Origin of the sequence: Soonwooa sp. (assembly GCF_032062245.1) — a bacterium.
GTDB lineage: Bacteria > Bacteroidota > Bacteroidia > Flavobacteriales > Weeksellaceae > Soonwooa.
In genome coordinates, this window is sequence record NZ_DAMBQF010000005.1 from 1 (window position 1) to 57671 (window position 57671).

General features: G+C 35.5%; 63 protein-coding genes (1 of these 63 running past the window's edge). 43 read left to right on the plus strand and 20 right to left on the minus strand.

Translation table 11 applies throughout. The features are described 5' to 3' along the window. Positions 1–128: 128 nt before the first annotated feature. The 3 genes from RT037_RS04400 (at position 129) to scpA (ending at position 3636) form a co-directional block, all read left to right on the plus strand. Positions 129–1166, plus strand: coding sequence for a quinone-dependent dihydroorotate dehydrogenase (locus RT037_RS04400; protein WP_312322299.1), 1038 nt, complete (start codon positions 129–131; stop codon positions 1164–1166). Between the two features lie 33 nt (positions 1167–1199). Then, complete coding sequence (locus tag RT037_RS04405) at positions 1200–1430, plus strand: putative signal transducing protein (protein ID WP_313028438.1); 231 nt, start codon at positions 1200–1202, stop codon at positions 1428–1430. 85 nt (positions 1431–1515) lie between these two features. Beyond that, positions 1516–3636: a methylmalonyl-CoA mutase gene (gene scpA, locus RT037_RS04410; RefSeq protein WP_079667545.1), complete on the plus strand. Its 2121-nt coding sequence runs from the start codon at positions 1516–1518 to the stop codon at positions 3634–3636. Positions 3637–3778: 142 nt separating this feature from the next. Here the strand turns inward: scpA and RT037_RS04415 are convergent, their stop codons facing one another. Then, positions 3779–4072 (minus strand): hypothetical protein, encoded by a 294-nt coding sequence (locus tag RT037_RS04415; RefSeq protein WP_313028440.1) that lies wholly within the window; start codon positions 4070–4072, stop codon positions 3779–3781. A gap of 92 nt (positions 4073–4164) precedes the next feature. On the opposite strand from RT037_RS04415, the gene meaB reads away from it, so the two are divergent. After that, positions 4165–5151 carry a methylmalonyl Co-A mutase-associated GTPase MeaB gene (gene meaB, locus RT037_RS04420; RefSeq protein WP_313028441.1) on the plus strand — a complete coding sequence of 329 codons (987 nt, stop codon included), beginning with the start codon at positions 4165–4167 and terminating at the stop codon, positions 5149–5151. Between the two features lie 23 nt (positions 5152–5174). Here meaB and RT037_RS04425 read toward each other — a convergent pair whose 3' ends face one another. Further along, positions 5175–5702 (minus strand): DUF4251 domain-containing protein, encoded by a 528-nt coding sequence (locus tag RT037_RS04425; protein ID WP_312322295.1) that lies wholly within the window; start codon positions 5700–5702, stop codon positions 5175–5177. Between the two features lie 107 nt (positions 5703–5809). Between RT037_RS04425 and RT037_RS04430 the strand changes: the two genes are divergently transcribed. Beyond that, positions 5810–6613, plus strand: a complete 804-nt coding sequence (locus RT037_RS04430) for a M48 family metallopeptidase (RefSeq protein ID WP_313028442.1) — start codon at positions 5810–5812, stop codon at positions 6611–6613. Between the two features lie 70 nt (positions 6614–6683). Here the strand turns inward: RT037_RS04430 and RT037_RS04435 are convergent, their stop codons facing one another. Continuing rightward, positions 6684–9212 (minus strand): ATP-dependent Clp protease ATP-binding subunit, encoded by a 2529-nt coding sequence (locus RT037_RS04435; RefSeq protein ID WP_313028443.1) that lies wholly within the window; start codon positions 9210–9212, stop codon positions 6684–6686. Between the two features lie 162 nt (positions 9213–9374). Between RT037_RS04435 and RT037_RS04440 the strand changes: the two genes are divergently transcribed. Further along, positions 9375–9599, plus strand: a complete 225-nt coding sequence (locus RT037_RS04440) for a uroporphyrinogen decarboxylase (protein ID WP_312322290.1) — start codon at positions 9375–9377, stop codon at positions 9597–9599. Further along, a complete protein-coding gene (locus RT037_RS04445) occupies positions 9599–10708 on the plus strand; it encodes a glycosyltransferase (RefSeq protein ID WP_313028444.1) in 1110 nt (369 codons plus the stop codon). The genes RT037_RS04440 and RT037_RS04445 overlap by 1 nt, the downstream gene beginning before the upstream one ends. 73 nt (positions 10709–10781) lie before the next feature. Here the strand turns inward: RT037_RS04445 and thiL are convergent, their stop codons facing one another. After that, positions 10782–11837, minus strand: coding sequence for a thiamine-phosphate kinase (thiL, locus tag RT037_RS04450; protein ID WP_312324770.1), 1056 nt, complete (start codon positions 11835–11837; stop codon positions 10782–10784). Between the two features lie 4 nt (positions 11838–11841). Continuing rightward, entirely contained in the window at positions 11842–12339 is a 498-nt protein-coding gene (locus RT037_RS04455; RefSeq protein WP_313028446.1) for an acyl-CoA thioesterase, read from the minus strand. A 186-nt stretch (positions 12340–12525) separates the two neighbouring features. On the opposite strand from RT037_RS04455, the gene RT037_RS04460 reads away from it, so the two are divergent. From RT037_RS04460 to RT037_RS04475, 4 genes are read left to right on the plus strand one after another with little or no spacing between them, the layout of a single operon-like run. Beyond that, positions 12526–13779 (plus strand): NAD(P)/FAD-dependent oxidoreductase, encoded by a 1254-nt coding sequence (locus tag RT037_RS04460; RefSeq protein WP_313028447.1) that lies wholly within the window; start codon positions 12526–12528, stop codon positions 13777–13779. 1 nt (position 13780) lies between these two features. Next, positions 13781–14431 carry a DUF2306 domain-containing protein gene (locus RT037_RS04465; protein WP_312323507.1) on the plus strand — a complete coding sequence of 217 codons (651 nt, stop codon included), beginning with the start codon at positions 13781–13783 and terminating at the stop codon, positions 14429–14431. Further along, positions 14421–15326 carry a YARHG domain-containing protein gene (locus RT037_RS04470; RefSeq protein WP_312323505.1) on the plus strand — a complete coding sequence of 302 codons (906 nt, stop codon included), beginning with the start codon at positions 14421–14423 and terminating at the stop codon, positions 15324–15326. The genes RT037_RS04465 and RT037_RS04470 overlap by 11 nt, the downstream gene beginning before the upstream one ends. 36 nt (positions 15327–15362) lie before the next feature. After that, a complete protein-coding gene (locus RT037_RS04475) occupies positions 15363–15695 on the plus strand; it encodes a bacteriophage spanin2 family protein (protein ID WP_079667573.1) in 333 nt (110 codons plus the stop codon). A 534-nt stretch (positions 15696–16229) separates the two neighbouring features. On the opposite strand, the gene RT037_RS04480 is transcribed toward RT037_RS04475, so the two are convergent. The 7 genes from RT037_RS04480 to RT037_RS04510 all read right to left on the minus strand — a co-directional run bounded on the left by RT037_RS04480 (position 16230) and on the right by RT037_RS04510 (position 19280). Beyond that, entirely contained in the window at positions 16230–16604 is a 375-nt protein-coding gene (locus tag RT037_RS04480; RefSeq protein WP_313028448.1) for a hypothetical protein, read from the minus strand. 86 nt (positions 16605–16690) lie between these two features. Further along, entirely contained in the window at positions 16691–17308 is a 618-nt protein-coding gene (locus RT037_RS04485) for a hypothetical protein (protein ID WP_313028450.1), read from the minus strand. Positions 17309–17469: 161 nt separating this feature from the next. Continuing rightward, positions 17470–17820 (minus strand): hypothetical protein, encoded by a 351-nt coding sequence (locus RT037_RS04490; RefSeq protein WP_313028451.1) that lies wholly within the window; start codon positions 17818–17820, stop codon positions 17470–17472. After that, positions 17817–18023: a DUF6688 family protein gene (locus RT037_RS04495; RefSeq protein ID WP_313028453.1), complete on the minus strand. Its 207-nt coding sequence runs from the start codon at positions 18021–18023 to the stop codon at positions 17817–17819. Before RT037_RS04495 ends, RT037_RS04490 begins: the two co-directional genes overlap by 4 nt. A gap of 16 nt (positions 18024–18039) precedes the next feature. Continuing rightward, positions 18040–18411: a hypothetical protein gene (locus RT037_RS04500; protein WP_313028454.1), complete on the minus strand. Its 372-nt coding sequence runs from the start codon at positions 18409–18411 to the stop codon at positions 18040–18042. A 1-nt stretch (position 18412) separates the two neighbouring features. Then, the gene (locus RT037_RS04505; protein WP_313028455.1) at positions 18413–18796 is read right to left on the minus strand and encodes a DUF2809 domain-containing protein; all 384 of its coding nucleotides are present in this window, start codon (positions 18794–18796) and stop codon (positions 18413–18415) included. Positions 18797–18920: 124 nt separating this feature from the next. Continuing rightward, the gene (locus RT037_RS04510; RefSeq protein WP_313028456.1) at positions 18921–19280 is read right to left on the minus strand and encodes a hypothetical protein; all 360 of its coding nucleotides are present in this window, start codon (positions 19278–19280) and stop codon (positions 18921–18923) included. Between the two features lie 620 nt (positions 19281–19900). On the opposite strand from RT037_RS04510, the gene RT037_RS04515 reads away from it, so the two are divergent. From RT037_RS04515 to RT037_RS04530, 4 genes are all read left to right on the plus strand, one after another. Next, on the plus strand, positions 19901–20188 hold the full coding sequence (locus RT037_RS04515; RefSeq protein WP_312323774.1) for a hypothetical protein: 288 nt from the start codon (positions 19901–19903) through the stop codon (positions 20186–20188). Further along, the gene (locus RT037_RS04520; protein WP_313028457.1) at positions 20166–20624 is read left to right on the plus strand and encodes a hypothetical protein; all 459 of its coding nucleotides are present in this window, start codon (positions 20166–20168) and stop codon (positions 20622–20624) included. The genes RT037_RS04515 and RT037_RS04520 overlap by 23 nt, the downstream gene beginning before the upstream one ends. Before the next feature lie 291 nt (positions 20625–20915). Beyond that, the gene (locus tag RT037_RS04525) at positions 20916–21233 is read left to right on the plus strand and encodes a hypothetical protein (RefSeq protein WP_313028458.1); all 318 of its coding nucleotides are present in this window, start codon (positions 20916–20918) and stop codon (positions 21231–21233) included. Next, complete coding sequence (locus tag RT037_RS04530; protein ID WP_313028459.1) at positions 21214–21495, plus strand: hypothetical protein; 282 nt, start codon at positions 21214–21216, stop codon at positions 21493–21495. Before RT037_RS04525 ends, RT037_RS04530 begins: the two co-directional genes overlap by 20 nt. Before the next feature lie 58 nt (positions 21496–21553). On the opposite strand, the gene mutS is transcribed toward RT037_RS04530, so the two are convergent. Then, on the minus strand, positions 21554–24142 hold the full coding sequence (mutS, locus tag RT037_RS04535) for a DNA mismatch repair protein MutS (RefSeq protein ID WP_313028461.1): 2589 nt from the start codon (positions 24140–24142) through the stop codon (positions 21554–21556). 168 nt (positions 24143–24310) lie between these two features. Between mutS and RT037_RS04540 the strand changes: the two genes are divergently transcribed. From RT037_RS04540 to RT037_RS04555, 4 genes are all read left to right on the plus strand, one after another. Continuing rightward, positions 24311–25144, plus strand: coding sequence for a bestrophin family protein (locus tag RT037_RS04540; RefSeq protein WP_313028462.1), 834 nt, complete (start codon positions 24311–24313; stop codon positions 25142–25144). Between the two features lie 3 nt (positions 25145–25147). Next, on the plus strand, positions 25148–25681 hold the full coding sequence (locus tag RT037_RS04545; RefSeq protein ID WP_313028463.1) for an RNA methyltransferase: 534 nt from the start codon (positions 25148–25150) through the stop codon (positions 25679–25681). Between the two features lie 254 nt (positions 25682–25935). Continuing rightward, positions 25936–26589 carry a CBS domain-containing protein gene (locus RT037_RS04550; protein ID WP_079667593.1) on the plus strand — a complete coding sequence of 218 codons (654 nt, stop codon included), beginning with the start codon at positions 25936–25938 and terminating at the stop codon, positions 26587–26589. Between the two features lie 3 nt (positions 26590–26592). Continuing rightward, positions 26593–27462, plus strand: coding sequence for an NAD kinase (locus RT037_RS04555; protein WP_313028464.1), 870 nt, complete (start codon positions 26593–26595; stop codon positions 27460–27462). On the opposite strand, the gene RT037_RS04560 is transcribed toward RT037_RS04555, so the two are convergent. Further along, positions 27459–27797 (minus strand): helix-turn-helix transcriptional regulator, encoded by a 339-nt coding sequence (locus RT037_RS04560; protein WP_313028465.1) that lies wholly within the window; start codon positions 27795–27797, stop codon positions 27459–27461. The genes RT037_RS04555 and RT037_RS04560 overlap by 4 nt on opposite strands. A gap of 36 nt (positions 27798–27833) precedes the next feature. Here RT037_RS04560 and RT037_RS04565 point away from each other — a divergent pair, with 36 nt between their 5' ends. The 8 genes from RT037_RS04565 to RT037_RS04600 all read left to right on the plus strand — a co-directional run bounded on the left by RT037_RS04565 (position 27834) and on the right by RT037_RS04600 (position 34023). Continuing rightward, positions 27834–28349 (plus strand): hypothetical protein, encoded by a 516-nt coding sequence (locus tag RT037_RS04565; RefSeq protein WP_313028466.1) that lies wholly within the window; start codon positions 27834–27836, stop codon positions 28347–28349. Further along, a complete protein-coding gene (locus RT037_RS04570) occupies positions 28270–28827 on the plus strand; it encodes a hypothetical protein (protein WP_313028468.1) in 558 nt (185 codons plus the stop codon). Before RT037_RS04565 ends, RT037_RS04570 begins: the two co-directional genes overlap by 80 nt. A gap of 3 nt (positions 28828–28830) precedes the next feature. Further along, on the plus strand, positions 28831–29382 hold the full coding sequence (locus RT037_RS04575) for a hypothetical protein (RefSeq protein WP_313028469.1): 552 nt from the start codon (positions 28831–28833) through the stop codon (positions 29380–29382). 209 nt (positions 29383–29591) lie between these two features. Continuing rightward, complete coding sequence (gene fbaA, locus RT037_RS04580; RefSeq protein WP_312322906.1) at positions 29592–30659, plus strand: class II fructose-bisphosphate aldolase; 1068 nt, start codon at positions 29592–29594, stop codon at positions 30657–30659. A gap of 97 nt (positions 30660–30756) precedes the next feature. Beyond that, a complete protein-coding gene (accD, locus tag RT037_RS04585; protein WP_313028470.1) occupies positions 30757–31608 on the plus strand; it encodes an acetyl-CoA carboxylase, carboxyltransferase subunit beta in 852 nt (283 codons plus the stop codon). 33 nt (positions 31609–31641) lie between these two features. Next, on the plus strand, positions 31642–32154 hold the full coding sequence (locus tag RT037_RS04590; RefSeq protein ID WP_313028471.1) for a DUF6973 domain-containing protein: 513 nt from the start codon (positions 31642–31644) through the stop codon (positions 32152–32154). Positions 32155–32223: 69 nt separating this feature from the next. Next, a complete protein-coding gene (locus RT037_RS04595; RefSeq protein WP_313028472.1) occupies positions 32224–33624 on the plus strand; it encodes a nucleoside recognition domain-containing protein in 1401 nt (466 codons plus the stop codon). 3 nt (positions 33625–33627) lie between these two features. After that, complete coding sequence (locus RT037_RS04600) at positions 33628–34023, plus strand: hypothetical protein (RefSeq protein WP_313028473.1); 396 nt, start codon at positions 33628–33630, stop codon at positions 34021–34023. Here the strand turns inward: RT037_RS04600 and RT037_RS04605 are convergent. The 3 genes from RT037_RS04605 to RT037_RS04615 form a co-directional block, all read right to left on the minus strand. Beyond that, positions 34020–35552: a YifB family Mg chelatase-like AAA ATPase gene (locus RT037_RS04605; RefSeq protein WP_313028474.1), complete on the minus strand. Its 1533-nt coding sequence runs from the start codon at positions 35550–35552 to the stop codon at positions 34020–34022. The two genes, RT037_RS04600 and RT037_RS04605, sit on opposite strands and share 4 nt — an antisense overlap. A 106-nt stretch (positions 35553–35658) precedes the next feature. After that, a complete protein-coding gene (locus RT037_RS04610) occupies positions 35659–36735 on the minus strand; it encodes a mannose-1-phosphate guanylyltransferase (RefSeq protein WP_313028476.1) in 1077 nt (358 codons plus the stop codon). Positions 36736–36738: 3 nt separating this feature from the next. Continuing rightward, positions 36739–37326 (minus strand): SprT-like domain-containing protein, encoded by a 588-nt coding sequence (locus tag RT037_RS04615; RefSeq protein WP_312321920.1) that lies wholly within the window; start codon positions 37324–37326, stop codon positions 36739–36741. Between the two features lie 88 nt (positions 37327–37414). Here RT037_RS04615 and RT037_RS04620 point away from each other — a divergent pair, with 88 nt between their 5' ends. Further along, positions 37415–39103: a tetratricopeptide repeat protein gene (locus RT037_RS04620; RefSeq protein ID WP_312321919.1), complete on the plus strand. Its 1689-nt coding sequence runs from the start codon at positions 37415–37417 to the stop codon at positions 39101–39103. A gap of 9 nt (positions 39104–39112) precedes the next feature. Continuing rightward, positions 39113–39778: a response regulator gene (locus tag RT037_RS04625; RefSeq protein ID WP_313028478.1), complete on the plus strand. Its 666-nt coding sequence runs from the start codon at positions 39113–39115 to the stop codon at positions 39776–39778. A 180-nt stretch (positions 39779–39958) separates the two neighbouring features. Here RT037_RS04625 and RT037_RS04630 read toward each other — a convergent pair whose 3' ends face one another. Genes RT037_RS04630 through RT037_RS04640 form a run of 3 tightly spaced genes read right to left on the minus strand, consistent with a single transcriptional unit; the run spans position 39959 to position 41843 of the window. After that, positions 39959–40402: a GNAT family N-acetyltransferase gene (locus RT037_RS04630; RefSeq protein ID WP_313028480.1), complete on the minus strand. Its 444-nt coding sequence runs from the start codon at positions 40400–40402 to the stop codon at positions 39959–39961. Further along, positions 40402–41022 (minus strand): ribosome biogenesis GTP-binding protein YihA/YsxC, encoded by a 621-nt coding sequence (gene yihA / locus RT037_RS04635; RefSeq protein WP_079667604.1) that lies wholly within the window; start codon positions 41020–41022, stop codon positions 40402–40404. The genes RT037_RS04630 and yihA overlap by 1 nt, the downstream gene beginning before the upstream one ends. 59 nt (positions 41023–41081) lie before the next feature. After that, positions 41082–41843 (minus strand): alpha/beta hydrolase, encoded by a 762-nt coding sequence (locus RT037_RS04640; protein ID WP_312321915.1) that lies wholly within the window; start codon positions 41841–41843, stop codon positions 41082–41084. A 309-nt stretch (positions 41844–42152) separates the two neighbouring features. Between RT037_RS04640 and RT037_RS04645 the strand changes: the two genes are divergently transcribed. From RT037_RS04645 to ftsZ, 14 genes are all read left to right on the plus strand, one after another. Next, entirely contained in the window at positions 42153–42623 is a 471-nt protein-coding gene (locus tag RT037_RS04645; protein ID WP_313028481.1) for a division/cell wall cluster transcriptional repressor MraZ, read from the plus strand. Further along, complete coding sequence (gene rsmH, locus RT037_RS04650) at positions 42613–43506, plus strand: 16S rRNA (cytosine(1402)-N(4))-methyltransferase RsmH (protein ID WP_313028482.1); 894 nt, start codon at positions 42613–42615, stop codon at positions 43504–43506. The genes RT037_RS04645 and rsmH overlap by 11 nt, the downstream gene beginning before the upstream one ends. A 62-nt stretch (positions 43507–43568) precedes the next feature. Next, a complete protein-coding gene (locus RT037_RS04655) occupies positions 43569–43892 on the plus strand; it encodes an FtsL-like putative cell division protein (RefSeq protein ID WP_394333308.1) in 324 nt (107 codons plus the stop codon). Further along, positions 43873–45867, plus strand: coding sequence for a penicillin-binding transpeptidase domain-containing protein (locus RT037_RS04660; protein ID WP_313028484.1), 1995 nt, complete (start codon positions 43873–43875; stop codon positions 45865–45867). Before RT037_RS04655 ends, RT037_RS04660 begins: the two co-directional genes overlap by 20 nt. 10 nt (positions 45868–45877) lie before the next feature. Continuing rightward, positions 45878–47338 carry a UDP-N-acetylmuramoyl-L-alanyl-D-glutamate--2,6-diaminopimelate ligase gene (locus RT037_RS04665; RefSeq protein WP_313028485.1) on the plus strand — a complete coding sequence of 487 codons (1461 nt, stop codon included), beginning with the start codon at positions 45878–45880 and terminating at the stop codon, positions 47336–47338. A gap of 41 nt (positions 47339–47379) precedes the next feature. Continuing rightward, positions 47380–47757, plus strand: coding sequence for a four helix bundle protein (locus tag RT037_RS04670; protein WP_079667610.1), 378 nt, complete (start codon positions 47380–47382; stop codon positions 47755–47757). Between the two features lie 32 nt (positions 47758–47789). Next, positions 47790–49031 (plus strand): phospho-N-acetylmuramoyl-pentapeptide-transferase, encoded by a 1242-nt coding sequence (gene mraY / locus RT037_RS04675; protein WP_313028486.1) that lies wholly within the window; start codon positions 47790–47792, stop codon positions 49029–49031. Positions 49032–49043: 12 nt separating this feature from the next. Continuing rightward, positions 49044–50381, plus strand: a complete 1338-nt coding sequence (gene murD / locus RT037_RS04680) for a UDP-N-acetylmuramoyl-L-alanine--D-glutamate ligase (RefSeq protein WP_312321907.1) — start codon at positions 49044–49046, stop codon at positions 50379–50381. A 20-nt stretch (positions 50382–50401) separates the two neighbouring features. Continuing rightward, positions 50402–51637: an FtsW/RodA/SpoVE family cell cycle protein gene (locus tag RT037_RS04685; protein WP_313028487.1), complete on the plus strand. Its 1236-nt coding sequence runs from the start codon at positions 50402–50404 to the stop codon at positions 51635–51637. A 134-nt stretch (positions 51638–51771) separates the two neighbouring features. After that, positions 51772–52887: an undecaprenyldiphospho-muramoylpentapeptide beta-N-acetylglucosaminyltransferase gene (gene murG / locus RT037_RS04690; RefSeq protein ID WP_313028488.1), complete on the plus strand. Its 1116-nt coding sequence runs from the start codon at positions 51772–51774 to the stop codon at positions 52885–52887. 19 nt (positions 52888–52906) lie between these two features. After that, positions 52907–54265, plus strand: a complete 1359-nt coding sequence (murC, locus tag RT037_RS04695) for a UDP-N-acetylmuramate--L-alanine ligase (RefSeq protein ID WP_313028490.1) — start codon at positions 52907–52909, stop codon at positions 54263–54265. 54 nt (positions 54266–54319) lie between these two features. After that, positions 54320–55312 (plus strand): cell division protein FtsQ, encoded by a 993-nt coding sequence (locus tag RT037_RS04700; protein WP_313028491.1) that lies wholly within the window; start codon positions 54320–54322, stop codon positions 55310–55312. A 21-nt stretch (positions 55313–55333) separates the two neighbouring features. Then, on the plus strand, positions 55334–56707 hold the full coding sequence (ftsA, locus tag RT037_RS04705) for a cell division protein FtsA (RefSeq protein ID WP_313028493.1): 1374 nt from the start codon (positions 55334–55336) through the stop codon (positions 56705–56707). A gap of 64 nt (positions 56708–56771) precedes the next feature. Next, positions 56772–57671, plus strand: partial view of a cell division protein FtsZ gene (gene ftsZ / locus RT037_RS04710; protein WP_313028494.1) — the 5' end (the start) only. It continues 1059 nt past the right edge of the window; 900 of the gene's 1959 nt are visible here — the first part of the coding sequence; it begins with the start codon at positions 56772–56774; the stop codon falls past the right edge of the window.

The window sequence follows — 57671 nt, forward strand, 5'->3', positions numbered from 1 at the left end:
CAATAGAAAAATGAATAGACTTAAAATTGAATTAATTTAATAATGCACTACGAGTTATTATATGTTAATTTTAACCAAATAAGTTAATATCACTTTAGATTTGACTAAATTTGTAAAACTTTTCTTTGATGTACAAAAGTATCATACGTCCAATTCTCTTCAAATTCGATCCTGAAGAAGTCCATCACTTTACATTTTCAATGCTTAAGAATTTTGGTTTTTTAACCAGATTATTTCTTCCAAAACCTATTGTTGATAAGCGTTTGGAACGAGAAGTTTTTGGTTTGAAATTTAAAAATCCAGTAGGCTTAGCAGCAGGATTTGATAAAAATGCAGTTCTTTTTAATGAGCTAGCGGATTTAGGATTTGGCTTTGTAGAAATCGGAACTGTAACGCCAAAAGCGCAAGCTGGAAATCCAAAAAAACGCCTATTCCGATTGATTGAAGACGGCGGAATTATCAACCGAATGGGATTTAATAATGATGGTTTGGATGCCGCAATCGAAAAATTGAAAACCAATAAAGGAAAAATCATCATCGGTGGAAATATTGGAAAAAACACCAACACGACTCCCGAAAATTACACCCAAGATTATTTGGATTGTTTCGAAGGCCTTCATCCTCATGTGGATTATTTTGTTTTGAATGTAAGTTGTCCGAATGTTGGAAGTCACGCCAAATTGGAAGATGTTGAATATCTGCGAGAGTTGATCACAGAAGTGAAAAAAATCAATGTTTCTAAAGCAAACCCAAAACCTATTTTACTAAAGATAGCACCAGATCTTAATAACAATCAATTGGATGAAATTATCGACTTGATTGCTGAAACTAAAATTGACGGTGTAATCGTCTCTAACACCTCTATTAATCGCGAAGGTTTAAAAACTTCTCCCGAAATTTTATCTGAAATCGGAAATGGTGGCTTAAGCGGAAAACCAATTCGTGAACGTAGTACAAAAATGATAAAATATCTAGCGGATAAAAGCAATCGTGCCTTTCCAATTGTTGGTGTAGGCGGGATTCATTCTACAAAAGATGCAATGGAAAAACTGGATGCAGGAGCTAGTTTGGTACAATTATACACTGGTTTCATTTACGAAGGTCCACAATTAATTAATGATATTAATGCTGAACTTCTGAAAAGAGCAAGTCGTCTTCCAAGATAACTTAATTGAGTTTTTTATTTAAATTTAAAAAATATGGAACTTGTAACGCTAAAAGTTTTTAATACAGAACCTGAAGCCCAAATGATAAAGGCTTTTTTGGAAGCCAATGATGTCGAATGTTTTGTGTTCGGCAATGTGTTGGCAAATACTTATAATGTTTTCAATTTGACTTCTGACGGTGTCCAGCTAAAAGTTGCAGAAGAAAATCTTGAAACTGCAAAACAGCTTTTGGAGAGTTTTTATGAGCAAGAAGATAACGAATAATTTTAGTTCAAAATTCCATATTAAGGCTTTATTGTAAGATAAAGTCCTCTAAAAGTTGTAAATTTACAAAGATAAAAATCCCATTATGCGACAAGCCATAAAGGCGACAAAGCCTGATTTTAATATTCAATATACCGAGCCAGAAATCTACTATTTCGAAAAAGATGGACTTCAACTAAAGTCTTCGTATACAGCTGCTGATTCTCAAAATTTAACCGAAAAATCATATTCTGCAGGGATTGCGCCTTACTTGCGTGGACCCTATTCCACGATGTATGTTCAAAAACCTTGGACCATTCGTCAATATGCAGGGTTTTCAACAGCGGAAGAATCCAATGCTTTCTACAGAAGAAACTTGGCGGCTGGACAAAAAGGATTGTCGGTAGCATTTGATTTGGCGACGCATAGAGGTTATGATTCTGACCATCCAAGAGTGGTTGGTGATGTCGGGAAAGCGGGTGTTGCAATTGACTCTGTGGAGGATATGAAGATTTTGTTCAACGAAATTCCTTTAGACCAAATATCGGTTTCGATGACCATGAATGGTGCGGTTTTGCCGATTTTGTCATTCTATATTGTTGCTGCGGAAGAGCAAGGCGTTTCTCAAGATTTACTTTCTGGAACTATCCAAAATGATATCCTTAAGGAGTTTATGGTGCGTAATACTTATATTTATCCACCAACGCCGTCCATGAAGATTATCGCTGATATTTTTGAATACACTTCTAAAAATATTCCTAAGTTTAATTCGATTTCTATTTCGGGTTATCACATGCAGGAAGCTGGTGCAACGCCAGTTTTAGAGATGGCTTATACACTTGCTGATGGTTTAGAATATGTTAGAACGGGGATAAAAGCTGGGATGAATGTTGATGATTTCGCACCACGTTTATCATTTTTCTGGGCAATCGGAATGAATCACTTCATGGAAATCGCCAAAATGCGTGCAGCTCGTTATATTTGGGCAAATCTTTTAACACAGTTCAATCCTCAAAATCAAAAATCTTTGGCTCTAAGAACGCACTCACAAACTTCTGGATGGAGTTTGACAGAGCAGGAGCCATTTAACAATATTACAAGAACTGCTATCGAAGCTTTGTCATCGGCTTTGGGCGGAACGCAATCTTTGCACACAAACGCCTTGGATGAGGCAATTGCGTTACCTACAGATTATTCGGCGAAAATTGCGAGAAATACACAGATTATTCTGCAGCAAGAAAGCGGCATTTGCAATGTTGTTGACCCAATGGGCGGCTCAGATTTGGTGGAAGCCTTGACGCAACAGATGATTGAAGAAGCGATGAAGTACATCGATGAGGTTGAGAAAGAAGGTGGGATGACAAAAGCAATAGAAGCAGGTATTCCAAAGATGAGAATTGAGGAAGCAGCAGCCATTAAACAAGCTAAAATTGACAGTGGAGAAGAATTTATCATTGGTGTTAACTCGTTTAAATCTCAGTTAAAACAAGAAGATATTGAGATTCTGGATATTGATAATTCTGTGGTTCGTCAAAAGCAAATCGAAAGACTTAACAACATCAAAGCAACGCGTGATAATGCCGCTGTTGAAGATATCTTGAATCAAATTCGTCAATCTGCGAAAACCACGGAAGGTAATCTTTTAGCTTTATGTATCGAAGCAGCACGTCGTCGTGTTACTTTGGGCGAAATGTCGGATGCGATGGAAGAGAGCTTTGGTCGTTATAAAGCCAATATCAAAACTATTTCGGGTGTATATGCTATGAATGCTGGTAAAAATGAATACTTCGATAAAGCGGTAAAACTAACCGAAAAATTCGAGGAAGAAGAAGGACGTCGTCCAAGAATTATGGTCGCAAAAATGGGGCAGGACGGACACGACCGTGGTGCCAAAGTTGTTGCGACAGCCTTTGCTGATATGGGATTTGATGTGGATGTTGCGCCATTGTTTCAAACGCCAGAAGAGGTTGCAAAACAAGCCATCGAAAATGATATTCATATTTTAGGTGTTTCTTCTCTGGCTGCGGGACACAAAACTCTTGTGCCACAAGTTGTTGAAGAATTAAAAAAGCTAGGTGCAGAAGATATTACAGTAGTTGTTGGTGGTGTTATACCGCAGCAAGATTACGAATTTTTGTATGCCAACGGCGCTGACCATATTTTTGGTCCCGGAACTAATCTTCCAAAATGTGCCGTAGAAATTTTAGAAAAAATGTTGGTTAAATAATCACGTTTATTAAATATATTGAAAAGAAAATCTTCAGGAATGCCTGAAGATTTTTTTATTTAAATTCAATTTGTTGTGAAATAAAAACGCGCTTTCCATTTCTGAAAAACGCGTTCCGTTTAATATAAAAATGTGATTGGGTTTAGTTTTTTGCGTTGGCACTTACGTAAGCCAATAACCAAGTTCCTTCCTCGGCGCTTAGTTTTGCTTTAGGCGCCATTCTTTCGACAATCGGTTTCCATTCGCTAGCTGTATGGTCTGTTGTTGCTGGTAAATCATGGCATTTTCCACATCTTGCGTCAAACAACGTTTTCGCTGTTGCCATTTGTTCTTTGGTAATACCGTATGAACTTCCTTCGTTATTTGCAGTATTTCTTGAGGTACAAGAATATACCAAAGTCAATGCAAAAACAGCGGTATATAGGTATTTTTTCATTATTTTTGATCTTTGAGTTATTTCAAATTTATAAATTAAAACTGAAACTACTCAGATATAAAAACAATTTATAAACATTCCAAATTCTCAAGATGAGCGTTGAAATATCCTTAGAAACTTTAGTTGAAGGTATAAAATCTGGTGATAAAAGATTGATTGCTAAGGCGATAACATTGGTTGAAAGTAAGAAGTTGGAACATCGCGAAAAAGCCGAGCAACTTCTTAAAGCGATTATGCCATTAACAGGAAAATCAATTCGGGTTGGTATTACAGGCGTTCCAGGAGCGGGAAAATCGACGTTTATTGAGAGTTTTGGACAACTCGCCATCAAGAACGGAAAGAAAGTTGCGGTGCTTGCAATTGATCCAAGTTCTGCGATTAACAAAGGTAGTATTCTCGGTGATAAAACCAGAATGGAAGATCTTGCTAAAGATCCAAACGCGTTTATCCGTCCAAGTCCGAGTTCTGGATTTCTGGGCGGCGTTGCCAATGCAACTTTTGAAACCATGTTAATTTGTGAAGCAGCCGGATATGATTATATCTTGATAGAAACCGTTGGCGTAGGACAGAGCGAAGTTTTGGTTGCCGATATTTCCGATGTTTTTTTGTTTTTAAAAATTATCGGCGGTGGTGACGAGTTACAAGGCATCAAACGCGGCATTATGGAAATGGTAGACGTTATTTTCATTAATAAAGTGTCGGATGAGAATCTTCAACAAGCTAAAAATACAAAGCTGGAATTAACGCGTGCACTTCAATTTATGCCACCAAAAGAAAAAGACTGGAAAGTCCCAGTTTTGCTTGGCTCAGCGCTTAATCATCAAGGTTTAGAAAATGTTTACGAAAAAATCGATGATTTTATTTCTTTAAAAAAATCAAGCGGACGTTTTGAAGAAGTTCGACAACTACAAGGTGAAAAACGTTTTCAATATTGGGTTCAAGCTTATATTTTAGAACAAACAAAAAAGAATCAACAATTGGATGAAGCTTTTAATGAACATAAAAAAAATGCTTCAGAATTGTTGTCTAATCCAAGTTCTGAAGCACGTGAGTTTGTTAATAAATTGTTGAAGTCTTAGTAAGATTTAAAAAAAATTAAATTCTATTTTGTATTTAAATTTGAGATATAACCGTCGTAACTTATTGGTTGTCTGTCGTTAGCGTTGATGGATAAAAATGCGCTTCCGTTTTTGAATACTTCCAAAATAAATGTTGGTGTATTCGATTGGTCGTTGACATTAATTGTTACCACCCAATTTCCTTTTTTATTTTGGGTTTTTGAAACTCGGAAATCTTTAGATTCGAATCTGAAAGAATTCTTATTAAAGTCGCCATAACTTGCGTTGTATAATCTTCCAAAATAGGGAAGTGTCACTTCTAGTTTGTCCGATTTTAAATCAAATCCATAACCACTGTCCAAATTTGTAACTCTTGATGAAGTCGCGCCAGGAATAGAATTCATAACATTAATGACATCCAAATTGGTAGGCAGAGCCGATTTAGCATTAAACGTAAATTCTGCTTTTTCGATAACTGCGTCTACCGCTGTGGTTTCCATATAGTTTTGCGTAGAACACGAACTTAATGATAATAAAGCGAGACAAAATATGATTAAACTAAACTTTTTCATAATTAACTTTTGTTGTGAATACAGCAAAATTAATGCTAATTAGAATTTGATTTCAGATATTTGGAATAATAATTGTTAATTGGAAAATATTTATAAAATCCTAAACTATGAAAGTAACAAAAATATTAGGACTAGGCGCAATATCAATGTCATTGATGGCCTGTGTAACGAATCCCGTAACAGGACGTTCTTCGTTACAAATAGCAAACAATTCTGAGATCGCTACAATGGCATCTCAAGAATACAAAACAACTTTGTCAAAAGCAAAAGTTATTACTGGTACAGCCGATGCTAACCGTGTAAAAAATGTCGGAAACCGTATAAAACAAGCTGCAGAAAAATACTATACAAGCATTGGTCGACAATCTGACTTGGCGAATTATAATTGGGAGTTTAACCTTTTGCAAGATTCTCAACTTAATGCTTGGTGTATGCCAGGTGGTAAGGTTGCAGTCTATACTGGAATTCTTCCTGTTACTAAGGATGATGATGGTTTAGCTGTTGTTATGGGACACGAAATCTCTCATGCTTTGGCAGGTCACGGTAACGAACGTATTTCTCAAGCTATGCTTGCACAATATGGTGGTTCTATTTTGGGAAGTTCAATTAACAATGCACAGTGGGCTAGTATTTTCCAGCAAGTTTATCCAATTGGGGCACAAGTAGGATTATTAGCTTACGGAAGAAAACAAGAGCGAGAAGCTGATAAAATGGGATTATATCTTATGGGGATGGCTGGTTACGATCCAAGAACAGCACCAGCTTTTTGGGAAAGAATGGAAGCTTCTTCTAAAGGTAGTGCGGTACCTCAATTCTTGTCAACTCACCCAAATCCATCGAGTAGAATTGCAGATATTAATGAAGCAATGCCACAAGCTTTAGAATATTATAGGGCTGCAGGCGGAAAATAATTTTTAAAATTTAAAATAAAAAACGGGCACTCAAATTTGAGTGCCCGTTTTCATTTGATATGAAATAATATTATTCAGCGCTTTCTTTTTTACGCTCTTTTTTTGGCGCTTCACTTTCCAATGCATCTTTAGCATCATTAAGTTTAAGCGTTACCAATTGTCCTTCTTTCATTTGTTTGTTAACCAACATTTCAGCCAAAAGATCTTCGATGTACTTTTGGATTGCACGTTTTAATGGACGCGCACCAAAGTCTTTATCCCAACCTTTTTCGGCAATAAAGTCACGCGCTTCATCTGTTAATTGTACTTTGTAACCTAACTTTTCGATTCTAGAATACAATTTGTTAAGTTCAAGATCGATAATTTTCTTGATGTCATCTTTCTCAAGAGAGTTGAAGATAATAATGTCATCAATACGATTCAAGAATTCTGGAGCGAAAGCTTTCTTCAAAGCATTTTCGATAGTTCCTCTCGCACGAGCATCGCTGGTTGTTTTCTTTGCAGAAGTACCAAATCCGACACCATCACCAAAGTCTTTAAGATCTCTAGTCCCAATGTTAGATGTTAAAATGATAATCGTGTTACGGAAATCAATTTTTCTACCCAAGCTGTCCGTTACGTGACCTTCATCCAAGATTTGTAATAAAATATTGAATACATCAGGATGCGCTTTTTCGATTTCATCTAAAAGAACGACTGCATAAGGCTTACGTCTAACAGCTTCCGTCAATTGTCCACCTTCTTCGTAACCAACATATCCAGGAGGCGCGCCAACCAATCTAGACACCGCAAATTTCTCCATATATTCACTCATATCGATGCGGATCAAAGCATCGTCAGAATCGAATAATTCGCGCGCCATAACTTTGGCTAATTCGGTTTTACCAACACCTGTTGTTCCTAAGAAAATAAAGGTTCCGATAGGTCTGTTAGGATCTTTAAGTCCAGCTCTGTTACGTTGGATGGCTTTAACAACTTTTTTAACAGCCTCTTCTTGACCGATAACTTTACCGTTAAGTTTGTTATCCATCGCAGAAAGTTTGTCCAGTTCGTTTTTGCCAACTTTGGTAACAGGAACGCCACTCATCATCGATACAACTTCGGCAACATTTTCCTCGGTAACTTCTTCTTTTTTCTCTTTTACATCTTTGTCCCAATTTTCCTGAGCAAGATTAAGTTCGATTTGTAAACGCTCCTCTTCATCTTTCAGTTTACGAGCTTCAAGATAATCTTGCTTTTTAACAGCTTGTTGCTTGTGCTCTTTAACTTCCTCGATTTTAGCCTCATAATCGATAATCTCTGTCGGAACTTTCATGTTTTTAATATAAACACGAGATCCAGCTTCATCCATTGCGTCAATCGCTTTATCTGGTAAAAAACGGTCTGTGATGTAACGCGCCGTCAAATTAACACAAGCATTAATCGCTTCGTCACTATAATGTACATTGTGATGTTCTTCGTATTTATCTTTAATTTGATGCAAAATTTGGATTGTTTCCTCGATAGAAGTTGGCTCTACCATAACTTTTTGGAAACGTCTTTCTAAAGCACCATCTTTCTCGATATACTGTCGATATTCGTCCAAAGTCGTTGCACCAATTACTTGGATTTCGCCACGTGCCAATGCAGGTTTGAACATATTAGAAGCGTCCAAACTTCCTGTAGAACTTCCTGCTCCAACAATAGTATGCAACTCATCGATGAAAAGGATGACGTCGCGGTTTTTCTCCAACTCAGTCATTATCGCTTTCATACGTTCTTCGAACTGCCCACGATATTTAGTCCCAGCAACCAAACTCGCCAAATCTAAAGTAATAACACGTTTTCCGAAAAGGACGCGCGACACTTTTTTCTGATGAATTCTAAGTGCTAGACCTTCTGCAATTGCTGATTTACCAACACCAGGCTCACCGATAAGAAGTGGGTTGTTTTTCTTTCTACGAGAAAGAATTTGCGATACTCTTTCGATTTCTTTTTCTCTACCGATAACAGGATCAAGCTTATCATCTTTAGCCAAAGCCGTCAAATCTCTCCCGAAATTATCCAAAGTTGGCGTTTTGCTTTTACCAGTTCCTAGATTACCAGTTGGTTTTTTCATTTGAGAAAAATCTTCTCTCTCGTCATCGTCATCGTAAGCACTGTTTTGTGGTAGTTGATCTGTGTTTTTCAACATTTTTTGATAATCAGATTGTACACGCTCGTAGTCGATGTCGTAAGCCTGCAAAATATGTGAAGTCGGATCTTCTTGTTTATAAAGAATACCTAACAAAAGATGCACCGTATTAATTTCCGAAGACTGATATTGTCTGCACTCAAGCTCAGAACGTTTTACCGATTGATCAGCCATTTTGGTAAGAGAGATACTTCCCATATTGCTAACAAACGGATTGCTATTTGCTGTGCTCAATGTTTCGATTTTTCTTCGGATTTGTGTTAGGTCTGCGTTAAGACCTTCAAGGATTTCTTTAGCAGAGTTTTCTGTTTTAATAATACCTAACAAAAAATGTTCGGTGTTTAGAAACTCGCTTTGGAGACGCCTTGCTTCGTTTTTACTCTGTTTGAACACGCGGTTCAAACCATCTGAAAATTTATAATCCATTTTTTATCTCCGTGTTAATAGTTAAAATAAAATTACAACAAAAAATATTGAATTTTACACTTTTTGTTTTGCAAATTTGCTACCATTCTAAAAAAATGGACTTTCTGACATTATTTTTTCTAGAATTTTTAAAATTCAGTAAGTTTGTTGAAACTAAAAATCATGGACAATAATTGGGTAGAGTACGTTGGCTATTTAGCTTCTGTATTCATCATTGGTAGCTTTTTGACGAGCAAAGTAAGAAGCATCAGGATTATTAATTTTTTCGGTTGCGTTTGCTTCGTCATTTATGGTATTTATAACGGATTGCTTTGGCCAGTTATCATTCCAAATGGGATTTTGGCTTTGGTCCAAGTCTATCATATTTTTATTAAAAAATCAACTTAATGCGAATTATAGTAAGTGTTTTCAGTAATCTTTACACCGACCAACGTGTCGAAAAAACTTGTCAAACACTTATTGATAATGGTTACGATGTTGAGCTAATAGGCAACGATTGGGGAGGCGCGCCAGACATGCAACGTAGTTATCCTGTAACGCGCATTCCATTGAAATCCAAAACTTTGAAGTTAGCTTATCCGGAATTTATGTTCAAACTTTATAAAGAATTAAAGAAAAGAACTGACAAAAATTCCGTTTTATACTCCAATGATTTAGAAACGATTCTTCCAAATTTTAAACTTTCCAAAAAATTAAATATTCCTTTGATTTTTGATAGCCACGAAATGTTTAGCGAAATGCCTTCTGTGCAAGGTAAAACGTCACAGAAATTTTGGAAATGGATCGAAAAAAATTATTTTCACAAGCTGGAAAATATGATAACAGCTAGCGATTCTTATGCAGATTGGTTTGTAAAAGAATATCGCATAAAAAGGCCAACAGTTGTTAGGAATCTTCCACGAAAACAAGATGTACAACAGATTGATTCGGAGCAAAAAAAAATTATTTTGTACCAAGGTTGGCTTAACTATTCTAGAGGAATTGATAAAGCCATTATGGCCATGCAATATGTCGATAATGCGGTTTTAAAAATTGCTGGTGGCGGACCAATGGAAACTGAGTTTCGTGCAATTGCAGAAGAATATAAAGTCCTAGAAAAAGTTGAATTTCTTGGCAAACTTTATCCTGCGGATTTACGAAAAATAACACCTACTGCTGATGTTGGGCTCAGCATTGAAGAAAATAAAGGACTCAGTTATTATTACTCCTTACCCAATAAAATTTCGGATTATGTCCAAGCGAAGGTGCCTGTTGTTGTTTCGGATTTCCCTGAATTAAAAAGGATTGCAACAGGATTTGGAGTTGGGGAAACCATTACTTCACACGATCCAAAACATCTTGCTGACAAAATTAATATTGTCCTCAACAACGGAAAAACTTTCTATAAAGACAATCTTGATAAAGCTTCCGAAGAACTTTGTTGGGAAAATGAAGAATTAAAAATAATTGATGTTGTCAAAAGCGCCATCGAAAAACATAAAAAAGACCTCAATTGAGGTCTTTTTGCATTTAGTATTTCCAACAAGGCTTTCAGAGTTTCAAAGCTCTGAAAGCCTTCTAATTATCAAATTACTCTTTATTCAAAAAAGCATCCCAACCTTGCGCTGTAAGCGGAATCATTTGGTTAGAACCTCGTGCGATAAGGTGATTGCCATCATTTAATTCAGTAGCGTGACCGATAATACTAAAATCTGGATGTCCAACGATTTTATCAAAATCTTCAGGTGCGATCGTGAACAACAATTCATAATCTTCACCGCCGTTAAGCGCTGCCATTGCAGGATTTAGATTCAATTCTTCGGCTGTGCTCATCGTTAAATTATCCAACGGAATTTTCTCCTCATAAACGCGGAAACCAACTTTAGATTGATCAGAAAGATGAAGAACTTCTGACGCCAAACCATCCGAAATATCAATCATAGACGTAGGTTTGATGCCTAACTCTTTCAAAGTATTTTTAACATCCGTTCTTGCTTCAGGTTTTAGTTGACGTTCGAGGATGTAGTCGTAACCTTCCATTTCAGGTTGCATATTTGGGTTTGACAAGAACACCGAATGCTCTCTTTCCAAGATCTGAAGTCCTAAATAAGCGCCACCCAAATCACCAGAAACTATCAAGAGATCATTGGGCTTTGCACCGCTTCTTTTAACAATTTCGTCTTCATTTTCGAGGCCAATTGCTGTGATGCTCATCACCAAACCAGAGTTGGAACTCGTTGTGTCTCCGCCAACTAAGTCCACTTTGTAATGCTTGCAAGCCAACTGAATTCCAGCATACAATTCTTCCAAAGCTTCCACAGGAAAACGGTTAGAAACTGCCAACGAAACCAAAATCTGTGTTGGCATAGCATTCATCGCAGCAACGTCGCTAAGGTTAACCACAACCGCTTTGTATCCCAAATGTTTTAGCGGAACATAACCCAAGTTGAAATGCACACCTTCTGCCAAGACATCCGTTGTAACCACCACTTTTTTTCCATCAGGATTTATGATGGCAGCATCGTCGCCAACACCCAATTCCGAAGTCGAATTCTCCAACGGAAAATGTTCGGTAAGATGCTTTATCAGACCAAATTCTCCAAGTTTGGAGATGGGCGTTAATTCTTGTGATTTATCTTCAAACATAATCTTAAATACTAAAAATTTCAGGATCGATATTCGCTGGTCGGAAAGGCAGATTCTTAATGTCTTCTCTCGTCATAATCTTTGTGTCAGACGTTTTATATTTATCCAAAGCCAAAATAATATCATCTGGCGGCGTTGTCGTTTTTCTCAACATCATATCAATCCAAACGCCTGTCGCTTCGGCAATCGCGCAATGTGTACCATCTGGCAAATAGAAGTTATGTACAAATTGATAAATCGACGCATCCTCGGAGTTTCCAGCAATTTCTACACTAACATATACCACTTGATCGGCATAGATTTCTTTAAAAAACGAAAATCTTTCGTGCAAAATCACAGGACCAATTCCCCAACGATTAAGCTGCGCCAATCCCATTTTTTCTTTGTTCATAAAAGCCATTCTCGCTTGTGCGCAATACGCCATGTACGACGAGTTGGCAAGGTGGCGGTTCGCATCGATGTCGCTCCATCTCACATCGAATTTATAAAAATATTTTTCCATGTTTTGTCTATTATTTTGGGCAATTCCCTCGCCACAGCTTTTGGCAGCCGCTCGGGTCGGGCTGTTCGCTATATCTTTTCCCTCCGCTCGGTGGGATCCGCTGCGCTCCGCCACCTCACTCCGGAAAAAGGATGCCGCTTCCATCCCTATTGCAAAAATTCAAAGATTCAAAATTAGTCAATAAAGATGGTTTATAAAAATCGTACTTTTGAAACTAAAATCTATAGCATAAGGTTGATGAAGCAAGTTGTAATCATCGGAGGCGGCGCTGCAGGCTTTTTCTGCGCAGCCAATCTGGACGAAAATAAATATCAAATCAAAATTTTAGAACAAAACAAAGATGTTCTCCAAAAAGTGAAAATTTCTGGAGGAGGACGTTGCAACGTGACGCACGCTTGTTTTGATCCGCAAGATTTGGTGAAGTTCTATCCACGCGGCGAAAAAGAATTGCGCAGTGTTTTCAGCAAATTTCAGCCAGGCGACACAATGGAGTGGTTTGAGAGCCGAGGCGTATCTTTAAAAATCGAAAATGACAATCGTATTTTTCCAGAGAGCAATCAATCGCAAAGCATCATTAATGCGTTACAAACCGAAACCAAAAACAAAAATGTTGAGGTCATTACCCAAGCAACGGTAAGCCAAATTTCTAAAACCGAAGATCAGTTTTTAATCGAAACAAAATCGGGAAATTTTTCAGCGGATTATGTTGTTTTTACAACAGGAAGTGCACCAAAATCTCTGAAATTGGTCGAAAATCTTGGTCACAAAATCGTGAGTTTGGTACCGTCGTTATTTACCTTTAATATCAAAAATCCTTTGCTGGCCGAACATCCGGGCACCAGCTTCGAATGGGCAGAAGTCAGCATTCCAAAATTAAAACTAGAAGAAAGCGGTCCTTTGTTAATAACACATTGGGGACTTAGTGGCCCAGCGGTTCTCAAATTGTCTGCTTGGGGCGCAAGATTGTTGGCACGCGAAAATTACAAGTTTGAGATTTTGGTTAATTTTATTTCTAAGTCGATACAAGAAGCGGAGGAGGATTTTATTGGTTTTAAAGAAAGTAATCCGAAAAAGACCATTGGACAAAGCAAAATCTATAATGTCACCAATCGCTTTTGGAACAGCCTTTTAGCGTATTCAAAAGTAGATTCTGAAAAGCAGATTTCGAATATCAGCAAAAAAGAAATGCAAGTTTTGGCTGGAAATCTTTGCGAAATGAAATTGCAGGTAGAAGGAAAAAGCACCTTCAAAGATGAGTTTGTAACGGCTGGTGGTGTTGACCTCAAAGAAATTAATTTCAAAACCATGGAAAGCAAAGTGGTTCCGAATTTGTTTTTGGCGGGCGAAGTTTTAAATATCGATGCGATAACAGGTGGATTTAACTTCCAAGCTTGTTGGAGCGAAGCTTGGCTCATCGCGCAAGAACTTAATATGAGATAATATGTTAATTAAGCAAAATATTCAGCACAATATTTTTAAAGCCGCAATTTTGCTCGGTTTTATCTACTTTTTTGTGTTGATGTTGCGAATAACATTATTGTACATTCCTTACAATTCGATGGCTAATTTTTTAGCAATTAAACAAACCGAAGTTGAGGCACGACCAGAATATTTGACGATTTTCCATACCCATGTGTACACCAGTATTTTTGTGTTGATTGCTGGATTTGTGGCTTTATTTTTTAATAAAAGTTTAAAAACTCTGCATCGTTTATCGGGGAGAATCTATGTGATTTTAACTTTGCTATTTTCATCAACATCAGGTATCTACATGGGTTTTTTTGCGAATGGCGGAATCTTCTCGAAAATTTCGTTTATCATCCTCGGAATTCTTTGGTTTTATACAACTTACAAAGCTTATCAGGAAATAAGAAATCGAAATATCCAAGCGCACCAACATTGGATGTGGCGAAGTTACGCCTTGTGTTTTTCAGCGGTAACCTTGCGTTTGTGGAAAGTAATTTTAGTATATTTATTCCATCCTAATCCAATGGACGTTTACCAAATCATTGCTTGGTTGGGTTGGATTCCAAACATCTTATTGGTCGAATATTTAATAAAAAGAAAGAAAAAATTAAACTATGAAAACTAATTTAATTCTTGCATTGGTCGCTGCTTCACTTGGACTAAGTTCATGCAAAAAAGATACTGAAGTCAAAAAAGATGAGACTAAAAAAGATTCTGTTGCTGCTGTTGTAGAACCAGAGTTTCATAAAGAGTTGTATGGGGTTTATACAGGGGATTTCGAGACTGTATATAATCCTAATGCTGAGAATATGGAGGACAATTACATCATCAAAAAACTATCGGTTAAGATTAACAGAATTACAAAAGATAGTGTATATGGTTACAGTGTTGTTAATGGCAACCAACGTCCTTTTCGTGGAATTTATAATGAACATACGCAAAAATTTATCCTCGACGAACCTGGTGATGATAAAACGGATGGACGTTTTACAATAGGTCTCAGAAAAGATAGTTTGGTTGGCGATTGGAAAGTTTTTAACAGAGAAAAAGTTAAGTTTCCTGAAAAAATTGTTCGATTGTTGAAAAAGGATTTTGCTTATAATCCTAATTTTATGTTGGATCGTGACCACTCGGATATTGTGGATTGGACAACAACTAAAAAAGGAAAAGGCAGCTATGAAGATGAAAATGGAAAAACACAAACTTATGATGTTGAACAACAACGTTATGCGTCTGATGCGATTTTTAAAATAAATGCGTCTACGCAAAAACTTGAAGAAAAAGATCTTAAAAACATGAAAAAACTTGACATGGAAATTATCAAAAATGCAGTGTTTGCACGTCATGGTTATTCATTTAAAAAAGAAACTTATAGACAATTTTTCGATTATCAAGATTGGTATATTCCTGTTTCTAATAACGTGGATAATGATCTATCGCCGATGGAGAAAGAAAATGTTGCGCTTCTTAGTCGTATGATAAAATATGCGGAAGATAATTATGACAGCTTTGGTCGATAAGTAAGACTATTTTATTATTTTTGAAAAAAATTTAAAATGAAGTTATTCTCAAAATATTTAGGAATCCTTGGGATTTTCTCTTTGCTATTGTTAGCGTCGTGTCAAACGAGAGTTGTAGATGTGCAAAAACCATTGCATGACAACACTTTGGAATTGTATAAAAAATACACGATTAGAACTAACGATGCACAAACGATAAAAATGGAAGTTCTAAAAGTCGATGCTGATAAAATCTACGGAAAACTTAATAATGGCGAACAAAAAGAAGTCTTAAGAAGCGAAGTTAGAGAAATCAAAAAAACAGATTATTTGATGAGCGTGATTATCGCAGTTGCAGCGGTTGCAGCGGTAATTTTTATTCCGATTTAGTAGTTGCTTTATCTTTTTAAAAATATTAAAACTCTCGAAATTTTGGGAGTTTTTTGTTTTATATATCAAGTTCTTTTTTGTTGGTGATGAGTTTGTATTTTCGTTGGAGAAATAAGATTATTTTATGTAAAGCCTTGTACATCAAAAATCCGAATAAACATCCAAACCCAATTCCACAAAGGATTCTGGCGAAAATAGAACTATCTTTTTGTTCCCATTTGTAAACCATATTAGTGAACAAAAATGCAATTACTGAAACGATTGTACTGCCGAATGTGGGTGAAACTATGAAAAATGTTTTAAATGCTTTGCTGACAGATCGTTGCTGAAATCCTACCAAAACCGATGTCGAAATAATACCAGCGCTCACCAAACCAATGACAATGACGATAAACAAAAGTCTACTAACAACACCTAAAATTAAAAATAGTAAAAAGACAAATGCGCCGAATAAAATAAGTGTTATGATAAAATCTTCTTCATTGCGCTAAAGGTTTTAAACCAAAAATAATGTCAGAGAAAGTATGTAAAATATCAATCGTCATTGGTAGTTAGTTTTGAAGTTCCCATATTGTTAAATCGTTTTCTAAAAATAATAAAGCTTATAAAAGTCAAAATAAATTGCGTTGTAAGCATGATTAAATAAGGTTTTGTTGCTTTAATAAAGTCACTTATTTTAGAAAAAGCATCACTAAGATTATCACAGAAAAGATAGACTAAATAGCCTAAGGAAATTCCGCAAAAACTTATAAAAGATAACAGCCAATTTTTCCGAACTGCAGGAATTAAATTTAGAAAAATACTTCCACTCGAAACACTCAAAAAGATACTCGCTTGCATTGATAAAACGGCAACAATAAACATCAAAAACTGTACGAATTTGCCTTCCGAATTGTCTGCGTCGTCCATGTATAAACGTATTAATACCTGTGAGATTAGCAAGCTAAGAATAAAAAGCACAAAAAAATTGGACAATAGATAAAGATAAAGTCGTTTCAAAATTTTATTCTTTTAGTTTTATTTATATGTTTTTTATATGTTTTTCCATTAAATTTTAATACCACATTTTCTTTAGTGTCAACAATTTTCGTTTTGCAATCGCCTTTTATCAAAGTGCTGATTTCTTTTTTAATGCTAGTTTTTAGTTTTAGATTATTTAAGCCATTACTTTTATTTTTGTTATCGACTTCGATACTTGTAATTTCTGTCGAAAATTCGCCGTTACATTTCGTATCCCAATCGCCAGAATTTTGATAGACTGTAATGTTGTCTGTTATTCTGTTAAGTTTTTTATTATCGACGAGATACAGTTTTAATTCTTCCAGTGCAAAAGGATTGGGTCCGCTCGTATTATGTGTACTAACACGTACACCAAAAGCTCTTTTTTGATCTGCAAGAATATACAATCCAGTGTCAATAACAAGACTTTCCAAAATCATCGCATCAGAAACCCAAGCTTCTGGCTCGATGTTTCGATAAAGGATTTTTCCAGAGGCGTTGTCAACAACCAGAACAATGGCATCCATCACTAAAAAATAATTTCCGTATTCATCTTGCTCGTTGGTTTTATATTTTGGAATCAGAAGAACACTTTGCGCTTTATTGTTGGGCAAAACTTTTTCGGTGAAAAGATTCAGGTTATTTGAGATGCCTTTAGATTAAGTTGCTGCAAAGCTTTTGTTAGCAAAACAGATTTTTTTTCTTGCCCAAAAACAGTTTTAGTTAAGGTAAATAAGACAAAAAGTAAGATTAATTTTTTCATCATTTTTAAATTTTAAAATAGCGTATCTCCAATTTTAATAATACTTGTGCAAAAGCAATTTCGGCTTGTGATTTGACAAATGAGATACGCAATTGGCGTTGATAAAATCAAAAGAAAAACGGCATCAATTTTTACAATATTATAGTTTTTGATTCGGATTTTTTTAATGATATCAACAAGAAAAATCAGAAACAAAACCAGCAAAAGTCCAGTCGCAAGAAATGCAATTCCGAGTCCAGCATCGGTACGATGTTCGCGACGACTATTGGCTTCAAAAGCTATCTGTGCATAGAAATATAAAGCAACCATCGGGATGACAATTAGCAATAATCGTTTCAGGAAAGATTTTAATAATGCACTCATCGGTATTGGTTAGAAATTTTTTGTTCAGGTTTGGTTTCCAAAAGATATAAAGAAATTAGAAATATCAGTTCCAAAGGTTTCATCAAAATATAAGTAAGGTTAGAACCCAATTCGGAGTTTATATTTTTGGATAAATTATAAACGTATTTGTCATAATTTCTGCGGACAATCCCATGAATTTTTGGCGAAAAATCCTGCAACATTCTTCGAGAGCATTATCTAAACATCAAAGCTAATAATCGCATCAATTATTAAAAATATTAAGCTTAAAACTAAACTTAAAAGAGGAAGAATCCGTCCTTTTTTCCAAATAAGAAATGCGGAAATATTAAAAATGATAAAGTAAAAAAGCAAACTAAAAATATGTTTTCCCCCGGACGGAATGTAGCAAGAATCAATAGGATCAATAGCAATATTAAAATCTTCAGCATGCGTCATCAAACCAAAAACAAAGACAACTAAGGACAGAAAGTAGCTCGATAAAAATGTGATGCTGCCAACCGAAATTCTTTTCCCTTTTATTTCAATTGTTGAAAAAAAGAAAATAACAACGGCCAGAATAATTATTGCTAAAACTAAAATTCCTGCCATACTAACGAGACTTTGATTTTGCTAAGACTTCAATTAAATACAATATTAATCCACCAGCCAAATAATACAGAATATCGATCCAACTAAAAGAATTGCCGAGGACAATCATCGCGATTTTATTATCTTTAAAACCGATCATCTCTGCAAAATGAAAGTATTGCAAAAACTCAATAACACAAGAAAAAATTAAAAGCGCAATTATTAATTTGGTATTGTCAACCTCTACAAAAGCCTTCACAAAATAATACATCAACATCACGACAAGAACATCGCCTAGATAAGCTCTTACGAAGACGATATCTTTAAAAGTTGTGGCAATTAAAAACTCGATAATGAAAATAATAACTGCAATGATGAGGTTTTTAAAATTGAATGTTAATTTCATACTAGTTTTTCTTCTTTTTTAATTTTTTCGGTTTTTGGTTTTCATCATTTGGATCAACTTGCAAACTGTAAATAATTCCTTTTTCAACAAATACTTTATCGAGCAAATCTTTGTTATTAATTGGTTAGCATCCATTTGAAAGCAAGAAAGGCTCGAAAAGTTTTTTCCAAGTCCCATTAACATTGGTGAAAGTACTCAATGTGTAAGTGCAGCCATTCAATGGTGCTTGTACAACAGATATTTCGTCCAATCCATCGCCATTCAAGTCGCCTTCATTTATTAAAGTCGCTTCGCAACAACATATTTTTAAAGCTTTAGTAGTTTTCATATCGGATAGCAAAGTATATTCGTCAGGAACGCCATCTTCAAAAGAATTTCCGTGTCCTTTTTTAGTTTGTTTTATAAAGAGATTTTCATGCACTTTTTTATTGGTAAAATGACCCTTGATTTTTCCGCCAATATTTTTATAAATATCTGGGATCATTTAGTTATTTAAAATCAAACCTTTTAACACAAAACGAAAAAGAGCTTGACAAGTTTTCGCCAAGGACATCTAAAACCTATGACTTTCTGATCAATAAAAATTTTTATAGAATAACTATTGATTCAGCTGTTTTTGAAAGTCAATTGTTTTATCACCAAAAAGATACAATTTCCGATTTTAGAACCAGTTCTACAATTTTATTTAAATAAATAAAAATGAAAAAAAATTATAACGTTTCTTCCAATTGCAGCCATACTTTTGCCGATGCTTATTTATTTAAATCCTTTTATTTGGGAAATGAAACGGATGCGTATATATAGACCTTCGTTAAAAACAAGTAATCTCATTTCTGATCTGAATGCAAAATATTCATTAGAAATGCAAACAGGAAATGTCGTGGATAAGTTTTGTTATTTTCGTGATTTAAAATCAGGAAAAATCACTTAAAAACAAAATTTTGGCCTCGAATTATTTGCCCAAGATCATTCGAAAGATAGTTTAGAATTGATAAGAAAATATGTTGCGGATTTCGATAAAAACTTTGAGCATCGCCAATATTTCGACTCTTTGAAAGTGAAAACGTCTAATCGCGATTCTTTAATCTATAAAACAAAGATCCAATGAATCTCGCGAAAATATTTAAAATCCAGCTTTCGGTGTACGCATTTATTATTCTTTTTGCGATTCAACATTCTTTTTTCAAAAACTATTTTTATCTGTGGATGCATTATGAAAACATCATTTTAGGTGTTTTTGTTATTTCAGTTATTGCCGTTTTAGGATCGGTTATTTTTCTTATTTACGAAAGTATTGTTTTCATAAACCAGGAAAAACAAATTTCAGCGGAAATTGCTTGGCTAATGGTTTCCATTTTGGCATATTACGGTGTTATTGCATCCAGCTTGTAGCTTTCCACACAATGTCGACTTTAATTTTTTCATCAAAATAAGTGCTATTTTAATCAGTTTGCAAGATTTTACAGACCAAGAATTGGCGTTTTTCTACAAGTACAGATTTGCTCAATATACGCCAGAAACTCAGGAAGAAATAGCAAATTTTATCTTTGAAAAAAGACAAATTTTTTTAGATAAAATCGAAACATTACTTAAAACGCCAAAACCCAAAAATGCATTCTGCAAAAGATTTGGGTCGGACAAAATCTTAAATTATGATGTTGTATATGATAATCCAGCATTCAAAAAACTATCCTATTATCAATGGGAAGATTTGAAGGCAAATTTTAGCAAAAAGAATCAAATTGAATGTTTCGTTTGTGGGAATATTATCGAAAACCCAAACGAAACTTATTTTGATAAAATCTTGAAATTCATTAAAGGGAATTAAGTTTTAAATGATTCAGCATGAAAAATCTACAAAAACATTAAAACACAACTTCTATTTTTATTATTAAGTTCTTCTCTTCTGACATCATGCGCCAAGAAAACGATAGATAAAAAGGAAGCACCAAAAAAGCGCAATTGGGATTTCACGCAAGGTGATTTCAAGGAATCTCACGTGCAATTGTTAAATGTGTATGATGTTTTCAGTGTTGATAAATTATCAGACTGTTTAATAGTTATAAATGGAAGTCTTTTTAACGGTTGAAAGGTTAAGAGAGTTACATTTTCGGCTACTTTGCAATTATTAGAAAACTTCATTGGCAAAGATAGTTTAGGAAATAATAAAACTCAAATTTTGTCTTATGTGAAAATTAAAAACAGAGCTAACGATATTTTTTTTCAGTTGATAATTAACGAAAAACCTAGCCTCAAATCCTCTTTTGAAAAAGCAGGAAAGAAGAAAGGAAATACCGATGAGCTAAAACAAAAAGTAGATACTACGTGGTATTTTACAAATCTTTCAGTTAAAGAAATCAAAAACGGCTATATGTTGTTCGACGAAAATTTTAGTTTAGAAATGACAGTAAAAGATTTTGACGTTAAAAAAACATAAAATAACGAAAAGCGACGGTCATTTTATTTCGAAAATTAACGACGCAAGACATTGGGGAATTGAGGGTGATATTCTTCCTGAAATGAATGAGTTAGACAAAGTGATTGTAACGTATAACAAAGTTAAAATTACGTTTCCTAAAGAAGCCGTCAAAAATATGTTTCAGTTTGCTATAAACACAGATTACATTGGCGTTTCTAAGTTTGAGGATCGCACTTATTTCTTTTATTCGCAAAACAGTGATGGCGCTGGCGCTTACTGAAAGTGTTTGGAAATAGTTGACGGAAAAGCCGTTCAGCAGTTGATTTCCACGTTTTAGATTAACCACCAATCATTTTTTTGATGGAGTTTAACTTCATCAAAGCTTCAATTGGTGTTAATGTATTAATGTCGATTTTTGTCAACTCTTCGCGAATATTTTCTAAAACGGGATCGTCTAATTGAAAGAATGACAACTGCATGTTTTCTTCGGTCACACGTTTTATTTTTTCTCCAGAATTCTCTGACGATGTTCTGTTGGATTCTAAAGTTTTTAAAATTTCGCCAGCTCTATTTACCACTTTTGAAGGCATCCCAGCCAACTTCGCAACATGAATACCAAAGCTGTGTTCGCTACCGCCAGACACTAATTTTCTAAGAAAAATAATGTTGCCTTTATTCTCTTGGATTGACACGTGGAAGTTTTTGATACGTTCAAAATTCAATGTCATTTCGTTGAGTTCATGGTAGTGTGTTGCAAACAAAGTTTTGGCTTGCGACGCGTGTTGATGAAGATATTCTGCAATAGCCCAAGCGATAGAAACACCATCATAAGTTGAAGTCCCGCGACCGATTTCGTCTAGCAGAATAAGGCTTCGCTCCGAAATATTATTCAGGATGTTCGCGGCTTCATTCATTTCCACCATAAAGGTAGATTCCCCCGCAGAGATGTTATCTGTGGCACCAACTCTTGTAAATATTTTGTCTAAAGTGCCGATTTCTGCATGTTTAGCAGGAACAAAACTTCCAATTTGTGCTAACAAAGCAATAATAGCAGTTTGTCTCAATATCGCCGATTTACCAGCCATATTGGGACCAGTGACCATAATAATCTGCTGAGAATCTTTATCTAAAAAAATATCATTCGGAATGTATTTTTCACCGAGTGGAAGCGATTTTTCAATAATTGGATGGCGACCTTCTTTGATGTCAATTGCAAAACTATCATTAAGAATTGGCTTTGTATAATTGTCTTCAATGGCAAGATTTGACAGCCCAACAGCGCAATCTAATTCGCCAACAAGACGCGAATTTTCTTGAATTTGGTCGATATAGATCAAAACTTCTTCGCAAGAATTTCTATAGAGTTGAAGTTCCAGTTGCGAGATTTTTTCTTCGGCACCGAGAATTTGACTTTCGTACTCTTTAAGTTCTTCAGTGATGTAACGTTCGGCATTTACCAAAGTTTGTTTTCTAATCCAATCCTCAGGGACTTTGTCTTTATGCGTGTTTCGGACTTCAATATAATAGCCAAAAACATTATTAAAATCTATTTTTAAACTTGAGATTCCTGTACGTTCAATTTCTCGTGCGCACATATCATCCAAAAAGCCACGACCTTTACTTTGTAAACCGCGCAGGTGATCCAGCTCTTCAGAAATCCCAGCTTTAATGACATTTCCTTTGTTGATGTTAACAGGCAAATCTTCGTTAAGATGTGTTTGCAAATATCGGATGAGGTCTTCCATATTGTTGAAAGGATCAATCCACGCCATTACATCGGGGAAATTGTGGAGTTTGGCTTTTATCTCTTGAATATTGATAATCGATTGACGAAGATAACCTAATTCTTTCGGTGAAATCTTCTCCGCAGCCAGTTTACCAACCAATCTATCCAAATCAGAAATGCCTTTTAGAAGTTCTTCAATTTCGTATTTTAAATGATCTTCTTTATTTAAAAACTCAATCAGGCTGAGTCTTCTGTTGATGTCGCTGATGTTTTTTAAAGGTAAAATCAAACGTCGTCTTAACAAACGTCCGCCCATTGGCGTTTTAGTTTTATCAATAATATCGAGTAAAGATTTGCCTTGATAATTCGATGAATAAACGATTTCTAAATTTCTTAAAGTGAAATTGTCCATCATCAAATAATCGTCTTGCGGAATATTTTGGATTTTGGTGATGTGTTGTAAAAGTGCATGGTGTGTATCTTCCACCAAATAAGCGAAAATAGCACCTGCTGCCGTTACGCCTAACTTTTGATCTTCAATCCCGAAACCTTTTAACGAGTTGGTTTTGAAATGCGAAGTGAGCTTTTCGTAAGCATAATTATATTGATATGCCCAATCTTCTAGTTTAAAAGAGTTTTTATTCTTTAGCTGGCTAGGAAGTTCGGAAGTTCGTTGATAAATAATTTCGCTTGGATCAAAAGTGTGAACAATGTGTAAAAGCTTTTCCAATGGACCTTCGCTTACTAAAAATTCTCCTGTCGAAACATCGACCAAAGCCATTCCGAATTTTTCTTTTTCCTTGTGAAGTGAAAGTAGGAAGTTGTTTTTCTTCGATGTTAAAACTTGATCGTTAAAGGTAACTCCCGGCGTTACCAATTCTGTAACACCACGTTTAACAATACCTTTCACCATTTTTGGATCTTCCAATTGATCGCAAATCGCAACACGCATCCCAGCTCTTACCAACTTTGGAAGATAAGAATCTACAGAATGGTGCGGAAAGCCAGCCAACTCGATGTGACCATCACCATTAGCACGTTTGGTTAAAACAATGCCTAAAATCTGGGACGTTTTGATGGCATCTTGGCCAAAAGTTTCGTAGAAGTCGCCAACACGGAATAGCAACAAAGCGTCTGGATATTTAGCTTTTATTGTATTGTATTGACCCATCAACGGAGTTTCTTTCTTTGCCTTTGCCATAATCAAAAATTGGATTTCAAAAATACGAAATTCGTTTAGGCTTCAAAAGTTTCGACCAGAATTAACAGAAATTATCTTTTTGAAGAAGACAAAAAAGATAGAATTTTTATCTTTGTCGTTACGATGCGCATATATAACACCAAAGACTTTCTAAAAACCGTTCTGAGTTTGCACAAAACAGATACGCTGAAGTTATTGTTTCCGACAATGTTATTGGTAGGTTTGTATTCTTTCGGCATCGCTTATTTAGAAATCGAATATCTAGATTTGACAAGCAAATCGACGGTTACTAATGTTGGTTTGGTACATAGTATGTTGGGTTTTGTGCTTTCTTTGTTGTTGGTTTTTAGGACAAATACCGCCTACGACCGTTGGTGGGAAGGGCGAAAACTTTGGGGAAAATTGGTGAATGATACTAGAAATTTTGCTATCAAGATTAATGCAATTTTACCAAAAGAAGAACAACATCACAAAGATCAAATTGCAAAATATTTGCGCTATTTTCCTTTGTTTCTGGCCAAACATCTTTCTAAAGAATCCACTAGATTGGCTTTGGATGAAGAGTTTTCGAAACTTGAAGAAGGATTAAAACACAATGCTCCCATTGAGTTGGCTTCTATTTTAATGCAAAAAATTAAGCAACTTAACAGAGAAGGTATTATTACAGATGTTGATTATTTGTTTTTGGAGAACCAGTTATCGGGTTTTCTAGAACTTACTGGCGGTTGCGAACGAATTAAAAATACACCAATTCCATATTCTTATTCATCGTTTATCAAAAAGTTTATTTTGCTTTTTGTTTTGGCTTTGCCTGTGGCGTATGTTATTAATATTGGATATTTTATGGTGCCTTTGACCATGTTTATTTACTATGTTTTGATGAGTTTGGAGATTATCGCAGAAGAAATCGAAGATCCATTTAATAATGACGTTAACGACATCCCAATGGAGACTTTGGCTCAGAATATTGGTAAAAATGTGGATTTAATATTTAAAAAATAGATTGTGGCTAGAAAATTAAAACTAGAAGAACTAGGAAGAATCGATGTCGAAACTTTTAAGGAAACTGAGAAAATTCCTTTAGTTGTTGTGTTGGATAACGTAAGAAGTATGCACAATGTTGGTGCAGCTTTTCGTACGGCTGATGCTTTTTTAATTGAAAAAATTATCTTGTGTGGCATAACACCACAACCGCCACATCGCGAAATTCACAAGGCTGCCCTAGGCGCCACCGAAAGTGTAACTTGGGAATATGACGAAGATGTGAAGTCGACGATCAAGAAATTGCAAGACGACGATTTCGTAGTTTGTGGTATCGAACAGACCACTGATAGTGTGATTTTAACAGATTTTGAAATAAATAAGGATAAAAAGTATGCCTTAGTTCTCGGAAACGAAGTAGACGGCATCAGTGATGAGATTGTTTCGGACTGTGATGTTTTGCTAGAAATTCCACAACTTGGGACAAAGCATTCCCTTAATGTAAGCGTGTGTGGAGGGATTGTTATGTGGGAATTTGCGAAAGCGCTAGGTGTATAAAAACAAAAAACTGCATTAGCAATTGCCAGTGCAGTTCGAAATAAATCTAATAAAAAGTAAAAATGAAAGGCGACAAAGGTAAGCTTTTTATTTTTTAAAAACCAAATTTTTTTGACAAAAAGTTATTCGAAGAATACTAAATTGTGGGGTGTTTGATATTTTCTACCAAAATTGCGAAAGGATTTAATATAAAAATTTTATTAAAAACCATAAACAGACTCTAAGAATTCGAATGCTTTTTTTAACTTAGCAATATGTATATAAAAGACTATTTGTCCAAAGATTTTCCGGCGTTCAGCATTTCCGATTCTATTGAAGAAGCTTCGGAGTTGGCAAAGGAATTTGGATATTCACATATTTTCATAAAAAAGAAGGGCATCTACATGGGTGCGCTTAGTCAGTCTTTTTTGGAAGATAGTCCAGAAGGGCAGTTGGGTAGTCTTGCGATGCACTTCGAGAAATTTGCAATTTCGGAAGATAGTAACATTTGGGATTCTATTAAGTTGTTTCATACTTTTAATACCAATGTTGTCCCAGTTATTAATAGTGACGAAAAATTTCTCGGCTATATCTGTTGTGATGATATCTTTAGCGAGTTTTCAAAATATCCAATATTTTCGGAAGCTGGCGCTATATTGACGGTGCAAACTAACAGTCTACATTATTCGATGGTTGAAGTGGCTAAGATTATAGAAAGTAACAATTCTAAACTTTATGGTTGTTTTATAACGGCTGTTAAAGAAGATCACATCGAATTAACTTTAAAAATAAGTCAGGACAATCTTAGCTCTATTGATGAGACTTTTGAGCGTTTTGGATATACCGTGATTAATAAATTTTATAACGATCAAAAAGAAGATCTGTTAAAAGATCGCTTTGGATTTTTCCAAAAATACTTGGAGTTTTAGGCTATGGTTGCAGCAATATATTCTCAAAAGAAAGATTTTGATAGCTTTTTGTATCTCAATAAGTTTATCTCGGAGTTGGAGTTAAGACACATCCCAATTGTGTTGCACGCAGACATGGCAAAAAACATGAAATTCTCTAGTAGTTACGACACATTTCAAACTAAAGAAGATCTAAAAGCTAAAGGTGTGGACTATGTTTTCAGTTTTGGAGGCGATGGGACGATTCTTAGCGCGATGTCTTTTATCCAAGAGTTGGAAATTCCGATTGTTGGGATTAACATGGGAAGATTGGGCTTTTTGGCGAATTTTAAAAAAGAGGAAATCTTTAAAGAAATTGATGTTATCCTAAAAGGAGACTACACCATCAGTAAACGAAGTATCATAAAAGTAACGACTTCGAAACCTAATTCTATTGACTTTCCGTACGCGTTGAATGACGTGACCTTGTCACGACAAGAAACGACCTCGATGATCACAATTGATTCTTATATTAATGATGATTTCTTGAATGTCTTTTGGGGTGATGGTTTGATTATTTCGACGCCGACAGGTTCCACCGCTTATTCTTTGAGTTGTGGCGGTCCAATTATTTCGCCAACTAATGGTAATTTTGTTATCACACCGATTGCGCCACACAACCTTAACGTTCGACCTTTGATTGTTAATGATGATGCAAAAATTACGTTGAACGTCGAAAGCCGATCGACGCAGTTTACACTGTCATTGGATTCTCGATTATATTATATGGATATTGGTAATGAAATCTATCTTGAAAAAGGGGAATTCTGCCTTAGTCTTATTATTCCAAATAATTTTAGCTTCTACGAAACCATCCGACAAAAACTGCTTTGGGGGATTGATAAAAGAAACTAAGTTTTTGTTTTCCAATATTTCAATTGCTCTTCTAGATTAGAGATTCTTGCTTCATATTGTTCGATTAATTTTTTTGAGAGAGTTTCACTAAAATCACTTTTTACATTATTATTGTCAAAAATTAGCTCCTCTGGTTCCACATCCAAAACTTCACTAAGTTTCATTATGTAAAGAGCCCATGAGTTGCTCTCTCCTCGTTCCATTCTAGCATAGGCAGACTGTGATATGTTTAGTTTTTCTGCCATGTCAACCTGCGAATAGTTTTTCAGTTTTCTTAAGAATTTAATCTTTTTAGTAATAAATTTTATCATTTGTTTTTTTCTTAAAAATAGCATTTAATGTTTAAATATGCGAAATTTATCAGTAAATATGTGAAAATAGATTTTTTTGGGAAGCATGAGATTCTTAGTTTTGGGCAATTAAAAATCATAATGATGAAAAATAAATTACTTAATTCTATTCTAGCTTGTTTTTTAGTAGCTAGTATTTCGTGTAGAGAAGAAACACTTATTGCAAATGAGACGTCCAATGCAAATGACATTGAGATTAAAGAAGGAACAGTTAAAGATGGAAGGTTGTATTTTCCAAACAAAGAATCTTTGCAAGTAACCTATAATAATCTTAAAGATGCGGAGGACGAAGTTATAGCAAATTATATTGATACTAAAAATATTATATCTTTGCGACCTATTCTTACTAAAGATAATGAAGATTTAGTTCAGAATAAAATTCTTCAGAGAATTGAAAAGCTAAAGACTAATAAGCGATATATGCGAACATCTAATGCATTAAATAAATTGAACAATAATGAAAAAAATCTTCTTATTAGTATTGTTAATAAATGTACCAATCTTCTGTCAATGTCAAGAAAACGACAATTCATCTAGTAAAAGTAGTTATATTGGCTTTTATGGTGTAGGTATTTCTACATCAATTGATAGAAATGCTGATTATTTACAAAAAAGTGAAGGAAGAGCTTTTAAAGAGTTTTCATTTGAAATATTTACAACACAAGGATTTAAATTGTATAATCGTGTGATATTGTCAGCAATGTTCGCATTAGAAAAGCAAACAGGATATCATCGCCTATTTTTACCCATGAAAGGAGATATAAAATATTTTTTCAAACCAATTGATTCTGAAGAAAATATTTTTTTTGTGTATGGAAATTTTGGAAAAAATATTTCTTTATCTCCTGCTTTTGCAAATGGTTTTAGCAGTGCTTTTGGGATAGGCTTAGTTATTACTGGTGATTTTGATGAAAAACTCTTTGTATCACTTGAAATTAAAAACCAACAAGATGTATATAATAATAAAGGTTATAGCTTTGGAAGTACGGGGATTAAATTTGGTTTAAGTTTTTAGAACATGAAGAAAATATTTTTTTTATTTGGGATTTTAATGGGAATACTAGGCTTTTCTCAGACAAGTAACGCTAGTGTGGAAAAGTCTGTCACAGGTTTGCAGATAGGATTTCTTGGTGTAGACATATATAATGAGTTAAAAATTTCTGACGCAATTGCTTTGCGCAGTCAATTCTCACTTAATCCGTCAATATGGGGTGGAGATTTATATACAAGAACTAACTTCGCTTTTTCACCATCTATTTCCTTAATGCCAAAATACTATTATAATACTGATGGGAGAGTAGGGAAGGGAAAAAATATAACTAATAATTCTGCCAATTATCTTGCATTAAAAATAGAGTATTTCCCAGATTGGTTTGTTATTTCTAATGCAGATAATGTTATGGTTAATGATGCAATATATTTTACACCTAATTATGGGATAAGAAGAAATTTTGGCAAACAATTCAACTACGAGTTTAGAATTGGTTTAGGAATAGGGAAAATATTAAAAGACAATTATCCGACCCAGCTTCGACCTGACCTCAGTTTTAAGATTGGATATGATTTTTAGTCTTGCAACTAGTTTATTTTCGAAGATGCTTTTTAGCTAGATTAAAGCTATTGAGATCTTTATAGTATATCGCAAAAAGCTGTCAGAAAATGACAGCTTTTGTGTTTAGACTAAATTATATATATCTAGCCCTAGAAAAAATCATGATTCGGATTTGTGAATAATTCGTAAATTAGCAAACTAAAATAAATCTATTAAAAACATTAATTATGAGTAGAAAGTTTCCGGCTGGTGTAGCCACAGGATCTTTGGTAACAGAAATTTTTGATTACGCAAAAGAGAATCAATTTGCACTTCCTGCAGTTAACGTTATTGGATCTAGCAACGTTAACGCAACTATGGAAACCGCTGCTAAGCTAAACGCGCCGGTGATCATTCAGTTTTCTAACGGAGGAGCAGCTTTCAATGCAGGTAAAGGACTTTCTAACGATGGACAAAAATCTGCAATCCTTGGTGCTATCGCTGGTGCTAAGCATATCCACACATTGGCAGAAGCTTATGGCGCAACAGTTATCCTACATACGGACCACTGTGCAAAGAAATTGTTGCCTTGGATTGATGGATTAATGGATGCTAACGAAGCTTTCTATAAAGAAACTGGTAAGTCTTTGTACTCGTCTCATATGTTGGATCTTTCTGAAGAGCCTCTAGATGAGAACTTGAGTGTTTCTGCGGAATATTTCCAAAGAATGGCAAAACTAGGGATGACATTAGAAGTTGAAATCGGAGTAACTGGTGGAGAAGAAGATGGTGTTGACAATTCTAGCGTTGACAACTCTTTGTTATACACGCAACCGGAAGATGTTGCTTTGACTTATGAAAAACTAAAAGCTATCTCTGATAACTTTACAATTGCAGCGGCATTTGGTAATGTACACGGTGTTTACAAGCCAGGTAACGTTGTTCTTACACCTAAAATTTTGGATAACTCTCAGAAGTTTGTTCAAGAAAAATTCGGAACTGCAGCTAAGCCAATTAACTTCGTATTCCACGGAGGATCGGGATCTACACTAGAAGAGATTCGTGAGGCGATTAGCTACGGTGTTGTAAAAATGAATATCGATACAGATCTTCAGTTTGCTTATACTGAAGGTGTAAGAGATTATATGACAGGAAAAATTGACTATTTAAGAACTCAGATTGGTAACCCAGACGGTGCGGATTCTCCTAACAAGAAATTCTACGACCCAAGAGTATGGTTGAGAAAAGGTGAAGATACTTTCTCTGCGCGTTTAGTACAAGCTTTCGAAGATCTTAACAACGTCAACACACTTTAATAAATTTGTAAAATGTAGAATGTACAAAGCATAAAGTAATTAAAATGCTTTTGATTTGTACATTTTACATAATACATTCTACATAAATATAGATAAAATGGCATTTGATTGGTTTAAACGAAAAGCGCAAAATATTACAACCTCTACTGAGGACAAAAAAGATCTTCCTAAAGGTCTATGGCACAAGACTCCCACAGGGAAAATTATCGAAGCTGAAGAGCTAAAAGCGAACAATTATGTCTCGCCAGAAGATGGTTTCCATGTAAGAATCGGAAGTAGAGAATATTTTGATATTTTATTTGATGATCAAAAGTTTGAAGAACTTGATGCCAATGTAGAAAGTGTTGATATTCTTAAATTTAAAGATACAAAAGCCTACACTGATCGTCTTAAAGAAGTAAAAGCTAAAACCAAACTTAACGATTCTGTACGTAACGGAACAGGGAAGGTTAATGGTGTAGAAATGGTAGTGTCTTGTATGGATTTCGCTTTTATTGGAGGATCTTTGGGTTCTGTAATGGGTGAAAAAATCAAGAGAGCTATCGATTACGCTATGAAGCACAAATTGCCTTTCATGATTATTTGTCAGTCGGGAGGTGCACGTATGCAGGAAGCAGCTTATTCTTTAATGCAAATGGCGAAGGTACAAGCTAAATTGGCACAATTGTCAAATGCTGGTCTTCCGTATATCGCTTATCTTACCGATCCAACTTTTGGTGGTGTAACGGCGTCTTTTGCGATGACCGCAGATATTATTATTGCTGAACCAGGCGCTTTGATAGGGTTTGCGGGACCTCGTGTTATCCGCGAAACAATTGGACGCGATTTGCCAGAAGGTTTCCAAACTGCTGAATTCTTACAAGAGAAAGGTTTTGTAGACTTTATTGTTAAACGTACAGAGGTTAAAGAAGCGCTCGCAAAAACGATAAAGTTGCTGATGCACGCTTAAAATATAACTCTCACGAAAGTGAGAGTTTTTTGTATGAGGAAGTTTATTACAATATTTTTTAATGCGCTTAGGTCACTGTCTTTCAAAAAGATAATGGTCGTTTTGGGAATTGGCATTGGACATCCATTGTTTTCGATTTTATATTTTTATGCAAGTTTTAGAGCTTTTAGCATTGCTAAAAAATTGTATCCCAAAACAAGTTCAACTAGCGGCGCTGGTAATGCATTTCGACATTCGTTTTGGGTGTGTTTAATCATGATGTATTTCTGTAAAGTGTCGTCACCCGAAAAGTCTTTGAAATGGTGTCGGAAATTAACGGACTTACACGAAGATCTTTTCCCGAACCAACCTCTCGAAACTATGATGGATAAACATAATAACGAAATAGGACTTAAGTATTTTATGAGCTTGTTGTCTGGTGTACATCGACAGTTTTTCGAAACCACTTTCTTTATCGATGAGCTTCAAAAGAAAACCAAAGAAGCCGTTATCCTCGAAAATCTAGATCAAAAGCTGGATGATCGTTTGGTTTATTTAAGAGAATAACAAGCAATCATTCAGTTTTCGCATCTTAGATTTAATAAAATCTTTTATTTTTACTAAAATTAAAATTAAATGGTACTTAGCCGCATCTGGTCTGCCTTTATCATTATTGCGATAGTGGTTGCAGGAATCAAATACATTTCGTCCGATAATTATAAAGAGATTTTTAACGACATGGTTGTTGGGAAAGGGGGCGACACAATAAAAATTTCGAAGCAACCGATAACTACATTTTCTCCAGAAGTCCAAGCTAATCTTCAGAAATCTGCCGATTTCGAGACTTCACATATTCATTACAAAAAAGATTCGCTTAATAATGTAAGCGTTTATCGTATACAATCAACGGACGGCGTTATTGGTACTAGCGAAACTGCGGTTAATATTTGTTTAAAACTTATTGGGATTATGGCATTATTCATGGGTTTTATGAGTATTGCCGAACGTGCTGGAGGTATCAATTTGTTGAGTCGTTTAATACAACCTTTCTTTTCAAAACTATTTCCTGAAGTTCCAAAAAATCACCCGTCTTTTGGACACATGATGCTGAATTTTAGTGCTAATCTTTTAGGTTTAGATAATGCAGCAACGCCTTTCGGACTCAAAGCAATGGAAAGTTTACAGTCCTTAAATCCAGACAAAGATCGAGCGAGTAATGCGCAAATTATGTTTTTGTGTTTGCATGCCAGTGGCTTGACGTTGATCCCGGTTTCCATTATCGCTATTCGTTCGTCGATGGGCTCAGAGACACCGACAGATATATTTTTGCCATGTATGATTGCGACATTTTTTGCAACAATGGCAGCAATGATTATTGTCTCTATTAAACAAAAAATCAATCTTTTCCAACCTGTAGTTTTAGCTTATGTTGGTGGGATTTCCGCAATTATTGCGTTATTGGTTGTCTATCTTGTGCAACTTAGTAAAGACGAATTGGATGTCTTTTCTAAAGTCTTGAGTAATGGACTTATTTTATTGATTTTCTTTGCGATAGTGCTTGGCGCAATGTACAAGAAGATTAACATTTTTGATGCGTTTATTGACGGCGCGAAAGAAGGTTTTACAACCTGTGTTAAAATTATTCCGTATTTGGTTGGGATGTTAATCGCGATTTCGTTGTTAAGAACGAGCGGCGTTTTTGAAGTGATCATCGATGGCATGAAATGGCTAGCGCAATCTGCTCATCTGGATACAAGATTTGTAGATGGCTTGCCAACAGCTTTGATAAAACCGCTTTCTGGTTCTGGTGCTCGCGGTATGATGGTGGACACCATGACGACTTTTGGAGCAGATAGTTTTGCTGGCCGTTTGTCAGCGATTTTGCAAGGAAGTTCGGATACGACCTTTTATGTAATTGCCGTTTATTTTGGTTCTGTTGCTGTAAAAAATACGCGTTATACGGTAGGTGCGATGTTGTTGGCAGATTTGGTTGGCGTTATTACAGCGATTACATTAGCTTATTTATTTTTTGGTTAAAATATGATTCAAGATAAAGATTTTACGTTGCGTTTAATTCGACAATTGACGCAAGCTTTAGAAAAGATTTTGTTGGGAAAACCTGACGAAAGTTTAATGCAAAAAGATTTGGATTTCGACTCGTTGATGAAGGATATTTTTAAATTTGATTTTAAAACATTATCTGCAATGTCAACTTCTGAGATTATAGATTTGGTTAACGAACGTCAGGAGCGTGATCATGTGGATTATTATCAAATGTTGGGGAATGTTTTTCAGTTTCATTTTAACCAAACCGAAAACCTTGACTTTGCCGAAAAAGCAAAAACCTTCTACGAATTGTACTTACAAAAAAGTGGCATTTTCGCATTGCCAATCATCAATAGAATTTCTGTTTTAAAATCTAAACTAGAAAACTAAGCATTCCAAAATTCGCGGTCGAGACTCCTGTATTGTATCGCTTCAGAAATGTGATGACTTTGGATGTTTTCGGAAGCTTCAAGATCAGCAATCGTTCTTGATACCTTTAAGATTCTGTCAAAAGCTCTTGCTGAAAGATTAAGTTTTGCCATCGCAAGTTTGATGAGGTTTTGAGAAGTTTCGTCCAACTGACAATGTTTTTCAATAAGTTTTGGTGGCATCTGCGCATTGTAATTAATGTTTTCGGATTCAAATCTTTTGGATTGAATTTCCCTTGCGTTCATCACTCGTAATCTAATGTTTTCACTAAGTTCGCCTTTTCGCTTGTCCGACAGTTGCTCAAATTCCACTTTAGGAATTTCTACATGAATGTCGATTCGATCTAATAAAGGACCCGAAAGTTTGTTCATATAACGCTGCATCTCGGCCACTGACGACGTGTTGTTGGGATCATCTGGGAAATAACCGGACGGACTAGGATTCATGCTTGCTACCAACATAAAACTTGCAGGATAATTAACCGTAAATCGCGCTCTCGAAATAGTAACTTCGCGGTCTTCCAAAGGCTGTCGCATCACTTCGAGAACACTTCGTTTGAATTCTGGCATTTCGTCCAAAAACAAAACGCCATTATGCGCTAAAGATATTTCGCCAGGTTGTGGATTGGTTCCACCGCCAACCAAGGCGACGTCGGAGATGGTGTGATGCGGCGAACGAAAAGGGCGAATGGTCATTAGCGAAGTTTCCGCGCCCATCTTTCCTGCCACCGAATGGATTTTAGTTGTTTCTAAGGCTTCTCGTAAAGTTAAAGGCGGAAGAATACTCGGAACACGTTTAGCAAGCATGGTTTTGCCACTTCCAGGAGGACCAATTAGGATAATGTTATGGCCGCCAGCGGCGGCAACTTCGATGGCGCGTTTTGCCATTTCTTGTCCTTTAACTTCAGAAAAATCAAAAGGAAAATTTGTTACTTTTTCATTAAACAGTGTTCGGGTATCAACGATTGTTGGTTCAATTGTTTTTTCATTATTAAAAAAATCGATGACGTCTTTTATATTTTCGACACCAAGAACATCTAGATTGTCGACAATTGCTGCTTCTTGTGTATTCTGGATAGGAAGAATAATGCCTTTAAAACCTTCCTCTCGGGCTTTGATAGCAATTGGAAGAACCCCTCGTAAAGGTTGTAGACCACCATCCAAAGACAATTCGCCCATGATGATATAATTACTGACATTTTCGCCATTTATCATTCCAGATGCAGCAAGAATCCCAATTGCGATACTTAAATCGTAAGCGGAGCCTTCTTTTCGCAGATCGGCTGGCGCCATGTTAATGGTGATTTTCTTTCCTGGAAGTTTGTAGCCAACATTTTTTAACGCGGCCGAAATTCGGTAACTACTTTCTTTAATAGCGTTGTCAGGAAGGCCAACAAGATGATAGCCGACACCTTGGTCAACATTAACTTCGATAGTAATTGTAATGGCGGAAACACCATGAATGGTACTTCCATAGATTTTTGTCAGCATTGATGTTTGTTTTTATTAAAGTTAGTAAATATTTAATCACAAACATCATTTCATAAAAAAATGCTTTAGAAATTTCTAAAGCATTTATTAATATTTGAAAAGAGTTTTACATAAAGCGTTCTCCTTTTTTTAGATTTTTTAGATCAAGAACATAATCTTTTATTAATTGATCATGATCGCGAGGACAGATTAGCAAAGCTTTGTCGGTATCAACAACAATATAGTTTTTGAGGTTGTCAATAACCACTGCTTTGTTTTGGTTTTTCACACGGATAACATTTCCTTTGGAGTTGTAAGTCAACACGTTTTTAGAATTGATGGCATTATTGTCATCATTCTTTTGAGCATTAGTATAGACAGAAGTCCACGTCCCAAGGTCACTCCAACCAAGATTAGACGGGATGACATAGACATTGTTAGCTTTCTCTAGAATACCGTTGTCAATTGAGATTTTATTTATTTTTGGATAGATTAAGGCGATGCAATCTTTTTCGTTTTTAGCATTGTAATCGCAACTGTCAAAAAGATGATTCATCTCGGGAAGATACTTCTCAAATGAAGAAATAATAGTTTCTGCGCTCCAAATAAATATCCCAGCATTCCATAGGAAATCACCAGATTCTAAAAATGTTTTAGCGATTTCTAAATTTGGTTTTTCAGTAAAAGTTTTAACCTTTGCGATTTCCTCTTTATCTTTTTTTATAAACTGAATATAACCATAACCTGTATCAGGACGTGTAGGTGTGATACCCAATGTTACCAGATAATCTTTTTCTTCAATTACACTAAAGGCGTATTCAACTTTTTTGAGAAATGTGATTTCATTTAAAATTAAATGATCTGCGGGTAGAACAATCATCTTAGCTTTTTCATTAATTGCTAAAATCTTTTTTGCCATGTAGATGTTACACGCTGCGGTGTTTTTCATCACAGGTTCACCAACAATATTCTCTTTCGAAATTTTTGGTAGTTGTTGTTCTACAAGCTCGGTATATTCGGCATTGGTGATAACAAAAATGTTTTCGTCCGGAATAATCTGACTTATGCGGTCATAGGTCTGTTGGATCATAGTTCTGCCAACACCTAAGATATCTTGAAATTGTTTCGGAAATTTTTTTGTGCTCATTGGCCAAAAACGACTTCCGATGCCGCCTGCCATAATAACACAATAATGGTTGTTCATACTTTACACTTTTTGAACTTTTGCTAATGGTTTAAACAAGTATTTTTTAGCATTTGTGGAATTAATGCAAAGATATAGCTTTTTTCTTTTCTCTTCGACTTTGTATGCGTCTTCTCGATACATAAAACGATCGCCAATTTGTAAAGATTCCATGAAGACTTCATCATCTTTTAATTGATCAAAATGAAAATATCTAACCAAATCGGAGCTTGACATAAAGTTAGCCTTTGGACTTTTTGAAAACTTTTTTAATATTAATTGTAACTCCTGCGGATAGATGTCTAAACTTTCTAAAATCATTTGTGCAAAAGTTGTTTTCCACTCGTTACCGTGAGCCGAAATTCGGCGCCCAAATTTTTCAAAAGCGATAAGATGTGCTAACTCATGTGTTAAAACAAAGAAAAACAAATCAGGTTCAAGCGTCGAATTAATTGTAATTTGATGCGACTGATCAGGCATTTTTCGATAATCACCAAGTTTAGAATTCCGATTGCGTGTAATTTTGATATGTATCGGATAATCCGCAAACCAGATTTTTAAAAAGGATAAAGCATTTTCAGGGAGATAAGATTTTAAAGTTTCAATCGACATAGGTAGATTCAACGGACATTTATCATTATAAAAGTAGACAGTAAAGATAAAAAGAATTTGTAATTTTAAAAATTAAACAAAACACCAATTGTCAGAGAGATTTTTACTTTTTTCATTTTTAATATTTGCTCTAAATTCTTGTAATAAAACCGTTGCTGATCTTCCAAAACAACGACCAGATAATCATTTTTACAAAAAAGCTTGGAAGGTTTTTGCAGAAGGGAAGAAGGATAGCACGTTTTATTATCTTAATGCAGCTAAAGACCTGTCTATTCGTGAGAAAGATAGTTTTGCGGCAGCAAAAAGTCTTGTCAATATGGCGATTATCCAAGAAGAAGCGAGCGATAACTATGGAAGTCTAGAGACAAGTTTGGCGGCTCTTGAGTTTTTGAAAGATAACGACACGTCGCATCATGCCTTTCTGGCAAGCAATTATAACAATCTTGGTGTTGTTTCTAATAACTTAAAAGATTATGATAATGCTATTAAGTTTTATAAAAAAGCAATTCTGTATTCGAATGATGACGACGAGATTTTAATGCTCAATAATAATTTGGCGAACACTTATTTTAACCAAAAAAAATACGATGACGCATCAAACATTTATCAAAAACTCTTAGAAGAAAATAAAATTGAAGACGAAATTTACGCTCGAATTCTCATGAATTCTGCAAGAGCAAAATATTCTTCTGATGTCGATTTTAAACCTAGAAAATATTTTGATAAAGCTTTAAAGATATGTGAGCAAGAGAAGGACGATTGGGGACTGGATGCGGGATACGCTTATCTTTCGGATTATTATTTGGAGAAGAATAAAGACTCTGCGTTTTATTTTTCGAAGCTAATGTACAATAAAGCAAAAGTCTTGAAGTCGCCGCAAGATCAAATGGAAGCTTTGCAAAAAATGATTAAAGTTGGCAGTCCTTCTAAAGCGAAATCTTACTTCGAAGAATTTCATAAGATTGACGATAGTCTGCATATTGTTAATATAATTGCTAAAAATCAGTTTGCTTTAATTCGTTACGAAAGTGAAAAAAGTAAGCTTGAAAACGAACAACTTAAAATTGAAAATCTAAGTAGAAAGTATCAAATTCGACAACAGCAATATGTTGTAATTGCTTTTATTATTGTATGTTTGGGGACGCTTGGTTTGTTTTATTATAGGTTTAAAAAACGACGGTTAAAGTTAAAATTAGAAGCTGAAAATCTTGTGAAAACAAACAAGCTCGTCACTTCAAAAAAAGTTCATGATGTTGTTGCCAACGGACTTTATCGGGTTATGACAGAAATCGAAAACAAGGAAGATATCGATCGTAATAGTATTTTGTACAAGCTGGAAGAGATGTACGAAAAGTCTCGAAATATCTCTTATGACGAAGAAATTATAGATGATAAAAGCTTTGATCAAAAATTGTCAGAAATGATTCGATCGTTTGATAATGAGAATATTCAGATTTTTATTGTCGGAAATTCGGATGAGATTTGGACTAAATTCAATAAAGAGTCTCAAAGTCAAATATTTATTGTAATACAAGAGCTTTTGGTCAACATGCGAAAACACAGTCGTGCGAGTCGTGTGATTTTAAAATTTGAAAATCATAACCAACAAATTCTTATTTCGTACAAAGACAATGGCGTTGGGATGCAAGATTGTCAACACAAAAACGGATTGAAAAATACGGTTAACCGTATTTTTGTAATGCAAGGAAAAATTATTTTTGAAAGCTCAAATGATGACGGACTGAAAATTAATATCGAAATTCCACATCAATCCTAAATCCTGTACATGTTAAAACGAGTTTTAATAGCTGAAGATTTTGAATCGACCAATTTTTCATTACAAAAAATGTTGGAAGAATTTGGTATACCTAATGTTGATTTTGTGTATTATTGCGATGATGCACTTTCTAAAATTAGAATAGCAATTGAAGAAAACCAAGCTTATGATCTTTTAATAACAGACCTTAATTTTGAAGAAGATCATTATGTTCAAACCTTAAAAGACGGAGAAGATTTGATAAAAGCCGCGAAAAAATTGCAACCAGAACTTAAGGTTTTAGTTTTTTCAGCTAATGATAAATCTGGCGTCGTAGATCGATTGGTGAAGAATTATAATATCAATGCGTTTGTTAGAAAGGCGAGATCCGACTCAAAAACCCTGAAACATGCTTTAGAAGCCATTCAGAATGATGAAAAATTCTTTTCTGAAGATGTGAAAAATTCTGTGCGAAAACTCAATACTTTTGAATTCAGCAATTACGACATCAGCGTGATTGATCTTCTCGCAAAAGGCATTAAAGTCAAAGAAATCCCAGTCTATTTGGAAGAAAAACAGCTAAAACCTTTTGGGTTAAGTAGCGTTGAAAAAAGAATTAGTCTTTTAAGAGATTCATTAAATCTTCCTAACAATGCGCAATTGGTCGCTTTTTGCAAAGATTTAGGAATTATTTAAAAATAAAACATCATTTTACGGTTTCCCGTATTTTTTATCAATTAAAGTCTTGTAGTTTTGCTTTCAAGAAACAAGGTAATTTGTTTCTGACCAAAAACACACATTAAAATACACACACACACACTTTACATTTTTTGCGAAGAGGCCTATTTCGAAAGAACTAGACCTCTTTTTTTATCGTTAAATGCGATACATTTCTGTGTGGGGAAGATTGTCTTCTAGATATTTTTTATCAGTTGGGATAAAACCAAAATCACCATAAAATTTTATTAAATAATCTTGCGCCGATATTCTGATATTAGATGTTTTGTAACGCGTTTCGATGCAGCTAATCGCATAAGTTATTAATGTGCGACCGAGTTTTAGTCCACGATAGTCTGGATGTGTTAAGACGCGACCAATACTGGTTTCATCGTATTTTATTCCTTTATCAAAAACACGACAATAAGCAACGACTTTGCCGTCGAGTTCTGCCCAAACGTGCAAAGCTTTTTGGTCTGTATCATCGGTGTCTAGATAATAAGTCTCTTGTTCGACAATAAAAACCTCTTGTCTAACTTTCAGGATTGCATAAAGCTCATCTCTTGTAATCTCATCAAATGCTTTAATTTTCCAAAGTACCATTAGTCGAAACGGATTTTATTTTTTTGTAAATATTGGTTGGTTTGCTCGATATATTTTAGGATTTCGTCGCCGCCTTGTTTTTTTTCAGCAGATGTAATATACATTTGTGGCGCTTCTTCCCAAGTTTTAAGAAGTTCGGTTTCGTAGGTGTCAACATTACGTTGTGCGCCTCCAGGCTTTAGTTTGTCAGCTTTTGTAAACACTATCGAAAACGGAATTCCACTTTCGCCGCACCATTGCATAAATTCTAGATCGATCTTTTGTGGCGTATGACGTACGTCTACCAACACAAATAGATTCACCAGATTTTTACGGTTAAGAATGTAATTGGTAATAAGTTTCTCGAAATCCTTTCTTGTGCTTTTCGACACTCTCGCATAACCATATCCTGGAAGATCGGTTAGATACCATTCTTCATTAATAAGGAAGTGATTAATAAGTTGGGTTTTACCAGGCGTTTGAGATGTTTTTGCAAGATCTTTATGATTCATCATCGCATTAATAAGTGACGATTTTCCAACATTTGATCTTCCAATAAAAGCATATTCTGGAATTGTAGCATCAGGACACTCTTGCCATTTTCCGCTACTTTTTACAAATTCCGCTGTTTTGATTAACATAATCTATTAATTAAAAACCATTAAGATTTAGCGTTCTTAATGGTTTGTTATTATTTGTTTTACATGACTTTTTGTAACCAAACGTAAAGAATCTCGTTGAATTCTTTTGGTTTTTCCATCATGGCTGCGTGACCGCATTTCTCAATCCAATGTAACTCTGAGTTGGGGATAAATTTGTGCATATCTTCCGCAACATCTGGTGGCGTTACATTATCTTGTTTTCCCCAAATAAGACAAGTTGGACAAGTTATTTTGGGAAGGTCATTCAACATATTGTGTTTGATAGCACTTCTTGCCAGCATCACAGTTTTGATACCCTTCATACGATCGTTAACCACCCCAAAAACTTCGTCAACCAATTCGTCGGTCGCAATATTAGGATCGTAAAAAACCTCTTCGGTTTTCTTTCTTATATAGTCTTTATCGCTTTTTCTAGGGAAACTGTCACCGAATGTCCTTTCGTACAATCCAGAACTTCCTGTTAACACTAGGTTTTTCACCAAATCTGGTCTAGCCAATGTTAGGATGAGCCCAACATGACCGCCCATGGAGTTTCCTACGATTGTTACAGGTTCTTTTATTTCTTGATCTTCGATAAATTTAATAACAAATTTTGCGATGGTCGTAAGATTTGTGTTAAGAACGGGTAAGTCGTATATCGGTAATTCAGGTACAAAAACGTGGTAACCTCTATCTGAGAAGAAGTTAATCGTGTTCTCAAAATTGCTAAGACCACCCATTAATCCGTGTAAAAGAATCATTGGATGACCGCTGCCAGCTTCGATGTAATTGAATTTTTTGTTTTTCTTTTTGAATATCATAAAAGTGCTTCGCAAATAAGCTTTGCAAAAATACAAATAAAAGACAAAATTTTCTTTTAATACTGTCTTATTTCAAAAATATTAAAAAAGTTTAACGAAAAAAATCGATTAAGTCTATTTTTTATCAAATTATTAATGGATCTATAGAAAAGCGTGGTTTTATCGTAGTTTGAAGATTGTTTTTATTATAAAGTGTTTAAAATCAAACTTTTAAATAAGGGATAAAAGCTGTTAAAAGTTATAAACATTAAGTAAAATTGTGGAGCAAAGTGGGAGAAAGTGGAAAAAAAATATATAAATTTGTCCCAAATGAATCATTTCATCGGAACATACGAGTGTAAAATTGATGACAAAGGCCGCATCAAACTTCCTTCTTCGCTGGCGAAGCAGTTGGAAGTCTTTGGTGGTCAGACGCTTATTGTCAAGCGCTCTGTGTTTAACGATTGTCTTGAAGTGTATCCTCAAAAAAACTGGGAGCCTGTTATGAAACAAGTGAACAGTCTTAACAGATTCGTTAAGAAAAATGTTGAGTTTATTCGAATTTTCACAGCAGGTGTGAAAGTTGTCGAACTTGACTCTAGCTCAAGATTGCAAATTTCTAAAGATCTTGCGGTTTTTGCAAATCTTACAAAAGATATTGTGATTGCAAGTGCTGGCGAATTGTTCGAGGTTTGGGATAAGGAAGCTTATGAAGCAATCATTAATGCTGGCGCTGTAGATTTTGCAAACTTGGCAGAAGAAGTGATGGGAAATAATAATAATAATGACGATGTATCATAATCCTGTATTGTTAAAAGATAGTGTAGATGCTTTGGTGACTAATCCAGATGGTGTCTATGTGGATTGCACTTTTGGTGGCGGTGGGCATTCTCGTGAGATTTTGTCAAGATTGTCTACGGAAGGGCGTTTGTTTTCTTTTGATCAAGATACGGATGCGTTAAAAAATGCTTTGGATGATTCTCGTTTTACATTAATTAATCAGAATTTCAGATTTCTAGAAAATTCGATGTTAATGTATGGTGTTCCTCAGGTTGATGGGATTTTGGCAGATTTGGGCGTTTCGTCACATCAATTTGATGAAGCGGATCGTGGATTTTCGATTCGCAGCAATGCGCCTTTGGATATGCGAATGAATGTGATGCAAGCTCTTGATGCAAAGAAAGTCATTAATGAATATGAAGAAGAGCAACTTGCGGATATCTTTTATTATTATGGGGAATTGCGTGAAGCGAGAAAGTTAGCGCGTCAAATTGTCAACCATCGTAAGAATAAATTAATTGAAACAACGCAGGATCTGAAAGACATTTTCAGTTATATCCCTTCGCATAAGAGTAACAAATTTTTTGCACAAGTCTTCCAAGCGGTAAGAATTGAAGTGAATCAGGAGTTGGATGTGTTGAAGGAAATGTTGCTTCAGTCTTATAAAATTTTAAAACCAGAAGGTCGTTTGGTGGTGATTTCTTATCATTCTTTAGAAGATCGTTTGGTGAAGAGATTTTTGAAAAACGGAATGTTCGAAGGTGAGCCAGAACGTGATATTTATGGAAATTTTAAAAAGTCATTTGACTTGATAAAAACCAAAGCCATTATTCCTGATGATAAGGAGATTGAAGAAAATTCTCGTGCTAGAAGTGCGAAAATGAGAATAGGAAGTAAAATTTAATAAAGAGAAAATAAAAATTGGCTAGAAGAAACCTTAATCGTCCAAAGAAAAAATTAACCGTGATGGACATCATCAAGGGGAATTTTCTTAATCGTGATGAGGTTACAGTTCATTACAAATATTTTTTGATGGTGTTCGGATTGTTAATGGTGATGATCTATAGCAACCACTTAGTTGGTAAAAAAATCGAACGCGTTAACGAATTAAAAGAAGAAACGGAAGAATACAAATCTCGAAATGCCTATGCGCAAAGTAGATTGATTAAGATAAAATTAGAATCAGAATTAGGTAAAGAAATGTTGACCGACTCGCTAATGACATTAGAAAGTCACCCAATGAAACTCCTTATAAAACTAGATAGTACAAATGTCAAAACAAAACAATGAGTACGAAAAGAAGCGTTCCAAAGCGTTGAGATGGGGCTACCTTTTTGCATTGGTAGCTTTTGGTCTCTTTACGATATTTTTGGTTCGTATTCTTATTTTACAAAATACAAATGTTGAGGAGTTTCAGAATAATTACATCAACAAAAACTACCGCGAAGCAACGCTGAAAGCAGCTCGTGGAAATCTTTATGCAGCCGATGGCTCTATCTTGGCGACAACGGTGATGCGTTACGATATCTATTTGGATTTCAAAACGATGCGCGATACGATTTATCAAAATAACATTGGTGAATTGACAGATTCTTTGAGTTTAATGTTTGATAAACCAAGAAGTTATTTCCGTGCAAAATTTGACGAGCAAAAGAAGAAGAAAAATCAATATTATTCTTTAGTAAAAGGTCTTGACTTTGATGAATATGACAGAATCCGCAATTTTCCAATTTTTAAAAAAGGGAAAAACAAAGGTGGGTTTATCGTTGACAGAAATTATAAGAGAGAATTAGCAACAACGCAAATTGGAGCAGGAACAATTGGTGCTGACAACGAGAACGGAAAATCAGGTCTCGAAGGTGCTTTTAGTAAATATTTGACAGGGACTGACGGTAAACGTCTAGAGCAAAGAATCAACGCATCACAGTGGAAACCAATTGATTATTGGAAAGTTCAGGAGCCTGTTGATGGCGAAGATGTGTACACAACTTTAGATTTAAGAATTCAAGATATTGCACATACAGCTTTAGAAAATCAGTTGATTAATTTCGATGCGGATCATGGTTGTGTTGTCGTTATGGAAACACAAACTGGTAAAGTTCGTGCGATGGTCAACCTTCGTAGAACAGAACCTGGGATTTATGTTGATGCCTATAATTTTGCTGTAAAAGATGCGCAAGAGCCCGGATCTATCATTAAAACAATGTCAATTTTGGCGGCGATGGATGACGGATTTGTGGACGAAAATACCAAAGTTAATATCGGAAGTGGGAGCTGGACTTACGCGGGACAGTTAATTACAGACGGTCACGGTGGTGGAACTTACGACGTTAGTGATGTTCTTGCAAAATCGAGTAATGTTGGTGCTGCTAAAATTATTACTTCGCATTATGCTGATAAACCAGAAGTGTTTTTGGACCATTGGAGAAGATGGAAAATGTTTGATAAAATGGATATTGAACTTCCCGGTATTGCAAAACCTTCTATCCAAACACCCAAAAGTAAACGTTGGAACAAAGCGACTTTAGCCTCATTGTCTTACGGCTATTCTTCTAGTTTTAGTTTGTTGCAGCTTACAACTTTTTACAACGGTGTTGCGAATCATGGCAAAATGGTAAAACCGCTTTTCATTGATAAAGTAATGAAAGATGGGAAAGTGTTGTACGAAGCAAAACCTGAAGTTTTGGTTAACAAAATGGCATCAGATAAAGCTATTAAAATGATGACCGATGCGCTGACAAAAGCAGTAGAAAAAGGAACGGCGAAAAGTATCTACACGCCGAATCTTAAAATCGCTGGTAAAACTGGTACAGCAAGATTCGAATATTGGAAGCCTGGTCCTAGAAAATATCAAGCATCATTTGCAGGTTTTTACCCATCGGATAATCCAAAATATACATGTATCGTCATGATTAATCAGCCAGATACATCAAAAGGTTTTTATGGTGGTTCGGTTTCGGCGCCAGTTTTTAAAGAAATTGCTGGTAAAACATTTTTGAAAACGCCACTTAATGTCGAAAAAGAATTGTTGGTAGAGCATCCGGTGAAACTTGACAAAATGATTGAACCAAATCGTAAAGTCTCTGTTGAGAATCGTCAAATGCCGAATGTTGTTGGGATGATTGGGAAAAATGCAATTCCACAATTAGAGAATTTGGGCTATCGCGTGGACTTCAAAGGTGTTGGTAAAATCATGGAGCAATTCCCGTCTGCGGGAGCAACAATTGGAAAAAATCAAAGAATATATCTGACTTTACAGAAATAAAGAATTGAAAATGAATTTAGAAAAATTATTAGCAAACATCACGGTTTTAGAAACTAAAGGAACTTTGGACAAAGAAGTTTCTGTGTTGGTTTTCGACAGTAGAAAAGCTGTTGAAAATGCTTTGTATGTTGCTATTAAAGGTGTGGTTGCAGATGGACATTCATTTATTAATTCAGCGATTGAGAAAGGTGCGAAGATTATCGTTTGCGAAGCTTTACCAGAAACGATTAATGAAAAAATTACTTATATTTTAGTTAAAGATTCGTCGAAAGCTTTAGGTCATTTGGCTTCAAATTTCTACGACAATCCTTCAAAAAAATTAAACTTAGTCGGTGTTACTGGAACTAATGGAAAAACTTCTGTAACAACTTTGTTATTTGATATTTTTAAAAATTTGGGTTATCCATCAGCGCTTATTTCGACGGTGGAATATCGTATTGCCGATGAGGTGATCCCAAGTACACATACAACGCCTGACGTTATTCGCCTTAACGAAATGTTGGCGAAAGCGGTTGACAAAGGCTGTGAATATGCTTTTATGGAAGTAAGTTCTCACGGCATTACGCAAGATCGTATCGAAGGTTTACATTTTAAAATTGCTGGTTTCACGAATATCACAAGAGATCATTTAGATTATCATAAAACTTTCGAGAACTATATTCAAGCCAAAAAGAGATTTTTTGATGAGTTAGAAGTTGGCGCAATTGCCATTACCAATGCTGATGACAAAAACGGAAGCGTGATGTTGCAAAATACCAAAGCGACAAAAAAATCTTTCGCGATGAAGACGATGGCAGATTTCCACGGAAAATTGTTGGAAGTGGATTTCAACGGGATGCTTTTAAATTTTAATGGAAAAGAATTTTGGACGACTTTATCAGGGAAGTTCAATGTATATAATTTGCTTTTAGCTTTTGGGATTGCGACAGAATTAGGAATGCAAGAAGATGAAATTTTACAAGCGATTTCAAAACTTCATCGTGTTAATGGTCGTTTCGAAACGATGAAATCCGATGGTGGAATATTCTTCGTGGTCGATTATGCGCATACGCCAGATGCTTTAGAAAATATTTTGGACAGCATTAACGAAATCAGAACTAAAAATGAAAGACTGATTTGTGTTTTTGGTTGTGGAGGTGATAGAGATCATGGCAAACGTCCTCAAATGGGGAAAATTGCAACACAGAAAGCAACTTTAGCGATTATCACTTCGGACAATCCAAGAACGGAAGATCCAAGTGCGATTATCAAAGAAATTGAAGCTGGGGTTGAGCCTCAGAATTTTAATAAATATGTTTCAATACCTGATCGTAAAGAAGCCATTAAAATGGCTATCAAGTTCTCAGAGCCAAAAGACATCATTTTGGTTGCGGGTAAAGGTCACGAAACGTATCAAGAAATAAATGGTGTTAAACATCATTTCGATGACAAAGAAGTCATCACAGAACTTTATAAATTAATGAGTAAGTAGAATTAAAAGATTTAAGAATTTAATTATTTAAAAACTATCAGATGACAAAAAATTTTGAAGAGTTTCCAGTTTATCAAAAGAGCTTGGACTTAGTTCAAAAGATTTTTGAATATGTTAAAAACGATAGTTTTAAAAATGAATTTGAATTCGTAAATCAAATAAAAAGAGCAGGAATATCGGTAGCAAATAATATCGCTGAAGGTTCAGAATATAATAGCAATAGACAATTCATTCGCTTTCTGAAGATATCTAAAGGAAGTTGTGGAGAAGTAAGAAATATGATTTTTATAAGTAAAAAAGTGGGACTTGATGATGAGAATATTGGAGACGAAATCTTAGTATTATCAAAAGAAGTATCTTCTAATTTATCAAATTTTATAAAATATCTAAGTCAAAATATAGAAAAGAGAAATCTTTAAATTTTTAATTATTTAATCTTTAAATCAAGAAAATGTTATACTATCTAAACGAATATCTCATCAGTCATGGCATCCATATTCCGGGGATGAACTTGTTTCGATACATTTCGTTTCGAGCGGCGATGGCTGTGTTGTTTTCACTGATTATTGCTTTAGCATACGGTAAAAAAATCATCAATTATCTCCGTCAAAAACAAATGGGCGAGTTGGTGAGAGATTTAGGTTTAGCAGGTCAAAAACAAAAAGAAGGAACGCCAACAATGGGTGGTATCATCATTATTGTGGCGACGATTATTCCGGTGCTGTTGTTCACAAGGATTACAAACGTCTATATTGTTTTGTTGATTGTATCGGTGTTTTGGATGGGTGCGATTGGATTTTTGGACGATTATTTAAAAAAGATTAAAAAAAATAAAGACGGATTACAAGGAAAATTCAAAGTTATTGGACAAGTTGGTTTAGGCTTAATCGTTGGAGTAACAATGTATTTCCATCCAGATATCGAGGTTAAAAGAAAATATTCTGATGCTAAAGTTGTCAACCGTAACAATGTTGAAAAAAACTTTATGCCTGAGGAAAAAATCCCTGTTTCGACCGTTCCGTTTACAAAAAATAACGAATTCGACTACAGCGGTATTTTGTTTTGGATGAGTCCAAACGAAGCGCATGAATGGTCTTGGATTGTGTTTATCCCGATTGTTATTTTTATCGTAACAGCGGTATCTAACGGTGCTAATATCACCGACGGAATCGACGGTCTAGCCGCGGGAACCAGCGTCGTCATATTATTGACTTTGGCGTTTTTTGCCTACTTATCGGGTAACATCATTTTTGCGGATTATCTCAATATTATGTTCCTCCCGAATATGGGTGAAACTACGATTTTTGCGCTCGCTTTGGTCGGTGCAGTTATCGGATTTTTCTGGTACAATACTTATCCGGCACAAGTATTCATGGGAGATACAGGAAGTTTGATGTTGGGCGGTGTGATTGCAGTTTTAGCAATTATTTTAAGAAAAGAATTACTAATCCCTGTGCTTTGCGGAATTTTCTTGGTAGAGAATCTTTCGGTGATGTTGCAGGTGGTTGTTTTTAAATATAGAAAAAGAAAATACGGTTTAGAATACGCTCAGAATAACCGTCTGTTTTTGATGTCGCCTTTGCATCATCATTATCAGAAAAAAGGTTACCACGAGAGCAAAATTGTAAACAGAGCAATTATTTTGGGAATGTTGTTGGCAATTATTTGTTTAATAACACTCAAAACTAGATAACAAATCTTGAGTATGAAAGTAGTTATTTTAGGAGGTGGCGAAAGTGGCGTTGGTGCTGCATTTTTAGCAAAGAAGAAAGGATTCGATGTTTTTCTTTCGGATATGGGCACGATTCGCGACAACTACAAAAACGAGTTAACAGACTTAGGCGTTGAGTTCGAAGAAGGTCAGCATACGGAAGAACGCATTCTTTCGGCGGATTGGGTGATCAAAAGTCCCGGAATTCCGAAAAAGGCGGACATCGTTTTTAAAATCAAAAACCAAGGCATTAGATTGTCTTCGGAGATAGAATTTGCTTCAGAATTTACTGATGCTAAAATCGTTGCGATTACAGGAAGTAATGGTAAAACAACGACAACTTCTTTAATTTATCATATTTTAAAAGAGGACGGTTTCAATGTAGGTTTGGGCGGTAACATCGGGAAAAGCTTTGCAAAACAAGTCGCGGAGGAAAATTTCGATTATTATGTTTTGGAAGTTTCTAGTTTTCAATTAGATGATATTCAAACATTTAGACCATATATTTCATTGTTATTGAATTTGTCAAAAGATCATCTCGACCAGTATAATTATGATTATGAAGAATATGCTTTAGCGAAATTCAGAATTACCGAAAACCAAGATCAGCAAAACTTTTTCATCTACAATAAAGATGATGAAATGAGCCAAAAGATTCTGGAAAAGCTTGATCTCAAAGTTAATAAAGTGCCTTTCTCGATGTCCGAAAAGTTGGATTATGGTGCTTATGCGACCGATTCTAATATTTTCGTGAATGTTGAAGAGCAGCATTTCGAAATGAAAATCGAAGAGCTTTCTTTAATGGGAAAACATAATGTTGCCAACAGTCTTGCCGCAAGTATTGCTGGTAAATTATTGAATATCAGTAATGAAAGCATTCGTAATTTTTTAATGACTTTCCAAGCGGTTGAGCATAGATTGGAGAATGTTGCTGAAGTCCACGGTGTAAGATACATCAACGATAGCAAGGCGACCAATGTTAATGCGACTTATTTCGCTTTAGAAAGTATGAAGCAGCCGACGATTTGGATTGTTGGCGGAAAAGATAAAGGCAACGACTACACCGAAATTGAAGAATTGGTGAAGAAAAAAGTGAAAGCTATTGTTTGTCTTGGTATTGACAATCAAAAGATTATCGACTTTTTTAAAAATGATAAAGAACAAATCTATGACACATCGAGTATGGAAGATGCTGTTAAAATTTGTTCGCAATTAGCAGAAGAAGGTGATACGGTTTTGTTGTCTCCTTGTTGTGCAAGTTTTGATTTGTTCAATGGTTACGAAGATCGCGGGAACAAATTCAAGGCGGAAGTTTTGAAATTAATTAAGTAAAAGAAGCAGAAAAACGGAAGATGGAAAACCAAACGACAGATAATAAATTCGAATTACTAAAGGGCGACAAAGTCCTTTGGATGGTTATCATTTTGATATCCTTTCTGTCGATATTTCCTGTTTATTCGGCAAGTTCAAACCTAGAATATATCGCGAATAACGGTACAACAACCTCACACGTTCTTAAGCACATGATTTTCCTTGTGATAGGTTTAGGAATTATGCGCGGTATTGGCGCCATCAAATACGAATATATTGGTAAACTAAGTTCGATCTTGTTGGCGATTACTGTCGGATTATTGGTGGTTACGATGTTTACAGGACAGACTATTGACGGGGCGAGTGCGTCGCGTTGGTTGAAGATTCCGGGGACACCGATTTCGTTCCAGCCGTCGTCGTTTGCATATTTAATGTTAATCATTTATCTGTGTAGATATTTAACAAAGAAAATAGCGAGAGAGCGTTTACCTATCGAAAATGTCATGTACATTTTCGGACCAATTTTATTGGTTTTTGGTTTGGTTGCAAAAGATAACGGATCTACGGGTTTAATGATTTTAATAGTGTCCATCGCGGTTTTGGTCTTTGGACAATTGCATTGGAAGTACATTGCAGGTTTTATCTCGGTGTCAGTTATTGGAGTTATTATGTTTTTGTTGGTGGCATTAAATACTAACATCATCAACAATAACCGCGTACACACGTGGATGAGCCGTATCGAAACCTTTACAAATGCTAGAAAGAATGCTGATGTCGAAGATGAGTCTTTAAAGGCGAAAAACTACCAAGTCATGCAAGCGAAAGCAGCGATTGTTCACGGTGGATTTTATGGTATCGGACCAGGAAAAAGTGCTTTAAAACAAACGCTTCCACAATCGGTTTCGGATTTTATTTTCGCAATTATTGTTGAAGAATATGGTTGGATTGGGGCTTTTGTATTGATAAGTCTTTACATGATTATGATGATTAGAATTGTCATGATTGCGAGTAAAATGCCGGCATTTTTTGGTTCCTTATTGGTGCTCGCCATTGGATTAATGATTTTTGTGCAATTGGGTGTTAATATCGCGGTTGCAGTTAACCTAATTCCAGTTACAGGACAGCCTTTACCGCTGATAAGTTATGGTGGTACGTCGATGTTGGTGACTTACATTCAGTTGGGGATTATTTTAAGTATTAGTTCTCGAATCCAAGTTTATGACGAGGAAGGTATGGGCAAAAAACAAACGATAGAGGAGATTAACGATATCGCATAAAACAAAAAGAGTCCCAAGGGGACGGTTTAACAGAGAATAGGACGAAGTCCTATTAAAAGGAATAATAATTAAAGTCCCAAAGGGACGACTTAATAAAGAATAGGACAAAGTCCTATGTGAATAAATATTAGCAAATGAACAAATTAAAAGTTTTATTATCAGGTGGCGGAACAGGAGGACACATCTTCCCAGCTATCGCTATTGCTGATGAAATCAGAAAAAGATTTCCAGAAGCTGAGTTTTTGTTCATTGGTGCAAACGGCAAAATGGAAATGGAAAAAGTTCCCAATGCAGGTTACAAGATCGAAGGTCTTAACATTGCAGGAATTGACCGTGGTAATATTTTGTCAAATTTCAAATTGCCATTCAAGCTTTTGTCAAGTTTATCAAAAGCAAAAAGAATAATAAAGGAATTTCGTCCAGATGTAGCAATTGGGACGGGAGGATTTGCAAGTGGACCAGCTTTGTGGGCAGCTTCTAAATTGGGTGTTCCAACTTTTATTCAAGAGCAAAATGCCTATCCAGGAGTTACCAACAAGTTATTGAGTAAAAAAGCAAAAGCGGTTTTCACAGCTTATCCTAATATGGAAAAAGATTTTCCGAAGACGAAAGTTATCTTTTCTGGAAATCCGATTAGACAAAATATCGTAACAGATATGTTGGATTCTAAAACTGCTAAAGAACAACTTGGCTTGGATGCTGATAAATTGTGCATTTTGTCTGTTGGTGGTTCTTTAGGTTCTCGAACTTTAAATAATGCTTGGATGGATAATCTTGTAGAATTCGGTAATGAAAATATGCAGCTTATCTGGCAAACAGGAAAGACAGATTATAAAAATTTAGTTGAAGAATTGACTAACAACCAACAATCGACAACAAGCAACCAGATTCAAATAAAAGAATTCGTTTACGAAATGCCATTAGCGTATTCTGCGGCGGATGTGATTGTATCGAGAGCTGGAGCGATTGCAATTTCCGAATTGTCAGTTGCTGGCAAACCTGTGTTATTGGTGCCTTTCCCTTTTGCTGCGGAAGATCATCAGACTAAAAACGCACTCAATTTGGTTGAAAAAAATGCAGCAAAAATGGTAAAAGATTCAGAGATGAAGGACTTGTTTTGGCCAACATTAATGGGTATTTGCAAGGATGAAAATCTAAGAGCAGAGATGTCCAAAAATATCAAAACTTTTGCAAAACCAAACGCAACGGTTGAGATTGTTGATGAGATTTTAAAAACAATTAAAAAATAGTCTTCGGACAAAATATAAAATGAACTATCTAAATACATTCAAGCATTTCTATTTCATCGGTATCGGCGGTATCGGGATGAGTGCTTTGGCGAGATATTTCCACGCTTCAGGTCGCGAGGTTTTGGGTTATGATAAAACCAATACCAAGTTGACAACGCAACTAATGGCAGAGGGAATTGACATCACTTTCGAAGATAAAATTGATGACAAAATAAAAGCTTTGTCGCCACAAGATACGTTGGTGATTTATACACCAGCAATTAAGACTTTAGGTATTTTAGATTATTTTGATGAGGAAGGTTTCACGATTCAGAAGCGTGCAAAAGTTCTTGGATTGGTAACCGAAGATACGCAGTGTATAGCCGTTGCGGGTACGCACGGGAAGACGACAACTTCGACACTTATTTCGCATTTGTGCAAAGAAGCCAACTTGCCATTTTCTGCTTTCTTAGGCGGAATTTCAGAGAATTTTAAATCGAATTTTCTCTACAACGGTAACGAACTTTCTGTAGTTGAAGCCGACGAATACGACAGAAGTTTCCTAAATCTTTCACCAGATTGGGCGGTTGTAACTTCGACGGACGCTGACCATTTGGATATCTATGGCGATAAAAACCACATTGAAGAAGGTTTTCGTGCATTTGCAGCTTTGGTGCCAGATGACAAACAACTTTTTGTGAGAAAAGGTTTGGAGATTGGTCGTCCACATGTGACTTATGCGGTTAACGAAGAAGCCGATTATTACTCGAATAATTTGAGAATGGATCATGACAAAATTTATTTTGACTTCCATACGCCGACAGAGACGATTAAAGATTTCGTTTGGGAAATTCCGGGCATCCACAACGTTGAAAATGCAACGGTTTCTTTAGCGATTTTAAATAAAATGGGTGTTGATTTTGACACGCTTAAAAAAGCAATTGCAAACTTTAAAGGAATTAAAAGACGTTACACCAAACATATTTTTGACAACGGAAAAATATACATCGACGACTACGCACACCATCCAACTGAACTGAATGCTGTGATTGGTTCGATCAAAACTTTCTATCCAAATAAGAAATTGTTGATTGCGTTTCAGCCGCACTTGTTTAGTAGAACGCGCGATTTTGCTGATGATTTTGCGAAAAGTATTGCAAAAGGAGATGATTTGTTATTGTTAGATATTTATCCTGCACGCGAACTTCAGGAGAATTATCAAGGCGTAACATCAGCTTGGTTATTGGACAAAGTGGATGCCGAAAACAAAGAAGTCGTGACTTTAACCGAAAGTTTAGAAAAGATTAAATCTAAGGATTTCGACATTTTGTTGACCGTTGGAGCTGGTAATATTGATACACTTTATGACCCAATTATGGAGTGGTTGCCAACGATTTAGTAGGATTAAATTTAAAAATAAATAGAGACGACTTTTTGAATTGTACAGTAAATAATGAAGAATAAATACAGAATATTAAAAATTTTAGTAACCGTAGGAATATTGGTGTTCTTGCTGAGTTTCTCTTTGAAACGTTTCAGCGAAAAGCCAGTTTCTGAACCTAAAGTTAAGCTTAACCAAACAGCGCCTTCTGTATATTTTATTTCAGAAAAAGAAGTTTCGGAATTGATTAAAAAAAATAATCCCGAGAACAAAATTGGGACTTTGGATATTCCCAAGTTAGAGAAGAAACTCAATGACAACGACTTTGTAGACAGCGCTAATGTCTATTTAGATCTTAACGGAACTTTAAATATCGATGTTAAACAAAGAGTGCCTGTTTTTAGACTTCAAAAAGGAGGAAAAGATTCTTATGTGGATGCTAATGGTGTAGAATTTCCGATTTCTAGAAATTACTCGTTCCCATGTTTGTTGGTCTCGGGTGATGTTAAAAAAGAAGAATACCAAGCTTTAGGAAATCTGGTCTACAAAATCAACAAAGATGATTTTAGTAAAAAATACTTCATCGGAATTTCAAAATACAAAGGTGATTATAGCTTGTTAACCAGCGAAGGCAATTACAAAGTTGAGATTGGTGATCTCAATAATATTGATTTTAAGGTAAAAGGTTTTAAAACTTTTGTTGAGAAATACATGATTTATCAAAATCCAGAAAAATATAAAAAAATTTCTGTAAAGTACGAAAATCAAATTGTAACAACACTTAATCCTTATTTTAAGGAAAATGATAGCGTCTTAAAAGCGCAGCAAAAAGCTTTAGAAAAACCTCTGGCAAAAGCGGCTAGCAAAGAAGATGCTAATAAAACTGAAAAGAAACCAACTGTAACAACAGCAAGCAAACCAAAGTCGCAAGAAAAGGATAAAGCTGAACCTAAAAAACAAGAAAAGCCAAAGACAACGGCTAAACAGGATAAACCAAAAACACAACAAAGCGCTTCTCCTAAAAAAGAAAGTGCAAAGAAAAAAACAAAAATAGTAGTAGAATAAAAAAATCAAATCGAGCATAAAATGGAAAACCACGAGTATTCAGTAGGTCTGGACATTGGGACAACAAAGATTGTCGCCATTGTTGGTAGACGCAACGATCGAGGCAAGATCGAGGTCCTCGGCGTAGGAAAAGCAAAAAGTCTCGGCGTACACAAAGGGATTGTTAACAATATTGCGCAAACGATTAGCTCAATCAAAGCAGCAGTAGAACAAGCGGAATCTAGCGCAGGTGTTAGCATTAGAAAAGTGACAGTTGGGATTGCGGGTAAGCATATCCGTTCATTACAACATTCGGATTATATCATGCGAGAGCATCCGGATAAGTACATTACAGATGAAGACATCGAAGCACTTAAAGATCAAGTGCGCAAGTTAGTGATGTTGCCAGGTGAAGAGATCATCCATGTTCTTCCACAGGATTACAAAGTTGATTCGGAAGGTGAGATCCAGGAACCAATCGGTATGCATGGTAAACGTCTAGAGGCTAACTTCCACGTCGTAGTTGGGCAGATGGGTTCTATCCGTAATATCGTAAGATGCGTTCGCGAAGCTGGTCTAGATATGGAAGCTTTGACTTTGGAGCCATTGGCATCGTCAGAGTCTGTTTTAACTAAAGAAGAAAAAGAAGCTGGTGTCGCAATTGTTGACATCGGTGGTGGTACAACAGATATCGCTATTTTTAAAGATAATATCATCCGTCACACATGTGTTATTCCTTACGGTGGAGGGATTATCACAGACGACATCAAAGAAGGATGTTCTATTATCGAAAAACATGCAGAACAACTGAAAGTTAAATTCGGTTCTGCTGTTCCAGAATTAGAAAAAGACAGTACCTATGTAACCATTCCTGGTTTGCATGGTCGTCCAGATAAAGAGATCTCATTAAAATCTTTGGCGCAAATTATCAATGCGCGTATCGAAGAGGTTTTAGAAATGGTGAATACCGAACTAAAAGCTTACGGTGCATTCGAGCAAAAGAAAAAATTGATTGCAGGTATCGTGTTAACTGGTGGTGGGTCTAACCTAAAACACCTAAGACAACTTGCAAATTATATGACAGGATTCGACTCAAGAATTGGTTTCTCTAACGAATATGTTAGCAATGACAAGAGTCAACAATTAAAAGGTCCAGAATATGCGACATCCATCGGATTGTTGATGGAAAGTCTTAAGATTCGTGATAAGAGCGAAGTTAATTATGCACAAGAAGAAGTTGTAGAAGTTAAAAATACAGTAACAGAAGTTGACACAACTAATACCGTAACAGAGAAAGAAGCCGAAGCTCAAGTTGAAAAACAGATCGTTGAAGCAACTAAGCAAAAAGGTGGTCGATTAACTTTTGGACAATCGATTTTAGAAAAAGTAAAAAAATTCTTCGAAGAAGTAGAATAAATTTTGAAGCGAAAAAGCTATTTTTAAGTAGTGGACAAGCGGAACATATTATAAAATTACAACAATGGAAAATACAAATAGCAATCAAGGATTTTCATTTGACCTACCAAAAGGCAACTCTGCGATCATCAAAGTTATTGGTGTTGGTGGCGGTGGAAACAATGCACTTAAGCACATGTACGAAAAAGGAATCTACGGGGTAGATTTCGTGATTTGCAATACAGACGCACAAACTTTAGATAACAACCCAGTGGCTAACAAAGTGCAGTTGGGAATTACAATGACCGAAGGTCTAGGCGCTGGCGCTGATCCTGAGGTTGGCGAAAAAGCAGCCATCGAAAGTATCGACGAGATCAAAGCAGCAATGGGACAAAATACCAAAATGGTTTTCATCACAGCTGGTATGGGCGGTGGTACTGGTACAGGAGCTGCGCCAGTTATCGCAAAAGTGGCTAAGGAGATGGGCATCTTAACTGTTGGTATCGTAACAGTACCTTTCAGTTTTGAAGGTAAAAGACGTCTTGACCAAGCAGAATTAGGCTTAGAAAAACTTAGAAATAATGTTGACTCGCTTATCGTGATCAACAATGATAAATTAAGACAACAATTCGGAAACTTAGGATTCAAATCTGGATTCTCAAAAGCCGATGAAGTGTTGACTAACGCTGCTAAAGGTATGGCAGAAGTTATTACGGGTTATTTCGATGTTAACATCGACTTCCGTGATGCTAAATCTGTACTTCAGAATTCTGGTACAGCGTTAATGTCAACTGGTACAGCACAAGGCGAAAACAAAGCGGAAGAAGCGGTTAAAAAAGCTTTAGATTCTCCGTTATTAAACGATAACAAAATCACTGGTGCGAAAAACGTTCTACTTCTTATCCGTTCTGGTAACGAAGAAGCAACAATGGACGAAATCGGTATCATCAACGACTATATCCAAAGAGAAGCTGGTAACACGGCG

Excerpts from the sequence above, each read along its gene's own strand:
- RT037_RS04600 (WP_313028473.1), top strand. The coding sequence starts at position 33,628 with ATGATTCAAGATAAAGATTTTACGTTGCGTTTAATTCGACAATTGACG.
- RT037_RS04700 (WP_313028491.1), top strand. The coding sequence starts at position 54,320 with ATGAAGAATAAATACAGAATATTAAAAATTTTAGTAACCGTAGGAATA.
- RT037_RS04505 (WP_313028455.1), bottom strand. The coding sequence starts at position 18,796 with ATGAAATTAACATTCAATTTTAAAAACCTCATCATTGCAGTTATTATT.
- RT037_RS04655 (WP_394333308.1), top strand. The coding sequence starts at position 43,569 with ATGGACATCATCAAGGGGAATTTTCTTAATCGTGATGAGGTTACAGTT.
- RT037_RS04445 (WP_313028444.1), top strand. The coding sequence starts at position 9,599 with ATGCGAATTATAGTAAGTGTTTTCAGTAATCTTTACACCGACCAACGT.
- RT037_RS04510 (WP_313028456.1), bottom strand. The coding sequence starts at position 19,280 with ATGATCCCAGATATTTATAAAAATATTGGCGGAAAAATCAAGGGTCAT.
- RT037_RS04440 (WP_312322290.1), top strand. The coding sequence starts at position 9,375 with ATGGACAATAATTGGGTAGAGTACGTTGGCTATTTAGCTTCTGTATTC.
- thiL (WP_312324770.1), bottom strand. The coding sequence starts at position 11,837 with ATGTTTGAAGATAAATCACAAGAATTAACGCCCATCTCCAAACTTGGA.
- RT037_RS04685 (WP_313028487.1), top strand. The coding sequence starts at position 50,402 with ATGGAAAACCAAACGACAGATAATAAATTCGAATTACTAAAGGGCGAC.
- RT037_RS04500 (WP_313028454.1), bottom strand. The coding sequence starts at position 18,411 with ATGGCAGGAATTTTAGTTTTAGCAATAATTATTCTGGCCGTTGTTATT.
- rsmH (WP_313028482.1), top strand. The coding sequence starts at position 42,613 with ATGTATCATAATCCTGTATTGTTAAAAGATAGTGTAGATGCTTTGGTG.
- RT037_RS04605 (WP_313028474.1), bottom strand. The coding sequence starts at position 35,552 with ATGCTGACAAAAATCTATGGAAGTACCATTCATGGTGTTTCCGCCATT.
- murC (WP_313028490.1), top strand. The coding sequence starts at position 52,907 with ATGAACTATCTAAATACATTCAAGCATTTCTATTTCATCGGTATCGGC.
- ftsA (WP_313028493.1), top strand. The coding sequence starts at position 55,334 with ATGGAAAACCACGAGTATTCAGTAGGTCTGGACATTGGGACAACAAAG.
- RT037_RS04610 (WP_313028476.1), bottom strand. The coding sequence starts at position 36,735 with ATGAACAACCATTATTGTGTTATTATGGCAGGCGGCATCGGAAGTCGT.
- yihA (WP_079667604.1), bottom strand. The coding sequence starts at position 41,022 with ATGTTAATCAAAACAGCGGAATTTGTAAAAAGTAGCGGAAAATGGCAA.
- RT037_RS04455 (WP_313028446.1), bottom strand. The coding sequence starts at position 12,339 with ATGGAAAAATATTTTTATAAATTCGATGTGAGATGGAGCGACATCGAT.
- RT037_RS04400 (WP_312322299.1), top strand. The coding sequence starts at position 129 with ATGTACAAAAGTATCATACGTCCAATTCTCTTCAAATTCGATCCTGAA.
- RT037_RS04435 (WP_313028443.1), bottom strand. The coding sequence starts at position 9,212 with ATGGATTATAAATTTTCAGATGGTTTGAACCGCGTGTTCAAACAGAGT.
- RT037_RS04495 (WP_313028453.1), bottom strand. The coding sequence starts at position 18,023 with ATGTTGCAGGATTTTTCGCCAAAAATTCATGGGATTGTCCGCAGAAAT.
- scpA (WP_079667545.1), top strand. The coding sequence starts at position 1,516 with ATGCGACAAGCCATAAAGGCGACAAAGCCTGATTTTAATATTCAATAT.
- RT037_RS04625 (WP_313028478.1), top strand. The coding sequence starts at position 39,113 with ATGTTAAAACGAGTTTTAATAGCTGAAGATTTTGAATCGACCAATTTT.
- RT037_RS04560 (WP_313028465.1), bottom strand. The coding sequence starts at position 27,797 with ATGCTATTTTTAAGAAAAAAACAAATGATAAAATTTATTACTAAAAAG.
- mraY (WP_313028486.1), top strand. The coding sequence starts at position 47,790 with ATGTTATACTATCTAAACGAATATCTCATCAGTCATGGCATCCATATT.
- murD (WP_312321907.1), top strand. The coding sequence starts at position 49,044 with ATGAAAGTAGTTATTTTAGGAGGTGGCGAAAGTGGCGTTGGTGCTGCA.
- RT037_RS04430 (WP_313028442.1), top strand. The coding sequence starts at position 5,810 with ATGAAAGTAACAAAAATATTAGGACTAGGCGCAATATCAATGTCATTG.
- RT037_RS04570 (WP_313028468.1), top strand. The coding sequence starts at position 28,270 with ATGAAAAAAATCTTCTTATTAGTATTGTTAATAAATGTACCAATCTTC.
- murG (WP_313028488.1), top strand. The coding sequence starts at position 51,772 with ATGAACAAATTAAAAGTTTTATTATCAGGTGGCGGAACAGGAGGACAC.
- RT037_RS04590 (WP_313028471.1), top strand. The coding sequence starts at position 31,642 with ATGAGGAAGTTTATTACAATATTTTTTAATGCGCTTAGGTCACTGTCT.
- RT037_RS04595 (WP_313028472.1), top strand. The coding sequence starts at position 32,224 with ATGGTACTTAGCCGCATCTGGTCTGCCTTTATCATTATTGCGATAGTG.
- accD (WP_313028470.1), top strand. The coding sequence starts at position 30,757 with ATGGCATTTGATTGGTTTAAACGAAAAGCGCAAAATATTACAACCTCT.
- RT037_RS04515 (WP_312323774.1), top strand. The coding sequence starts at position 19,901 with ATGAATCTCGCGAAAATATTTAAAATCCAGCTTTCGGTGTACGCATTT.
- RT037_RS04615 (WP_312321920.1), bottom strand. The coding sequence starts at position 37,326 with ATGTCGATTGAAACTTTAAAATCTTATCTCCCTGAAAATGCTTTATCC.
- meaB (WP_313028441.1), top strand. The coding sequence starts at position 4,165 with ATGAGCGTTGAAATATCCTTAGAAACTTTAGTTGAAGGTATAAAATCT.
- RT037_RS04630 (WP_313028480.1), bottom strand. The coding sequence starts at position 40,402 with ATGGTACTTTGGAAAATTAAAGCATTTGATGAGATTACAAGAGATGAG.
- mutS (WP_313028461.1), bottom strand. The coding sequence starts at position 24,142 with ATGGCAAAGGCAAAGAAAGAAACTCCGTTGATGGGTCAATACAATACA.
- fbaA (WP_312322906.1), top strand. The coding sequence starts at position 29,592 with ATGAGTAGAAAGTTTCCGGCTGGTGTAGCCACAGGATCTTTGGTAACA.
- RT037_RS04415 (WP_313028440.1), bottom strand. The coding sequence starts at position 4,072 with ATGAAAAAATACCTATATACCGCTGTTTTTGCATTGACTTTGGTATAT.
- RT037_RS04480 (WP_313028448.1), bottom strand. The coding sequence starts at position 16,604 with ATGGACGACGCAGACAATTCGGAAGGCAAATTCGTACAGTTTTTGATG.
- RT037_RS04640 (WP_312321915.1), bottom strand. The coding sequence starts at position 41,843 with ATGATATTCAAAAAGAAAAACAAAAAATTCAATTACATCGAAGCTGGC.
- RT037_RS04660 (WP_313028484.1), top strand. The coding sequence starts at position 43,873 with ATGTCAAAACAAAACAATGAGTACGAAAAGAAGCGTTCCAAAGCGTTG.
- RT037_RS04465 (WP_312323507.1), top strand. The coding sequence starts at position 13,781 with ATGTTAATTAAGCAAAATATTCAGCACAATATTTTTAAAGCCGCAATT.
- RT037_RS04645 (WP_313028481.1), top strand. The coding sequence starts at position 42,153 with ATGAATCATTTCATCGGAACATACGAGTGTAAAATTGATGACAAAGGC.
- RT037_RS04670 (WP_079667610.1), top strand. The coding sequence starts at position 47,380 with ATGACAAAAAATTTTGAAGAGTTTCCAGTTTATCAAAAGAGCTTGGAC.
- RT037_RS04470 (WP_312323505.1), top strand. The coding sequence starts at position 14,421 with ATGAAAACTAATTTAATTCTTGCATTGGTCGCTGCTTCACTTGGACTA.
- RT037_RS04425 (WP_312322295.1), bottom strand. The coding sequence starts at position 5,702 with ATGAAAAAGTTTAGTTTAATCATATTTTGTCTCGCTTTATTATCATTA.
- RT037_RS04665 (WP_313028485.1), top strand. The coding sequence starts at position 45,878 with ATGAATTTAGAAAAATTATTAGCAAACATCACGGTTTTAGAAACTAAA.
- RT037_RS04575 (WP_313028469.1), top strand. The coding sequence starts at position 28,831 with ATGAAGAAAATATTTTTTTTATTTGGGATTTTAATGGGAATACTAGGC.
- RT037_RS04405 (WP_313028438.1), top strand. The coding sequence starts at position 1,200 with ATGGAACTTGTAACGCTAAAAGTTTTTAATACAGAACCTGAAGCCCAA.
- RT037_RS04550 (WP_079667593.1), top strand. The coding sequence starts at position 25,936 with ATGTATATAAAAGACTATTTGTCCAAAGATTTTCCGGCGTTCAGCATT.
- RT037_RS04475 (WP_079667573.1), top strand. The coding sequence starts at position 15,363 with ATGAAGTTATTCTCAAAATATTTAGGAATCCTTGGGATTTTCTCTTTG.
- RT037_RS04460 (WP_313028447.1), top strand. The coding sequence starts at position 12,526 with ATGGTTTATAAAAATCGTACTTTTGAAACTAAAATCTATAGCATAAGG.
- RT037_RS04490 (WP_313028451.1), bottom strand. The coding sequence starts at position 17,820 with ATGAGTGCATTATTAAAATCTTTCCTGAAACGATTATTGCTAATTGTC.
- RT037_RS04555 (WP_313028464.1), top strand. The coding sequence starts at position 26,593 with ATGGTTGCAGCAATATATTCTCAAAAGAAAGATTTTGATAGCTTTTTG.